The sequence below is a fragment of the Bradyrhizobium sp. AZCC 2289 genome, assembly GCF_036924615.1.
In the GTDB taxonomy this organism is placed as follows: Bacteria; Pseudomonadota; Alphaproteobacteria; order Rhizobiales; family Xanthobacteraceae; genus Bradyrhizobium.
Genome location: NZ_JAZHRY010000001.1, coordinates 4,351,799 through 4,408,514, shown reverse-complemented (window position 1 = coordinate 4,408,514; position 56,716 = coordinate 4,351,799). Strand labels below are relative to the sequence as shown.

Here is a 56,716-nt window from a genome sequence, read left to right as displayed (position 1 = left end):
TGACCCGCGCCAATGCGCGCTCGCTGGTCGACGACTGGCTTTCGAATCCGGCGCGCAGCCGGCCGCTCGAACGCCGCGCAGACGTGCTGGCGCGGCGCGTGATCTCGCTGTTGTCGCAGGCCCCATTGGTGCTCGGCGATACCGACGGAAAATTCTACCGGAAATATCTGCGGGGGCTGGCGCGCGAAATCCGCTATCTGCGCTTTGCGATGTTCGATATCGCCGACGGCGTGCCGCGGCTGCAGGTCCTGATCGCGCTGTGTTACGCCTCGCTGTGCCTCGCCAACCAGGCACGGCATATCCGCACCGCGACGCGGAAACTTTCCGACGAGCTGCAGCGGCAGATCCTTCCCGATGGCGGACACATCTCGCGCAATCCCGGCGCGCTGGTCGAGCTGCTCAGCGACCTGCTGCCGCTGCGTCAGACCTTCGCCGCACGCAACATCGCGCCGCCGCCGGCGCTGCTCAACGCGATCGACCGCATGATGCCGATGCTGCGCTTCTTCCGTCACGGCGACGGCAGCTTTGCGCTGTTCAACGGCATGAGCAGCGCGCCGTCCGACCTGGTGGCGACCTTGCTCGCCTATGACGACACCCATGGCGTGCCGATGGCGCACATGCCGCATACCGGCTTTCAGCGCCTCGATGCCGGCGCGATGACTGTCATCATGGACACCGGTCCGCCGCCGCCGCCGAATGTCAGCCAGGACGCCCATGCCGGCTGCCTGGCGTTTGAACTGTCCTCCGGGCCGAGCCGGATCGTGATCAATTGCGGGATGCCGTCGACCGGCCGCGACAATTGGCGCACCTTTGCGCGCAGCACGGCGGCGCATTCGACCCTGACCTATCACGAGACGTCGTCCTGCCGGTTCGTCGAACAGTCGGCGATGAAGCGGCTGCTGCAGGGCTCGCCGATCGTCAGCGGTCCCGCCACCGTGGAAAGCTATCGCGAGGTGGTGGCGAACGGTGATCTCCTGACCACGTCGCATGACGGCTACCTGCCGCGGTTTGGCGTCGTGCATCGCCGGGTGCTGATGGCCGCCAATGACGGCACGCGGCTCGACGGCGAGGACACCCTGTCGCCGGCGCCGGGCGCGCGGATCAAGGGCAACGAGACCGACTTCGCGGTGCGGTTTCACCTGCACCCGTCGGTGAAAGCGAGCCGGCTCAGCGACGCGCGCGGCGTGATGCTGGTGCTGCCCAACCGCGACGTCTGGACCTTCGAGGCGCTCGACGACAAGGTCGACCTCGAAGACAGCGTATTCCTGGCCGGCAATGACGGCCCCCGCCGCACCGCCCAGATCGTGATCCGGCAGGATTCGCGGACTGCCTCCTCCGTCCGCTGGAGCTTTGTGCGCTCGAGCACCTCGGCGGCGGCCACGACAGCAAGGCGCAACGCGAGGCGGGAGCCGGAACTGCCGTTGTAAACCGTTCTCCAGCCCCGCTTTTTCAGGGGGCAGGAAGATTTCCACACATGGCCTTTTCCTGACCTTTTCCGGTTTCTTGCCGGTTTCTTGGCCGCCAAAACCATGCTACCCGGCTGGCTTACCAGCCAGGAACATCCTTTCATGACAGACCATCCGCGCCGCGTGACCCGGGCTCTATTGTCCGTTTCCGACAAGACCGGGCTGATTGAATTTGCAAAGGCGCTGGCGGGCCATGGGGTCGAGCTGGTCTCGACCGGCGGCACGTCGAAGGCGATCGCCGCGGCCGGGCTGAAGGTCAGGGATGTCTCCGAGCTGACCGGTTTTCCCGAAATGATGGATGGCCGGGTCAAGACCCTGCATCCCAAGGTGCATGGCGGCCTGCTCGCGATCCGCGACAACAAGGACCATGCGGATGCGATGAAGGCGCACGGGATTGCGCCGATCGATTTGCTGGTGGTCAACCTCTACCCATTCGAGGCGACCGTCGACCAGGGCGCCGGTTACGAGGACTGCATCGAGAATATCGATATCGGCGGGCCGGCGATGATCCGGGCCGCCGCCAAGAATCACGACGACGTCGCGGTCGTGGTCGAGGCCAGCGATTATCAGGCGGTGCTCGACGAACTCACCGCCAACAAGGGCGCCACCTCGCTGGGGCTGCGCCGCCGCCTGGCCGCCAAGGCCTATGCCCGCACCGCCGCCTATGACGCCGCGATCTCGAACTGGTTTGCGCGCGAGCTCAAGAACGATGCGCCGGATTTCCGCGCCTTCGGCGGCCGGCTGATCCAGTCGCTGCGCTACGGCGAGAACCCGCACCAGACCGCGGCATTCTATGCGACGCCGGACAAACGGCCGGGCGTCGCCACCGCGCGGCAGTTACAAGGCCGAGAGCTCTCCTACAACAACATCAACGACACCGATGCGGCCTATGAATGCATCGCCGAGTTCGACGCCAAACGCACCGCCGCCTGCGTCATCGTCAAGCACGCCAACCCCTGCGGTGTCGCCGAGGGCAGCGACCTGCTCTCGGCCTATCGCAAGGCGCTGGCCTGCGATTCGACCTCGGCCTATGGCGGCATCGTGGCGCTGAACCGCACACTCGATGCCGATGCCGCGCGCGCCATCACCGAAATCTTCACCGAGGTGATCATCGCACCCGATGCAACGGAAGAAGCCATCGCCATCGTCGCCGGCCGGCGTAATCTGCGGCTGCTGCTGGCCGGCGGATTGCCCGACCCGCGCACGGTGGGCCTGACCGCAAAGACCGTCGCCGGCGGCATGCTGGTGCAAAGCCGCGACAACGCCGTGGTCGACGACATGACGCTGAAAGTCGCGACCAAGCGCGCGCCGTCGGACGCCGAACTGCGCGACCTCAAATTCGCCTTCCGCGTCGCCAAGCACGTCAAGTCGAACACGATTATTTATGCCAAAGATCTCGCCACCGTCGGCATCGGCGCCGGCCAGATGAGCCGGGTCGATTCGGCGCGCATCGCCGCGCGCAAGGCGCTGGATGCTGCGGCCGAGCTAAAACTCGCCGAACCCCTGACCAAGGGCTCCGTCGTCGCCTCCGACGCATTCTTCCCCTTCGCCGACGGCATGCTGGCCTGCATCGAAGCCGGCGCCACCGCGGTGATCCAGCCCGGCGGCTCGGTACGCGACGATGAAGTGATCAAGGCCGCCGACGACCACGGCATCGCCATGGTTTTTACCGGCGTCCGGCATTTCAGGCATTGAACACCGTCGTCCCGGCCTTGAGCCGGGACGACGTGTTGAGGTAGAGCCGCAAACTCAGGCCTCCCTCACCCTCGCCAGCAGCGCCAGCCCCGAGACGAAAAACACCACCAGCACCGCCATGCCTGCCTTCTGGCTCGCGGTGACGGCCGTGATCGCGCCGATCAGGAGCGGGCCGATGAACGAGGTGACCTTTCCGGTCAGCGCGAACAGGCCGAAATATTGCGCGATGCGATCTTTCGGCGCGAGACGAATGAGCAGCGTTCGCGATGCGGCCTGCAGCGGACCGCCCGCAGCGCCGATCAGGCATCCGAGCACGAGATAGGCGCGCTCGGCGGCACCGGAAAACAGCGCGCTCCCCGGCTGCGGCGCGGCGACCTTCACGAACAGGATCGAATCCTTGTCGACCAATAGAATTGCAGCGATCGACAGCAACAGGATCAGCATGCTGCCTGCGATCACCCGCTTCGGCCCGAGCTTGTCGTCGAGCTTGCCGCCAAGCCACGCACCCAAGGTGCCGGCGATCGCGAGAATAATTCCGAACGTGCCGATCTGGATCGTGTGCCAGCCGAAGGTGCCCGCGGCGTAGATGCCGCCGAAGGCGAACAGCGACACCAGCCCGTCAGTATAGATCATGTTGGCGAGCAGGAAGATCGCCATCGATTTTCGCTGCGGCAGTTCGCCGAGCGTTTGCTTCAGCTCGATCAAACCTTCGCGCAGCGCCTCGCGCGCCGGACGTTTTGCCGGATAGTCCGGCGTCAGCAAAAACATCGGCAGCACGAAGATGATGAACCAGACCCCGGTCAAGGGACCCGTGATGCGATCGCCCTGATGCGTGACGGGGTCGAGGCCGAACAGCGGCACAAATCCAAACAATGTTCGCGCGGTTTCCGGGCTGGCGGCGAGGAAACCGAGCACCAGGATCAGGCTGATGATGCCGCCGACATAGCCGGTGGCCCAGCCGGTGCCGGACAGCCGGCCGATCTGGTTCGGCGGCACCAGCGTCGGCATCATCGCATTGTTGAACACGGTGGCGAATTCGGCGCCGACGCTTGCGATCGAATAGGCCAGCAGCAGCGCTGGAATGATGCCGGGATCGCCGGGCTTGCCGATCCACATCAGGCAGGAGCCGATCACCAGCAGCGCGCCGAATCCCGCGATCCACGGTTTGCGGCGACCGCTGGCATCGGCAATCGCACCCAGCACCGGCGACAGCAGCGCGATCGCGAGACCCGCCGCCGCGGTAGCAAATCCCCACAACGCCTGTCCGCTCGCGGGGTCCGGCGCCACGAAGCTGGTGAAATAGGGCGCGAATATAAAGGTCGTGATCAGCGTGAAATAGGGCTGCGCGGCCCAATCGAAGAAGATCCAGCTGATGACGGCGGCGCGGCGCGGATATTTTTGCGGAATATCCGTATGAATTGCCTCCGAAGCCATCACCGCCATACCAGAAATATCCTTTTGAGGTCACGAGAAGGCATTTTGCCTGTCGCTGCGGAACCCATATAGCATCCGTCGACGACATTTGCGTTGTTGCGTAGCGCCACTCCGGCTTCAACTGCGGCGGATTTTTGATGAACTTTCTTGCAGCCCGATGGCGTAAAATAATCCTGGTCACCGCATTGCTGTTCGCGAACTGGCCGATTGCGGTCGCGCAGGAACGCCGCCGCGATTTCTACGCGCCCGCGCCGCTGGAATCCATTCATGCCGTTCCCGCCGAGTTCGGCATGGTGGTGGCGCAAGAGAAACTCGGTGCGCAGATCGGCGCCGACATTCTGCGGCAAGGCGGCAATGCCGTCGACGCCGCGGTCGCCACCGGCTTTGCGATGGCGGTGAGTTATCCGCGCGCCGGAAATATCGGCGGCGGCGGCTTCATGGTGATCCATTCGGCCGAGCGCAACGAGGATGTCGCGATCGATTATCGCGAGACCGCCCCGGCGGCGACCACCTCGGATATTTTCTTGGGCGCCGACGGCAAACCCGACGCCGACAAGTCGCGCAACTCTGCGCTCGGCATCGGCGTGCCCGGCACGGTTGCCGGACTGGCGCTGGCACTGGACAAATACGGCTCCGGCCATTTCACGCTGGCCCAGATCGTCAAGCCCGCGATCGATCTCGCGCGCGACGGCTTTGTGGTCGCCGATGACACCGCCGACACCTTGCCGGACCTGTATCGCCGCATGGCGCGCTGGCCGAATTCGGCCAAAACCTTTTCCCATGTCGACGGTACTCCGCTGCACGATGGCGACAGGCTGATCCAGAGCGATCTGGCGGCGACGCTTGCCGCGATTGCCGAGCAGGGCCCGCGCGGATTTTACGAAGGGCCGGTCGCCGAGAAACTCGTGAAGTCGGTCAGGGACGCCGGCGGCATCATGACGCTTGACGATCTCAAATCCTATCAGGCCGTGATCCGCGCGCCGGTGCGCGGCACCTATCGCGGCTATGGCATCGTCTCGATGCCGCTGCCGTCGTCGGGCGGCACCGTGCTGCTGGAATCGCTCAATATCCTCGAAGGCTTTCCGCTTGGCGACATCAAGCAGGGTTCCGCGTCCTCCTTGCATCTGATGATCGAGGCGATGAAACGCGCCTATGCCGACCGCGCGCGCTATCTCGGCGATCCTGCCTTCGTCAACGCGCCGACCGACATCCTGCTTGCCAAGGATTATGCGGCCAAACAGCGCGCCAGCATCGATCCCGCACGCGCGACGCCATGGACCGACAAGATTGCCGCCGCGCCGCCGCACGAGGGCAGCAACACCACGCATTATTCGGTCGTCGACTCCCGCGGCAACGCGGTCAGCAACACCTATACGCTGAACTTCCCCTATGGCGTCGGCCTCGTCGCCGACGGCACCGGCGTGCTGCTCAACAATGAGCTCGACGATTTCACGGCGGCGCCCGGCGCCTCCAACGCTTTTGGTCTGGTCGGGTTCGAGGCCAATCTGCCCGGACCCGGGAAGCGGCCGCTGTCCTCGATGTCACCGACCATCGTGCTGAAAGACGGCAAGCCGGTGCTGGTGACGGGCACACCGGGCGGCAGCCGCATCATTTCGGCGGTGCTGCAAATCGTCGTCGATGTGCTGGATTACAAGATGGATGTCGCCGCGGCGGTAGCGGCGCCTCGCGTGCACCATCAATGGATGCCGGATGTCGTCCGGGTCGAGCATGGGTTCCCCGCGGACGTGCTGGATGAGTTGAAGGCAAAAGGCCATCAGGTGATCGAACCGCTGGGCCAGACCTCGGCCAATTCGATCGCGGTGACGCCGTACGGATTGCTCGGCGCGTCCGATCCCCGGACCCGCGGGTCGGAGGCCGCGGGACAATAGACCCGTCGGAGGGAACGGCGTAGATTTGCGCTGCCCCGCTCAAACCGGCGGCGGGGGTGAGAGCAAAGCCGGCTAAAAGTTCTCCGGGGGAAACATCATGACCACAGCCGAACCGTCGGGCGCGATCGAAGTCGCCCCGATCGAAGACACCAGCCTTCTCGCCTTCTACCGCGACATGAACTTGGCCGAACGACGGACGTTCTGGGCCTGCGCCTCGGGCTGGGCGCTCGACGGCATGGATTTCATGATCTATCCGCTGGTGATCGGCACCATCATCGCGCTGTGGAAGGTCGATCCCGGCACCGCGGGCCTCGCCGGCACGGTGACGCTGTTGGCTTCCGCCGTCGGCGGCTGGCTCGGCGGCTATCTCGCCGACCGCATCGGCCGGGTGAAGACACTGCAGCTCACCATCCTGTGGTTCTCGTTCTTCTCGCTGGTCTGCGCCGTGGTGCAGAATTTCGATCAACTGCTGATCGCCCGCGCGCTGCTGGGCTTGGGCTTCGGCGGCGAGTGGGCTGCGGGTGCGGTGCTGATGGGCGAAGCGATCCGTCCGCAATACCGCGGACGCGCGGTGGGCTCGGTGCAGTCCGGCTGGGCGGTCGGCTGGGGCCTTGCGGTGCTGGCGCAGGCGGTCCTGTTCTCTTATCTGCCGGCCGAGAGCGCGTGGCGCTGGATGTTCGTGATCGGCGCGCTGCCGGCGCTGCTGGTGTTTTATCTCCGGCGTTACGTCACCGAGCCCGAAATCGCCGCTGCGACCCGCGTCAAGCAGGCCGCAGAAGGCGACCGTCCCGCGATCTGGGAGATTTTCAACGGCCCGATCCTGAAGACCACGATTCTGGCGTCGCTGATGGCGACCGGCTGCCAGGGCGGCTATTACGCCGTCACCTTCTGGGTGCCGCGGTTTCTCACCACCGAGCGCAAACTCTCGATCGTGAGCTCCACCGGCTATCTCTCGGCGCTGATCATCGGTTCGTTCATCGGCTATCTCGTCGGCGCCTGGCTTGCCGACCGCATCGGCCGGCGCAATCTGTTCCTGACGTTCTCGCTCGGCGCCATCGCCGTGGTGCTGCTCTATACCCAACTGCCGCTGAGTAACGAGTTGCTGTGGGTGCTTGGCTTCCCGCTCGGCTTCTTCGCGTCCGGCTATTTCTCCGGCGTCGGCGCGTTCCTCACCGAACTTTACCCGACGCGGCTGCGCGGCTCGGGCCAGGGCTTTTGCTACAATTTCGGCCGCGGCATCGGCGCGCTGTTTCCGTTCCTGGTCGGCTGGCTCTCGACCTCGACGACGCTGGCCAATGCGATCGCGATTTTCGCCGTCGCAGCCTACAGCGTGTTCTTCCTCGCCGCCTTCGCGTTGCCGGAAACCCGTGGGCGGGTACTGCACGCGGACGCGTGAGGCGATCTCCATCGCTCCCTCTCCCCTTTTGGGAGAGGGAGCCGACGGTCCCTGCGTTACTGACTGGAGGCTCCCCATGACATCCCTCAAAGGCAAGACGCTGTTCGTATCCGGCGGCAGCCGCGGCATTGGGCTTGCGATCGCACTTCGCGCCGCACGCGACGGCGCCAATGTCGCGATCGCCGCCAAGACCGCGGAGCCGCACCCGAAACTCAAGGGCACCATCTACACCGCCGCCGACGAGGTCCGCGCCGCCGGCGGCAAGGCGCTGCCGGTGCTGTGCGATATTCGGGACGAAGCGCAGGTCATGGCGGCGATCGACCAGACCGTCGCCGAATTCGGCGGCATCGATATCTGCGTCAACAATGCCAGCGCCATCAGCCTGACCAACTCGCAAGCGACCGACATGAAGCGGTTCGACCTGATGATGGGAATCAACACCCGCGGCACCTTCATGGTGTCGAAATATTGCATCCCGCATTTGAAGAAAGCCGAAAACCCGCACATCCTGATGCTGTCGCCGCCGCTCGACATGAAGGCGAAATGGTTCGAGCACTCCACCGCCTACACCATGGCGAAGTTCGGCATGAGCATGTGCGTGCTGGGCTTATCGGGCGAACTGAGATCCGCCGGCATCGCCGTCAACGCGCTGTGGCCGCGCACCACGATCGCTACCGCCGCGGTCGGCAATCTCCTGGGCGGCGACGCCATGATGCGCGCCAGCCGCACGCCCGAGATCATGGGCGACGCGGCCTACGCGATCTTCACAAAGCCGTCGCGCGAATTCACCGGACATTTCTGCATCGACGACAAGCTGCTCTACGCCAGTGGCGTGCGCGACTTCGAGCCTTACCGGGTCGACCGCTCGGTACCGCTGATGTCGGATTTCTTCGTGCCCGACGACGATGTGCCGCCGCCCGGCGTCACTGTGCAGGCGCTGCCTTCGGTTGGCGGAGCGCAGAAGGCGGGCTAGAGGACTTGAGCCGCGCGCGAATCTCTTCGAGCGTCAAGTCCGGCTCCGCTGCGACCAGATCAAGCAGCCATTGGCGATGCGCCTCGAGCGGCGAGCGGCTGTGGCCCGTGCCGGGCAATGCCGCTACACTGCCCGTTGTCGCCCAGCGCTCGATCCAGCGGATTGCGGTCGAGGCGCCGAGACCGAGCACCCGCGCCGCTTCCCGTCTGCTCTCGCCGTCTTCGACGTCTTTCGAGTATCCCTTCGCCATCGCGCGACCTCGCCGTTGCTGTCAAAGCAACTCGAATCTGATTTGCGCGCCTCTGGGAACCCCCTTACTGTTCCGATTCACATCAACCGAAAACCGCTCTAGAACCGCTTCGCCGTTATCGGCGGCGGGAGAGGCGCGTGGGCTGGCGAAAGTGGACCGCGATCGGGCTGGGTGCTGGCGGTGCCGCTGGCGGCCGGCATCGCCTTCCGTCCCGTGACAGGCGAAGGATGATGGTTCACCGCCCGATCGTGTACGGCCCGCCCTTTTCCAGCGCGCGTATATAGGCCGGGCGGGCCTGGATGCGGTCAACGAACGCCATCGCCTTGGGATGACCGACCTCCAGCCCGCCACGCGCGGCGGCGGCCTCCAGCGGAAAACTCATCTGGATGTCGGCGCCGGAGAATTCGGCGCCGGCGAACCATTCGCTCTTGCCGAGTTCGCTTTCCCAGAACGCCATGTGCTGCTTCAGCTGCGGATTGACCAGCGTGGTCAGCGCCTGGTTGGAGACTTTTCGCACCAGCGGCCGCAGCAGCGCCGGCGCGCGCTTCGGCATCAGCGTGAACAGCAGTTTCAACAGCAGCGGCGGCATCGCTGAGCCTTCCGCATAATGCAGCCAATAGGTGTAGCGCAGCCGCTCCGGCGTGTTCGGCGGCGGGATCAGGCGGCCATTGCCATAGGTGCCGATGATGTATTCGGCGATCGCGCCGGACTCCGCGATGGTGTTGCCATTGTCGGTGATGACAGGTGATTTGCCGAGCGGATGAATGTCGCGCAACTCTTTCGGCGCGCGCATGTCGGGCTGACGCTGGTAGCGCACGATGTCGTAGGGGATGCCGAGTTCTTCGAGCAGCCACAGCACGCGCTGCGAGCGCGAATTGTTGAGATGATGAACGGTCAGCATGGATGTCCCCCCGGGCGATTAGAGCGTTTCGAGCGATGCATGCCCTCGGACTTGATCCGGGGGTGGATACCGGTTCGCGTGAAGAAAACACGTCAAACAAGAATCTAGCGCGTCGCGCCGGGGCTTGGTGCCAGCCGGGGGCGGGAAAGTCGAGACGCCCGGGCAGGACCAATATATTTACCCGGGTGATATTGACATATCAATTTATCCGGGTAAATTTAGGCTTGAGGAAATTCAGGTTCACCCGATGATGCAGACAACCCGCCCCCAGTTCACCGCCTTCACGGGCCAGCAACGCCTGGTCACAGGTCCACTCGCCGAAGTAGCACTTGCGGTCATGAAGGCGTCCAGAAAGGCGGCTTCAGCGCCGATCGTGATCTTTGACGATGCGACCGGCCGGCCGATCGATCTGGACCTCCGCGGCACCGAACGCGATATCGTCGCGCGCCTGCCGCAATCCGATTCGAATCCGCAAGCCGCCGACGATCAGGCGGCGGTACCGGAGCCGCGCGGGCGCGGGCGGCCCAAACTCGGCGTCGTCGCCCGCGAAGTGACGCTGTTGCCGCGGCATTGGGAATGGCTGGGCGCACAGCCCGGCGGGGCATCGGTGGCATTGCGAAAACTCGTCGACGAAGCAAGGCGCGCCAGCGGAGACCTCGATCGCGCCCGCGCCGCACGGGATGCGGCCTATCATTTCATGTCTGACATGGCCGGCAATCTCGCTGGCTTTGAGGAAGCCTCGCGGGCGTTGTTTGCGGATGATCGGCGTCGGTTTACCGGGCTGATTGCCGGCTGGCCGGGCGACATCCGCGATCACATCGTCAAGCTCGCCTTCAGCGATCGCGCCGAACCGCCATAGCCGCGACCGGCCTCTAACCCCTTCGCCAAAAAACCTCTCGCCCCCGCGCACCGCATCGGTGCGCGGCATCGATGTGTTACGCCGATCGACAGGAACAATCATTCTCGATTCTGGCAGCGCCTCCGCGCGAATCATGATGCTGACGCTGCCGCCGGGTTTTGTCTGCAGGGGCTGATTCGGTTCTCGACTCCCTGCGTCCACAGTATTATGCGCATCATGATACTGTGGACGCGCCACGCCCGTTGCGCCACAAATATGGCAAAGACATCAGGGAGACCGCCGTGAGCACCCATCCGCAATTCCTGTTCGATTTCGGCAGCCCCAACGCCTTCCTCAGCCATGAGGCGATCCCCGCGATCGAAAAGCGCACCGGCGCGAAATTCGAATATGTCCCGATCCTGCTCGGCGGCATTTTCAAGGCCACCAACAACAAATCGCCGGCCGAGACACTGGCCGGCGTCAAGAACAAACCCGAATTTCAAATGCTGGAGACCGAGCGCTTCGTCAAGCGCTTCAACGTCAAACCCTACGTCTGGAATCCGTTCTTCCCGATCAACACGCTGAACCTGATGCGCGCCGCGGTCGCGGCGCAATTCGAGGGCGTATTGGCTGAATATGTCGACGCGGCGTTCCATCATATGTGGGTCGAGCCGAAGAAGATGGACGATCCGGAAGTGGCGGCCAAGGCGCTGGCGTCGTCCGGGCTCGATGCCGCAAGGCTGCTGGCCCGCTCGCAGGATGCCGACGTCAAGGCAAAGCTGATAGAGAACACGCAAGGCGCGGTCGAACGCGGCGCCTTCGGTTCGCCGACGTTCTTTGTCGGCAAGGAAATGTTCTTCGGCAAGGAACAATTGCGCGAAGTCGAGGAATTGGTTTCGGGGAAGTAGTCACCGCTCTGTCATTCCGGGATGGTCCGAAGGACCAGACCCGGAATCTCGAGATTCCGGGTTCGATGCTTCGCATCGCCCCGGAATGACGACGGGATCGGGCTTGTGGAGCACACCAAATGCAAAAGCGAAACGCAACCTGCGCCGTGATCGGCGCCGGCGATTACATCGGCGGCGAGATCGCCAAGAAATTCGCCGCCGAAGGATTTACGGTGTTCGCCGGCCGACGCGACGGCGCCAAGCTCGCGCCGCTGGTCAAGGAGATCGAGGCCGCCGGCGGATCGATCGTGGCGCGCACGCTCGATGCCCGGAAGGAAGACGAGGTCGCTGCCTTCCTCAACGACGCCGATGCGCACGCGCCGCTGGAAGTCTGCATCTTCAATGTCGGCGCCAACGTCAATTTCCCGATCCTGGAAACCACCGACCGGGTGTTCCGAAAGGTGTGGGAAATGGCCTGCTGGGCCGGTTTCCTGGCGGGCCGCGAAGCGGCGCGGCTGATGCTGCCGCGCGGCCAGGGCAGTATCTTCTTCACCGGCGCCACCGCTTCGTTGCGCGGCGGCAGCGGCTATGCGGCGTTTGCCAGCGCGAAATTCGGGCTTCGCGCCGTGGCGCAATCGATGGCGCGCGAGCTCGGGCCGAAGAACATCCATGTCGCGCATCTGATCATCGATTCCGGCGTCGATACCGCCTGGGTGCGCGAACGCCGCGAACAGCTGTGGGGCAAGGAAGCGCTCGACAACCCGGATCTGCTGATGCCGCCGGCTTCCGTCGCCGCCTCCTACTGGCAATTGTACCAGCAGCCGCGCAGCGCCTGGACCTTTGAGCTCGAAATCCGGCCATTCGGCGAGAAGTGGTGAAGGTAACACTTCTCCGTTTTTCGTCATGGCCGGGCAAAAGCGCGAAGCGCGTCTTTATGATAGACAACCCGGCCATCCACGTCTTGATCTGTGTCTACACGTTGTAAGGAAAGGCGTGGATGCCCGGGTCAAGCCCGGGCATGACGACAGTGTAAAGGTCCGGACCAAACGGGACCGAATAAACAGGAGAGTTGATCAATGCGCGTTCTCGTGGTCGGTGCCGGCGCTATCGGCGGATATTTTGGCGGCAGGCTGCTTGAGGCCGGGCGCGACGTGACGTTTCTGGTCCGCCCGAAGCGCGCCGCCGAACTCGCCGGTGCAGGCCTCGTGATCAAGAGCCCTAATGGCGACGTGACGCTGAAGAACCCGCCGACGGTGCAGGCCGACAAGCTCGCCGAGAAATTCGATGTCGTGCTGCTGAGCTGCAAGGCGTTCGATCTCGACGATGCGATCAAATCCTTTGCGGCCGCCGTCGGACAGCAAACCGCGATCATTCCGCTGCTCAACGGCATGCTGCACCTCAACGTGCTCGACCAGAAATTCGGCAACGAGCGCGTGCTCGGCGGTCTCTGCGCGATCGCGGCCACGCTCAACGAGGCGCGCGAGGTGGTTCAACTGGCGCCGCTGCAGTCGCTCAATTTCGGCGAACGCGACGGCGGCATGTCGGAGCGGGTTCGCGCCATCGCGGAGGTTTTTTCCAGCGTTGCCGGTGCGGCGGCGAGCGAACACGTCATGCAGGACATGTGGGAGAAATGGGTGTTCCTCGCCTCGCTCGCGGCTTCAACCTGCCTGATGCGCACCTCGGTCGGCAATATTTTGGCGGCGACCGGCGGCAAGGATTTTCTGCTCGGCATGCTCGACGAGTGCAGCGCGATCTCCGCCGCCGAAGGTTTTGCGCCGGGCGGGCCGTTCTTCCAGCGCACCCGCGGCCTGCTGACAGCGGAAGGCTCGCCGATGACCGCGTCGATGTTCCGTGACGTCAAGGCCGGGCTGCCGGTCGAAGCCGATCACGTGATCGGCGACCTCGTGGCCCGCGCCGACGCCGCCAAAATCCCGGTGCCGAAACTGCGCATCGCCTACACCCATCTCAAGGCGTATGAGAAGCAGCGGGGGTAGCTTTTTCGATGTCGTCCCGGCCCATATGCGCAATTGCGCATCAGGAGCCGGGACCCATACTCCGCGGCCTCTCGGTTTAGGGCAGCGCGGGGTGATACCTCCCGAAGCAATTGAAGCCTGTGGATATGGGCCCCGGCCCCCCGTGCGCAATTGCGTACTAGGCCGGGGCGACGGCTAAAGATGCGCGAGATAATGTGCAAGCGCTTCGATCTCTTCTTCGCTCAGGGGATAGGCGACATCGGCCATCGCGGCCTGGCCGCCGCCGGATCGCACGCCTGATTTGTAGTCGTGCAACGCCTTCAGCAGATAGTCCTCGCGCTGGCCGGCGATGCGCGCGACCGCCTTGGTCCCGGCATAGCTATCGGTGTGGCATGAGGCGCAGCGTCGCCCGGCGGCGGCCTGCTTGCCCTTCTCGGACAGATCCGGATTGTCGTCCTTCGGGCCTTGCGGCGGCGTCAGCGATGAAAAATAGGCCCCGAGATTCCTGATGTCCTCGTTGTTGATTTGCTCGACGACGGGCTGCATCTGCTCGTTCTTGCGGCTGCCGGCGCGGAAATACACCAATTGCCACTGGACGAACTGATCCTGCTGGCCGGCCAGCGAGGGAATGTTTTCGGTTTGCGAAATGCCGTTGTCGCCGTGACAGCCGGCGCACAGCTCGGCCTTTTCCTTGCCGGCGGCGACATCGGCGGCGTGCGCGATCGATCCGCAGACCGCGAATCCCAATAGTGCTCCAAGCAAGACAATCCGCATTCCATGACGCCTTCGTTTTGATGGTTGTCCGGATCAAGTCCGGCATGACGCGCGCGTTCCATCGGTTTTTTTGACAAAACAAAGAGGCTGCGGCGCCTTTCGGGCAATCGCAGCCTCTGATTTTTCTGCCCTTACTTCTTGTAGCTGATGCGGTAGATCGCACCGGCCCAGTCGTCGGCAACGAGAATCGAGCCATCCTTGTCGAGGATGATGTCGGCGGGGCGGCCGAGATAGCCCTGGTCGCCTTCGAGCCAGCCGGAAGCAAACACCTCCTGCTTGGGATTCTTGCCGTCCGGGCCGACGTTGACGCGCACGATCCGCGCGCCCTGGTACTTATGCCGGTTCCAGGAGCCGTGTTCGGCGATCAGGATCGCGTTCTTGTACTCCGGCGGGAACTGATTGCCGGTATAGAACTTCATGCCGAGCGGAGCGACATGGGCGCCGAGATTGAGCACCGGCGGCGTGAACTCCGAGCACTTGTGGCCCATCGCGAACTTGGTGTCTTCCAGATTGCCCTGATGGCAATAGGGATAGCCGAAATGCTCGCCGATCTTCGAGATCATGTTCAGCTTGTCGCTAGGCAGATCGTCGCTGATCCAGTCGCGGGCGTTTTCGGTGAACCAGTATTTGCCGCTGCGCGGATCGACGTCACCGCCAACGCTGTTGCGGACGCCGAGCGCATAGATTTCGGCGTTGCCGGTCTTGGGATCGACGCGGCGGATCTGCGCCACGCTGGTCGGGGGAATGCCGATGTTGAAGGGAGGTCCGAACGGGATATAGAACCGGCCTTCACTGTCCGCGGCGAGATATTTCCAGCCATGCGCGGCGTAGGACGGCATGTCGTCATAGACCACCTTGCCGTCGCCGAGCTTGTCGAGATTGGCTTCGGCATTCTCGTATTTGATCAGCTTGTCGACCGCGATGACGTAGAGCGCGCCGTCCTTGAAGGCGAGGCCGGTCGGCATGTTGAGGCCCTTGAGGATGGTCTTGACCTCTTTCTTGCCGCCATTGTCCTTGATCGCATAGACGTTGCCGAGGCCGAAGGAGCCGACGAACAGCGTGCCCTTGTCGCCCCAGGCCATCTGCCGCGCCGCCAGCACGTTGGAGGCATAGACCTCGATCTTGAAGCCCGGCGGCAGCTTGATCTTCTTCATCAGCGTCGCGAGTTCGGCGTCGGAAGAGCCGGTCGGCGGTCCGGACGGCGGCGCAAGGCCCTTCTGGGCCTCGGTCTCATCGCCGAGGAACCAGTCGTCCGGCGGATGGGTCCAGAATTCCTTGGTGCCGGACTCGTATTTCTTCAGCGGTTTTTGCTGTGCGTTGGCCTGGCCGGCCCCCGCGACAAGCGCGATCGCCGCGAGCGCAAGAATAGATCGATTGAAAGCCGATTTCATCGCGTCACTCTCCCTGTGCAGCCTGATAGCTGCTGTTATTGATTGAACGCCCTGGAAGACGATTGGTGGTCTGGGTGAAGTGGTTCAGACCGTAAAATGGTAGCACATCCCAAGCGCGAGAGAAGCGCGCCCTGCGCGGCCCTGTCAGGTCAAAACAAATTGAGGAAAAATTTCTTTGCGCGGGTCTGCTTTGAGACGATTTTGCGACGGCCGATTTGCGACGAACCGCGCTGCACCGCAATATTCGCTGGAAGCGAACGCCTGTTATGATCGCACGCTGCTTGCGCATTGGGCGGGCTGCCACAGGAGCTGACCGTTGCGCGTTTTCGTTCTCGGTGGGACGGGCTCGATCGGCGCGGCGGTGGTGCGCGAACTCGTCGCGCGCGGGCATGAAGTTTTCGGGCTGGCGCGATCCGAGGCATCGGCGGCAAAACTTGGCGAATTCGGGGCGACCGCCATCGCCGGCAATATCGCTTTTCCCGCGCCAAGTTCTCCCGAGTCTTGGATCGGAGAGCTTGCCGGCATCGATGCGGTGATTCACGCGGCCTGCGATTTCAGCACCGACATGGAGGCAACCGAGCGTCGCCTGCTCGACGCATTGTTGCCCGCGCTCGCCAGGCAGGCGAACAAGCCGCGCTTCATCTACACCGGCGGCGGCTGGCTGTTCGGCGCGACCGGCGACGAGGTTGCGACCGAACAGACGCCCTTCAATCCCCTGTCCGCATTCGCATGGATGGTGCCGCATCTGCAGCGCGTTCTCGCCGCACCCGGCATCGACGGCATCGTGATTCATCCGGCGATGGTCTACACGCCGCGCGGCGGCGTCTTCCATCGCGTCTTCCGCGAGGCCCGCGAACGCGACGCAGTGCGCGTGGTGGACAGCGAGGCCGTGCGATGGCCGCTGGTGCATGGCGAGGATCTTGCCGATCTCTACGCGCTGGCGCTCGAGCGTGCGCCGGCGGGATCGAGCTATATCGGTGCGGCGATCGCTGGACTTCCGGTCGGCCACATCGCACGCGCCTTCGCCAAACGATTCGATACGTCCCACCAAGACCCCCGGATCATTTCTACCGACGCGATCGCCGCCGAACTCGGCGAATGGGCGCGCGGCTACGCGCTCGATCAGCGGCTGAACGGCGCGAAGGCGCAGCGCGAGCTTGGCTGGCGGCCGAAGCATCTGGATCCCGAAAGTGAGATCGCTACGCTTGCTTGAATGTCGGGCCGCGCCGAGCGCGCCACAAAACGAAAAGCCCGCTTGTCAGCGGGCTTTCGTCAAACTCTGCCAATTTCCAAGAAAATCTCAAGAAAATCTGGAGCGGGCGAAGGGGCTCGAACCCTCGACCCCGACCTTGGCAAGGTCGTGCTCTACCACTGAGCTACACCCGCATCCGAGATGGCGGCGATCGCTCGCCGGCAACGGCAGAGCTATGCCAAATGCGGCCCGTGAATGCAACAGTTCACGCACGGTCCGAACCCGTCCAAATAGCCCGGGCTTTCTGGCAAATATGGGCGAATCGGCCCGAAACGACGCCCGGACTGCCGAATATGCGGCTTTCGGGCCCAGGGGCGGGGAACCCGGGTCATGCCGCCAGCGTGTCGCGCAGCGATTCGAGCCATTTTTCGAACGAGGCGCCAGCGTCCCGGTCAATTGGTCGCGCTGGCCGGCGTCGCAATCGAAGGTCGCCCACCACTCGACGAAAGCGCGGTCGCCATCGACAACCGGCGTGATTCGTAAGGTGGCCCGATAGCCGGTCACCGGCAGCGTCGGCGCGCCGGCGAATTCGTAGGTCTGGGAACGCTCGACGTCGGACTGCGCCAATAGCCGCTGGCGGATGCGCCGCTGCTGATAAAGCACATTTCTAATGGCGCCCACGGTATCGCCGGATTTGCCGTCTTCGATCTCGCTTTCGCCGGCGCCGCCGACCCAGACCGGATAATTGTTGAAATCGCGGACGATTTTCCAGACCGCCGGGGCCGGCTGTTCGAACACGGTGCTGTAATAGGCTTTTGCCATGCCTCAAATTCCCTCATTGGCTGCGATGCCAGCCATCATGGGACGCTGGGAGGCCAAAACCCACCCGATCTCCGATGGAACAGAGCCCGTCGATCGCTGGTTGAACCGATTGAAATTTGTGGCCAAACCGCCATCTAGCGGGAGAGAACTTCTGACCGGGCCGTGCTAGAAGAGGCCCGATTTTTTCGAGACATCAGGGCGAGGACACCGTGACCATAGTTGAGCAGGGCGGCGCCGCGGTGCCGCAGGCAGTACCCGATCTGATCAAGGAGACGACCACCCAGACCTTCGTCAAGGACGTCATCGAGGAGTCGAAGCGCCAGCCGGTGCTGATCGACTTCTGGGCGCCCTGGTGCGGTCCTTGCCGGCAGCTGACACCGATCATCGAAAAGGCTGTGCGCGCGGCCAAGGGCAAGGTCAAACTGGTCAAGATGAATATCGACGAGCATCCGGCGATTCCCGGCCAGATGGGAATCCAGTCGATCCCGGCCGTGGTCGCCTTCGTCAACGGCCAGCCCGCCGACGGTTTCATGGGCGCGGTGCCGGAGAGCCAGGTCAACGCCTTCATCGATAAGCTGACCAAGGGCGTGGCGGCGCCGGGCGAGCCGAACATCGCCGAAATTCTGCAGGAAGCAGAGGCCGTGCTGGCGGAGGGCGATCCCGCCACCGCGGCGCAGATCTATGCCGAAGTGCTCGCGATCGACGCCACCAACATCCCGGCGATCGCCGGGCTGGCGAAATGCTACGTGACGACGGGCGCGATCGAGCAGGCCAGGCAGACCATCGCGATGGTGCCGGAATCCAAGCGCAACGACGCCGCCGTGAAGGCGGTGCAGGCCTCGATCGAGCTTGCCGAGCAGGCCCAGGCGGTCGGGCCGGTGACCGAACTGGAACAGAAAGTCGCCGCAAACCCGCTCGACCATCAGGCACGGTTCGACCTGGCGACCGCGCTCAACGCCCAGGGCAACCGCGCCGAGGCGACCAACCAGTTGCTCGAAATCGTCAAACGCGATCGCAAATGGAACGAAGACGCCGCGCGAAAACAGCTGGTGCAGTTCTTCGAGGCGTGGGGCGGCGCCGACGAGGCGACCGTGGACGGACGCAAGCGGCTGTCGACAATCCTGTTTTCGTAGGCTGCCCAAACATGCCCTCGGACGTGATCCGGGGGTCGACACCGGTTTTGCGATAACAATACGTGCCTGAATGTAGAGCCTTCACGAGCACCCGGGGCCGTAAATGCCGATCAATGCCGAATACCGCGGACCCGGCGAGCTTCCCGAAGTGATCCCTGTGTTTCCGCTGCCCGGCGCGTTGCTGCTGCCGCGCGGCCAGATGCCGCTCAACATCTTCGAGCTGCGCTATCTCGCGATGGTCGACGACGCGCTGCGCGACGGCCACCGGCTGATCGGGATGATCCAGCCCGATGTCGCCCATAGCCGCGACGAAGCGAGGCCGGTGCTGTTCCGCGTCGGCTGCGTCGGCCGCATCACCCAGCTCGCCGAATCCGGCGACGGCCGCTACATTCTCGAACTCACCGGCATCGCGCGCTTCAAGGTGGTCGAGGAATTGACCGTGCTGACGGCGTACCGGCAATGCAAGGTGGATTTCTTTTCCTACGCCGACGATTTTGTCGCGCGCAAAGGCGAAGAGGAGGTGGACCGCCAGGCCTTGCTCGAGGTGCTGACGGATTTTCTGGAAGCCAACAATCTGAAAGTCGATTGGGAAGGCATCGAGAGCGCGCCGAACGAGGCGCTGGTCAACGCGCTGGCGATGATGTCGCCCTATGGCCCGGCGGAAAAGCAGGCGATGCTGGAAGCCCAGAACCTGAAGACCCGCGCCGAAATCCTGATCGCGGTGACCGAGATGGATCTCGCCAAGAAGCGCACCAGCGGCGACACCGGGCTGCAGTAGGTTTTTTGGCCCTGTTTACAAAGTTGCAGCACAGGCATTTGCGGATCGCAGCCATATGACTGCACCGCATCGCCACGCCCCCGACGATCGATAACGATCATGCATAACCAGCGGGGTATGGTGAATTCGGGGATCAGGCGCGACGCTGCTCAGGGAGCGGCCGGCTGACGACAGCGTCGGCGCGTTACTGCACACGCGTCGCCATCGCTCATTGTGCCCCTCCAGGCTTCCGGCTTGACTCACACATAACTCGGAAGTTATACGTTGATCCATAGCCAATGGGTTATCGATCTCAGATGCCGAACGCTCAAGATGTGCTGTTCCGAACGCTCGCCGATCCGACCCGGCGGGCTCTCTTCGAGCGACTGTGCCGCGAAGGAGAGCAGACCGTGGGGTCCCTGACGGCTCAGTCCGGGGTCTCGCAACCGGCGGTCTCAAAGCATCTCGGGGTTTTGAGGCAGGCCGGGCTGGTGCGCGACCGCCACGAAGGTCGCCAGACGCACTATAGCGCGCAGCTCGGCGCGCTGGCCCCGCTGATCGACTGGACCAGCCAGATGGCCGGCTTCTGGCAGAGCCGGTTCGACCATCTCGAAGATCTGCTGAAGAGGATGGACCAATGAGCAATACTGCGACCAAAACGCGCTCCGTCGTTGTCGAACGGGAGGTACCACATCCGCCGGAAAAGATCTGGCGTGCGCTCACGCAACCGCACCTGATCGAGGAGTGGCTGATGAAGAGCGACTTCAAGCCCGTCGTCGACCATCGTTTCAATTTTCGCGCCGACTGGGGCGCGGTCGACTGTCAGGTAATGGCAGTGGAGCCGAACAAAACGCTGTCTTACACGTGGGCGGCCTATGGCCTCGAGAGTGTCGTCACCTGGACTCTTACCCCCACGCGCACGGGGACCCACCTGCGCATGGAGCAGTCGGGCTTCGGGCCAGGTCAGGGGCAGGCCTATCAGGGCGCCAAGATCGGCTGGAAGAAATTCTTCACAGACCTCGAACGCGTGGTGGGAGGCCTGTCGTGAGCCGCGCCCTCGCCTCGCGCTACCAGCCCGTGCTCGTCGCGCTGCACTGGTTGCTCGCGCTGATGATCATTGGCCTTCTGTGCCTCGGCTTCTTCGTGCTTGCGGATATGCCGAACACCGATCCGAAGAAACTCGATATCCTGGTGTGGCACATGGCGGGCGGCATGTTCGTGCTCGTATTGATGATCCTGCGCCTCATCATACGCAGGTGGAGCGCCCGTCCGGCAACGGCGGCGACCGGTTCGCCCCGGCTCGACCGGCTGGCCTCGATTGCGCACCGGAGCTTCTATGTGATCGTGTTTTTGATGATCGCCAGCGGATGGTCCACCGGGTGGCTCATCAGCGGCGCGTTCCAGCCCAATGGCGAACCCCTGCCCAGCACTTTCGCCGTGTTGCCCACGTTCCAGGCCCATGCGGCTCTCGCAACGCTGCTGGCCATTCTGATCGCGGCCCATATCGCGGCCGCGCTCTACCATCAGTTCGTGCTGAAAGACGGCCTGTTGCGCCGCATGTGGTTCGGGCGACGCACGATCGTTTCCGCAGAAAAATAAAATGAAGTGGTCACTGACCACCCCACCGGACATGAGAAACATCCAATGAATCCATCGGAGCAGATCGACCAGCTGATCGCAAAGCTCAGGGATTGGCGCGGCAAGACGCTGGCCAGCATCCGCAAGAGCATCCTCGAGGCCGACCGCGAGATATCGGAGGAGTGGAAGTGGATGGGAAGTCCGGTGTGGTCGCGCGACGGGATGATCGCGGTCGGCAACGCCCACAAGGAGAAGGTGAAGCTTACCTTTACCCACGGGGCGAAGATCCCGGATCCCGACAAGCTCTTCAACGCGGGGCTCGGAGGCAGCGCGTGGCGGGCGATCGATCTTTTCGAGGGTGACAAGATCAATGCGCGCGCCCTGAAAAATCTCGTCCGTGCCGCCATCGATTACAATCAGAGCAAATTGAAGAAGAAGGCGCCCGTGAAGAAGAAAGCGCCCGCGGGTGCGCGCGCGAAAGGAACCAAAAGCAAGAAGGGATGAAGCGAGCGCTTTTCTCGCCGACCCGAGTCCGCCGCTTCGCTCGGGTCGCCGCGACTTAAATCCGGCCTCCCTGCAGGAGGCATTCCCGGATCAAAGCCTGGGTCTCCGCGTGATGAACAGCGGCTAGAGCGTTTTCCAGGTGGTTCGACTCGTGGTCGCGTATCCGCGGCTTCATGGTTCGAGACGCACGGCGTTGCCGTGCTCCTCACCATGAGGATTTCAGACCTCATCCTGAGGAGCATCGCGAAGCGATGCGTCTCGAAGGATGAAGCCACCGAGTCGGAAAATGGTCTAGTACCCGGCCGCCGCGAGCACGACCACTGCGCCGAGCGCCTTCCAGCCAAAGCCGCGGCCGCGCGACCACCAGGCATTGGCGGCGGCGGCGAAGGCGTAGACCGCGATGATAGTGGCGACGATCCAGTGCCGCGCGCTTTCCGATCCCATCGAGGGGGCTGCGATCAGCAGCATCCCGCCGCCGATCCAGGCCACCGTGCCGGCCTGCCAGACCAGCCGGATCAGTGTCCTTAGGCGCTCCGGCTCGATCGTCGCCCTGGCGAATACCTTGGTTTCGCCGAGCGCGCCGTGAATCAGGGCGACCACGATTCCGGCGAAGCCTGCGCATTGCAAGATCAGATCGCGCATCTGAAATGCCTCCATACAGTACCGTATGGTTGTGCCGCAGCTTCTGGCGCCTGTCAATACAGTTGTGTATGGTAGTTTGTCGCAGGGAACCCGACATGACCGACCAACTCTCCGCCAAGGACTGGCTCGACCAGGGCCTGAAAACGCTGGCCCGCAACGGCTTCACGGCGCTCAAGGCCGAGCCGCTGGCGAAGGCGATGGGGGTGTCGCGCGGCAGTTTCTACTGGCATTTCGCCGACATCGGCGCGTTCCATGCCGCGATCCTGAAGCAGTGGCGCGAGGTCGCCGCCGAGCAGATCATCGCCAATGTCGAGGCGGCGTCGAACCACGAAAACCCGCTGACGCTGCTGCTGCGCCGTGTGTTCGGCGAGCGGCTGGCGCTGGAGAATGCGGTCCGCACCTGGGCCAGCGTCGATGCCGCCGCGCGCGCCGCGGTGCAGGCGATCGACCAGCGCCGGCTCGGCTATGTCGAAAGCCTGCTGCGGCAGTCGGGGCTGCCGGCGGAAAAGGCCCGGGCGCGGGCGCAAATCCTCTATTGGGCGTTTCTCGGCTTTGCGCTTTCGGACCGGCCGCTGCCGAAGGCGAGGCAACAGGCGATGCTCGAGGAGATGCTCCGGATCGCCACGAGTTAAGCGCGCGGTTACGCCGTCGGTCCAGGTATGCTACAGGACCGCGGCCAAGCCGGAGTCCCCCTGCATGAATTCCTCGCCCGAACGCCTCGAAGGCACCGTCGACCCAAAGCTGCTGGAAATCCTGGTGTGCCCGATCACCAAGGGCCCGCTGGAGTTCGACGCCAACACGCAGGAGCTGATCTCGCGTTCGGCCAAGCTCGCCTACCCGATCCGCGACGGCATCCCGATCATGCTGCCGGAAGAGGCAAGGAAGATCGATTGAGGGGACACTCTCTCCCGTCATTGCGAGGAGCGAAGCGACGAAGCAATCCATTCTTTCTTTATGGCGCTATGGATTGCTTCGTCGCTAACGCTCCTCGCAATGACGGTTGCAAACACCGCGGCGCTACAACGCCTCGCCCTTTAACAACCGCGGCACTTCGCCGGACAATCCCGCGGCCTGGCGGATGAACAGGCTTTTCAGCGGCGGGGCGCGATCGACCAGTCCGAGGCCAATATCGCGCACGGTGCGCAGCAGGCTCGACTCGTTCGAGAACAGAAAGTTCAGCGAATTGGTGGCAAGCCCCATCGCCATGGTGTCGAACCGCCGCCAGCGCTGATAGCGGTCGAGCACGTCGGCCTGGCCGAGATCCATGCCGAGCCGCGCCGCATCGACCACCACTTCGGCCAGGGCCGCAACATCCTTCAGGCCCATATTGAGCCCCTGCCCCGCGATCGGATGAATCACATGGGCGGCGTCGCCGACCAGCGCCAGCCGTTCGCCGATGAAGGAGCGCGCGACGAAATAGCCGAGCGGAAACGCGCGCGGCTTGTCGAGCGCCTTGATCTCGCCGAGATGCAAGCCAAAGCGCTGTTCGAGTTCGGCGTGAAACTCGTCGTCGCTCAAGGCCACGATGCGCGCCGCCTGCTTGCGGTTCTCGGTCCACACCAGCGACGAGCGCTTTCCGGTCAGCGGCAGGATCGCGAATGGCCCTGCGGGCAGGAAATGTTCTTCGGCGCGGCCATGGTGATCGCGCTCGTGGCCGACGGTGACGACGATGCCGGATTGATCGTAATCCCAGCCATGGGTGGCGATCCCGGCGCGCTCGCGCAATTTCGAGCGCGCGCCGTCGGCGGCGACCAGCAGGCTCGCCTCGATCACAGTGCCATCCGCGAGCGTCACGTCGACGCCGTCGGCGCGCGAATCGAAAGTCGCAACCGGCGTGGCTCGCAGGTCGATGCCCTCGGCTTCCGCGCGCACCACCAGCGCGTCGATCAGATGACGGTTCTCGACCATATGCGCAAAAGGTTCGCCGGGCTCGACATGGCCGGCAAAGGTCAGGAACACCGGACGGGTCGCGTCTTCCAGTTTGGAATCGGTGACGACCATGTCGAGGATCGGTTGCGCATTGGATGCCACCTGGTCCCAGACGCCGATCGCCTCGAACAGCCGCCGGCAGGCGGCGACGATGGCGGTGGCGCGGGGATCGCGGCTCGGTCGCGTTGCCAGCGCCGGATCGGCCACGATCACAGGAATCTCGGGGCCGAGGCCCTGACGCAGCGCCAGCGCCAGCGCCAGCCCGGCGAACGCGCCACCGCAAATGACAATGCTTCGCTGTGCCGGCATGGAGGCCCTTACTCGGTTACGTCATCAGAGGATACTTGCTACCTGATATTAGCTGGGCGAAACAGGGCCGGAAACAAGGCCCGCATCCATCGTCATTCCGGGGCGATGCGAAGCATCGAACCCGGAATCCCGAGATTCTCGGGTGCGCAATTGCGCACCTAGTTTACGCTGACGCGTGCCCCCGAATGACGCAAAGACCAAACCGAAAGCGCTTCCATGTCCGACGGCCTGATTGACCTGATTTCCATCCTCGATCTCGAGCCGATCGAGGTGAATATGTTCCGCGGCAACAGCCCGAAGACGAGCTGGCAGCGGGTGTTCGGCGGCCAGGTGATCGGACAGGCGATGATGGCGGCATGCCGCACCGTCGAGGGCCGCCTGCCGCATTCGCTGCATTGCTACTTCATCCTGCCCGGCGATCCGCAGATCCCGATCATCTACCAGGTCGAGCGTTTGCGCGACGGCAAGAGCTATTCGACCCGCCGCGTCACCGCGATCCAGCACGGCAATGCCATCTTCTCGATCATGGTGTCGTTTCACGCCGAGGAGGAAGGCGCGTTCGACCATCAGGACAAGATGCCCGACGTGCCGCCGCCGGAAAAACTCACCGCCGAGGAAGTCGCAAAACAGCCGATGTTCAAGGAAATGCCGGATTTCATCCGGCGCTATTACGAGTCGGACCGGCCGATCGAACTGCGCCCGGTCGAACTCGGCCGCTATTTCGGCCAGAAGATCGACGACGGCCGCATCCATGTCTGGATCCGGACCGCGGCGAAGCTGCCCGACGATCCGGCGCTGCATATGTGCGCGCTGGCCTATGCGTCCGATTTCTCGCTGCTCGACGCGGTGATGGCGCGCTACGGCCGCACGCTGTTCGACAAGCGCATGATGCCGGCCAGCCTCGATCACGCGATGTGGTTTCACCGGCCGTTCCGCGCCGACGAATGGCTGCTCTACGCGCAGGATTCGCCGAGCGCGCAAGGCGGTCGCGGCCTGACCCGCGGCCTGATCTTCAAGCCCGACGGCACGCTGGTGGCGTCGGTGGCGCAGGAAGGCTCGGTGCGCGAGCGCAGGTAGATGCGTTTAGGCACCAAAGCGTTTTCGAGCGAAGTGGACGCCGGTTCGCGTTAAGAAAACGCGTCAAAGCAAAAAGATGGAGCGGGATGGCTTTCGAAGAAAGTCATCACGCTCCAGAGTAACCGCGCTCGACCAGCGCGAATTGCGACGCGTACCATTTCGCGTACCAGCGCAGCACCCATGGAATCGGAATCAGGAACGCACAGCCGATGCTGAAGACCAGCGTGCGCCAGAGCACTTCCAGTCCCGATCCGTTGAAGATGATCTCGCGCCGCGTCCCATCGATATTGCGGCAGATCCATCGCATCCAGGCCGTGATCACCCAGGCCCAGCCGATGATGGTGATGAAGGACAGGAACATCAGGACGTACCAGCCGACATAGGTCAACGCGCTGCCGTTAAAGGCAATCGGCAACGGCTGGCCGTTCGAACTGAGATTGCCGGCGATCCAGCGCAGGATCATCCATGACAGAAACGCCTCGATCAGGACGGCGACGATCGGCAGGTAATTGTTGAGTTGCCCGGCATAGCTCATCAACGCCAACGCGATGAACACGTACCAGATGTCGCCGACCTTGCCGTCGAAAGCGAAATTGGGCCGCCCGGGCACCGAGGTCCTGGACGCCATCCACCGATAGTAGCTGGTCGCAACCCAGGGTGCGGGAATTACCAGCAGAAAACCGATGACATACAGAATGGTCCGGCCGAGGAGCGGCCAGAGCGGCGGGTCCATCGACAACGCCCCGCCGCTGTAGCTGCCGGCGCTCATCACCGGTCCACCCGCTTGCGGGATCACCGGCGGGCCCGAGCCGCCCGGGGCGAGGCCCGGAATCTCTCCCGCCCGCTGCCAGCCGCTCATCCCCTCGGTCCAGACCAGCGTATCGGCCCTGACCGTCCCCCGGACGATGAGATCGCGCAGCTGAGCTTCCGGAAACGGCCCCTGTTGCTGGCCGTTGGCGGCATAAAACCAGGATCGGTCTGCCATCTTTTCTCATTCCCTTGAGGCGATGTGGCGAAAGCGGCCAGCGGGACTCGCTGGCAAGGCGAGGAAATCGCATTGTGGCGGACGGTCCGGTTCCCGTACAGTGACCGAGGTCACAAGGTCGGAATGTTTTCCCCTTCAACCTGCAACTTTTTTGTGCCATTTGCCCGGAAAGATGCCAAGTTCGGGCGGGCACGAACGCCACCCCGACATGCCAAGACTTGAGAGAATCAAGACTTGAGAGAATGAAGGCCTGACCATGAAACTCGTCGTCGCGATCATCAAACCCTTCAAACTTGACGAGGTGCGCCAGGCACTGACGGCCATCGGCGTCCACGGCATGACCGTGACCGAGGTCAAGGGTTACGGCCGCCAGAAGGGCCACACCGAGATCTATCGCGGCGCCGAATATGTCGTGAATTTCCTGCCCAAGCTCAGAATCGAAATCGCGGTCGCCTCCGACCTCGCCGACAAGGCGGTCGAGGTCATCACCGCCAATGCGCGCACCGGCCAGATCGGCGACGGAAAGATCTTCGTGACGCCGATCGATCACGCCTTGCGCATCCGCACCGGCGAGACGGACAGCGACGCGCTGTAACTTTTTGTTTGACGCGTTTTCTACGCAGATAAGTCTACGCAATCTGCGTAAACTTGATTGCTAGGCGAACCGGTATCCACTTCGCTTGAAAACGCTTTCGAAATTTCAAGCGCGCCCGGCAACGACGCCGGCGCAGCGAAAACGACCGACAGACCGGGGAAATTCCATGGGGGCACTATTTCGTGCAGCGAAGTTCGCTGCGCTCGTCACGCTTGCGGCGGGCCTTTCGCCGGCGACGCCGGCCTTCGCCGAAACCTTGACCATCAACACCGCCGACACCGCGTGGATGATCGTGGCGACCGCGCTGGTGCTGATGATGACGATCCCGGGCCTGGCGCTGTTCTATTCCGGCATGGTGCGCAAGAAGAACGTGCTGGCGACGATGGCGCAGAGTCTCGCGGCGGTCGCGATTGTCTCGATTCTCTGGGTGACGTTCGGCTATTCGCTCACCTTCGTCGGCGACGGCCCCTGGCTCGGCACGCTCGATCGCTGGTTTCTCGCAGGGATGACCATGGAGAGCGTCAATCCGCTGGCGAAGACGATCCCGGAATCGCTGTTCATGCTCTACCAGATGACGTTTGCGATCATCACGGTGGCGCTGGTGGCGGGCTCGGTCGCCGACCGGATGCGTTTCTCGGCCTTTCTCTTGTTCTCGATCGGCTGGTTCATGTTCGTCTATGTGCCGCTCGCGCATTGGGTGTGGGGCGGCGGCTTCCTCGCCACCATGGGCGTGCTGGATTTTGCCGGCGGTCTGGTGGTGCATCTTTCCGCAGGCGTCGGCGGACTGGTCGCGGCCAAGGTGATGGGCCGCCGTCACGGATACGGCAGCGACAATCTGTCGCCGTTCGATCTGTCGCTCGCGGTGATGGGCACCGGATTGCTGTGGGTCGGCTGGTTCGGTTTCAATGGCGGTTCGGCGCTGGCGGCCAATTCACGCGCTGTCATGGCGATCATCGCGACGCATCTGGCGGCCTGCGCCGGCGCGCTGACCTGGGGCGCGATCGAATGGGCGACGCGGCGCAAGCCCTCGGTGCTCGGGATGATTTCCGGCGCGGTCGCGGGCCTCGGCACCATCACGCCGGCTTCCGGATTCGTCGCGCCCTGGCACGGCATCATCATCGGCATCGCCGCTGGCCTCGTCTGCTTCTGGGCCTGCACCTGGCTCAAGCACCGCTTCAAGTATGACGATTCGCTCGACGTGTTCGGCGTCCACGGCGTCGGCGGTATGACCGGCACCCTGCTCGCCGGCGTCTTCGCGGTCAGCGCCATCGGCGGGACCTCGGGCCTGATCGAGGGCCACCCGCAACAGCTGCTGATCCAGCTCTATGGCGTCGCCGTCACCTTGGTCTGGTCGGGCGGAGTCACCTACGTGCTGCTCAAGCTGGTGAGCGCGTTCGTGCCGCTACGGGTGTCGCTGCAGCAGGAGCTGGAAGGCCTCGATATTTCGCAGCACGGCGAAGCGCTGCAATAAAATCCCCATCGGAGTACCGTTGCCCTGCCCTTGTGCTGGGCAACATTATGTCGGGAGTCTGTCTTGCCTCCGATTTAAGCAGGGGTGATTACGCTTTGGGCGCGACCGAATAACGCAGGTGCGGCCGTTTCCCGCAAAGCCCGAAAAGGTCCGGATTCATAGTCCGTTAGGCAATTCCGCCGATCTGGCACGGCATTTGATTCTATGGGTCCTGGCTGTGCCCGCGTAGTGAACTTCTCCGCGTGGTGAACCTCAGTCGAGAGAAAACGCCCGGTCGTGTCTGGACCGGGCCCAAGCGGGGATAGGACCCATGAAAATTGTTATGGCGATCATCAAGCCATTCAAGCTCGAAGAAGTCCGTGATGCCCTGACCGCCATTGGCGTTCACGGTTTAACGGTGACGGAAGTCAAGGGATATGGCCGGCAGAAGGGCCATACGGAAATCTATCGCGGCGCCGAATACGCCGTGAGCTTCCTGCCCAAGATCAAGATCGAGGTCGCTGTCGCCTCGGACCAGGTCGACAAGACCATCGACGCCATCACATCAGCTGCCAAAACCGGACAGATCGGCGACGGCAAGATCTTCGTCATCAACCTCGACCATGCGGTTCGCATCCGCACGGGTGAGGCGGATGCCGCGGCCCTCTGATTTCGCGCTCAACCAAACCACTCAGGAGTAAAACAAATGACGTTCAAGCGTCCCTATAGCGCGGGATTGGCGGCCCTCGCAGTCGGCCTGTTCGCCGCGACCGCTGCCTACGCGGAACCAACTGTCAACAAGGGCGACAACGCCTGGATGCTGACATCGACGGTGCTGGTGCTGTTGATGACGATCCCGGGCCTTGCGCTGTTCTACGGCGGCCTCGTCCGTTCCAAGAACATGCTCTCAGTGCTAATGCAGGTTTTCTACACCGTCTGCATGGTCACCGTTCTCTGGGCTCTCTACGGCTACAGCCTCGCCTTCACCGGCGGTTCCGACTTCATCGGCGGCTTCTCGAAAGCCTTCCTGATGGGCGTGACCACGGATTCGAAAGCGGCGACGTTCAGCGTCGACGCCAACATCTCGGAGCTCGTGTACGTCTGCTTCCAGATGACCTTCGCGGCGATCACCCCCGCCCTCATCGTCGGCGCCTTCGCCGAACGCATGAAGTTTTCGGCGATCGCGCTGTTCATCCCGCTCTGGGTGACGCTGATCTACTTCCCGATCGCACACATGGTTTGGTACTGGGCCGGACCGGACGCGATCTCCGATGCGGTCAAGGCGCTCGCGGCTGCGGCTGACGGTGCGGCGAAAACCGCAGCGCAAGCCAAGCTCGATGAAGTCAACGCCGACGCCGGCTGGGTCTTCAAGAAGGGCGCGATCGACTTCGCGGGCGGCACCGTGGTGCACATCAACGCCGGCATCGCCGGTCTGGTTGGCGCGCTGCTGATCGGCAAGCGCACCGGCTACGGCAAGGACCTGATGGCTCCGCACTCCCTCACCATGACCATGATCGGCGCCTCGCTGCTCTGGGTCGGCTGGTTCGGCTTCAACGCCGGATCGAACCTCGAAGCCAATGGTGGTGCTGCGCTCGCCATGACCAACTCCTTCGTTGCAACCGCAGCGGCGGCGTTGTCCTGGATGTTCGCGGAATGGATCGTCAAGGGCCATCCCTCCGTACTCGGCGCATTGTCGGGCGCGGTTGCCGGTCTCGTCGCGGTCACGCCCGCGGCCGGTTACTCCGGTCCGATGGGCGCGATCGTGCTCGGTCTCGTCGTCGGCGTCGTCTGCCTGTTCTTCTGCACCGTGGTGAAGAATGCACTGGGCTATGACGACTCGCTCGACGTGTTCGGCGTCCATTGCATCGGCGGCATCGTCGGCGCGCTCGGCACCGGCATCCTGGTGAATCCGGCCCTCGGCGGCACGGGCATCATGGATTACACCGCCGGCAAGATCGCCGACTACGACTTCGCGGCGCAGATGGTCTCCCAGATCTGGGGCGTCTGCACCACGCTGGTGTGGTCGGGCATCGGTTCGGCGATCCTCTACAAGGTCGTCGATGTCATCGTTGGCCTGCGCGTGAACGTGGAGACCGAACGCGAGGGTCTCGACGTCACCGAGCACACGGAGCGCGCTTACAACATGTGAGTTCTCCCGGGGCGCGGCCTTCCCGGAGGTCGCGCCCACAACTCCGGTTTGGGCACATACCCGGCAATGCCCCGACCGTTGAGGGGCTCCAGCGCAAGCTGGGGCCCCTTTCTTTTTGGCGGATCGTCGACTGCAATTTCAGTCGAACTTGGCTAGACGTTGGATTTTGGAAATGTCATCAGTTCCTCCGTCGAGGACCAGTGATGACTCAGAATGCCGGCGTTCGAACGGTTGCCGCAGCGATAGGCGTCGTTGCCGGAAGTCACTAGCCCCGCATGAGCGCAGCGACATGTAGGATCAAAATTGACGCCGAAAATCGTCATTGCGAGCCAACGGGTCGCGCGAATGCGCGCCCGATGACAGGCTCCGCGAAGCAATCCATCTTGCCGCGCAAAGGAAGAATGGATTGCTTCGTCGCTTCGCTCCTCGCAATGACGACGGGCTACATGGAGGACTGATTTTGCCCGACGGGCAAATCAGTATTTTCTGTCCAGCCCCCTTTGCAAAAATATTTCGCTTTCGCCGTCGGGCAAATCACCGATACAAGCTCGCCCCATCCCGGCCCGAGAAGAGGGACGTTGGCCATCGTCACGAACGTTGGGACGGGATGCGGTGGACGCGGCAGGCGTCGGCGTGAAACGGAATCGCAGGGCGGGTTTATCCCGTGAGCGATATCGGTTGCGCAAGACGACGGCGCCAAAACCCGGCGAAGCCTTTTGGCGAAGACGGGCGGCTGCGTACGGCAAAACCGTGTGGTCCTGGCACCCGTTGCTGGTGTCAAATCGGCGGAGGTTTTCGTCAGCCCAACCGGGCGCGACAAAGCCTTTAATCCGCCGATGACGGTGACAAGACGAATTCGTCGCCGGGGAGAGCGCGGCATAAGCCGTAAAACCATTGCGCAGGGAAGGCCGGATGCTCTCCGCTGAACCTGTATGCTCGTGTGCGTTTCTTCGCACAACTTTGCACACGAGACCGCGGGTGCAGCGCGCACCTGGCTTTCCCTGCGCCCTCTTCTTTTTGGAGCGGCGTTTCGTGTACGACCCGGGCGCATCGCGCCGCGGGAACGTGAACGTGTATCCACAACTATGCCAACGTCATTGCGAGGAGCGAAGCGACGAAGCAATCCATTCTTTCTTTATGCGGCCCGATGGATTGCTTCGCTTCGCTCGCAATGACGGTCTCTGACCTGCACGTTCCGGCCGTTTCTTGGAACGTTGGCAACATCGTCCCCTCCGAGACAAGTTCCACGCGGAACAAACCAGCAAAATCGACGCTGGCGCCGATGGTTAATCGCGTCTTAACCTCGCCGTATCTATGGTGGTTTGATTGGTTTCCGGTCGGTCTCCAACTCCCTCGACCGCTTTTGAAAGTGCTGGCGTTTCAGACATGGCAATGACCGCCTCTTCCGGCGTGGCGCAGGGCGCCGGCAGTGTTCAGCCTGCCGGTCAGGCCGAGCGTTCCCCGTTTGCGCGGACGACCGAGCTGCTGGCGCCCTATACGCCCGCTAAGCCATTGATTACGTTGTCGTTAGGCGAGCCGCAGCACCCGGTGCCGAGCTTCGTCGGCCCGGTGCTGTCAAGACATATCGCCGAGTTCGGCCGCTATCCGCTGGCCAGGGGCATCGAGCCGTTCCGCCGGGCCGCCGCGAACTGGCTGTCGACCCGGTTCCAGCTGCCGCGGCCGGTCGATCCCGAAAGCGAAATTCTGGTCCTGAACGGCAGCCGCGAGGGCCTGTTTTTCGCGGCCATCACCGCCGCGCGCTATGTCGGTCCGCGCAAGGGCCGGCCGGCGATCCTGATGCCGAACCCGTTCTATCCCGCCTATGGCGCCGGCGCCCGCGCCGCGGGCTGCGAGCAGATCTATCTGCCGACCACGGTCGCGAACGGATTCTTGCCCGATCTCGATGCGCTCGACGACGCCACGCTGGCGCGGACCGTTGCATTCTTCATCGCCTCGCCCGCCAACCCACAAGGCGCGGTCGCCTCGCCCGATTACTTCACGCGGCTGAAGAAACTGGCCGACCGCTTCGGCTTCATGATCCTGAGCGACGAGTGCTATTCGGAAATCTACACAAGGCAGGCGCCGGGCAGCGCGCTGGAATGCGCCGGGCCCGATTTCACCAATGTGGTGGCGTTCCAGTCGCTGTCGAAGCGTTCGAACCTGCCGGGCATGCGCGTCGGCTTCGCCGCCGGCGACAGGAATTTTCTCGCCGCCTTCCACGAACTGCGCAACGTCGCCGCACCGCAGGTGCCGGTGCCGCTGCAGCACGTCGCGGTCGCGGCCTATAGCGACGAGGCGCATGTCGTGGAGAATCGCCGGCTGTACCGGATCAAGTTCGATTTCGCCGACCAGATTCTCGGCAATCGCTACGGTTATGTCCGGCCTGCCGGCGGTTTCTGCGTCTGGCTCGATGTTTCCGCGCGGGGCGGTGATGAGGCGGCAGCGGTGAGACTCTATCGGGATGCCGGCGTGCGCGTGATCCCCGGCAGCTATTTGTCGCGGCCGCAGCACGACGGCTTCAATCCCGGCGACGGCTATATCCGGCTTGCGCTGGTCTCCGACAGTGAATCAACGGCCGAGGCATTGCACCGGCTGGTCGAAATTCTGGATTAGTCGCAGGGCCCCATGAGCATGCCAGCGATCGAACGTGTCATTCCCCTGGTCAGCCAGTTACCGGCCTCGATCCGCGACGCCCTGGCGCGGCGCCTTCGGGAATTCACCGGCCTGAGCCTGATCGCGCTGTCCGGCGTGGCCGCCGCCGCCCTGATGACCTGGTCGGTGCAGGATCCTAGTTTCAGTCACGCGACCTCGCGCGCGATCCGCAACATCGTCGGCTATCCCGGCGCGATCGGCGCCGATTTGCTGATGCAGATTCTCGGCCTCGGGGCGATCATACTGATCCTCCCCGTCGCGGTGTGGGGCTGGCGCATGCTGACCCATCGCACCTTCGACCGCGAAGCCTTGCGGCTCGGATGCTGGATTCTCACCACTGTTATCGCCGCGGGCTTTGCCAGCTGCTGGCCGCATGGCGGCGCCTGGCCGCTGCCGACCGGACTTGGCGGCGTCGTCGGCGACGCACTGGTGCGCGCGCCCGCGGTGGTATTCGGCCCGGCAGGTTTCGTCTATCGGCTGGTGCTCGGGATTATTCTTTTCGCGGCGATGTCGGCGACCTTCCTGCTCGCATGCGGCTGGGGCTCGCGCCCGCAAGACGAGGAGCTGACGCCGATCGAGGACGATGACGCGCCGTTCGAGGAAGAGGGCGATCGCAGCTCGGTCTCGCTCGGCTGGATGTTTCATGCCGTCATGAGCACGAAGGCGCGTCTGGCCTGGCTATTGACCACGGCGTACCGCTCGCTGGTCGCAAGCGCGCCGCAGCCGCGGACGGCCTCGTTCGAACGCCAGGAGCCCAATCTCGGCGGCCGCAGCGCGCCGTCACTGGCTCCGCAGACGGATGAAGATTTCGAGGACGAAGCGGAAGAAGACGAGGACGAGGAAGTCCCCGCCGCCCGCGCGCCGCGCAAGAAAGCCCCGCGCGCGCCGGCGCGCAAATCCTCCGACAAGTTCGAACTGCCATCGGTCTCGGTACTGACCGCGCCGAAGGCTTCCGACCGGCAGCCGCTGAACAAGGCCGAACTGGAAGCCAATTCGCGCGCGCTGGAAGGCGTGCTCGGCGATTTCGGCGTCCGCGGCGAAATCGTCAAGGCCAATCCCGGCCCGGTGGTGACGCTGTACGAACTCGAGCCCGCGCCCGGCATCAAATCGTCGCGGGTCATCGGTCTCGCCGACGACATCGCGCGCTCGATGAGCGCGCTGTCGGCGCGCGTCGCCGTCGTCGCGGGCCGCAACGCGATCGGCATCGAATTGCCGAACGCGCATCGCGAAAAGGTTTACCTGCGCGAGCTGCTGTCGGTGAAGGACGACTCGATGGCCAAGCTTCCGCTTTGCCTCGGCAAGAACATCGGCGGCGAATCCATCATCATCGATCTCGCGCGCACGCCGCACATGCTGATCGCCGGCACCACCGGCTCCGGCAAATCGGTCGCCATCAACACCATGATTCTCAGCCTGGTCTATCGCTTGCGGCCGGACCAGTGCCGCCTGATCATGGTCGATCCGAAAATGCTCGAACTCTCCGTCTATGACGGCATCCCGCATCTGCTGACGCCGGTCGTGACCGACCCGAAAAAAGCGGTGGTCGCCCTGAAATGGGCGGTGCGCGAGATGGAAGAGCGCTACAAGAAGATGTCCAAGCTCGGTGTGCGCAACATCGACGGCTATAATGCGCGCCTGGTCGAAGCCAGGGGCAAAGGCGAAGAGCTGACGCGCACGGTGCATACCGGCTTCGACAAGGAAACCGGCAAGGCGATCTACGAAGAAGAAAAGCTCGACCTCGATCCATTGCCCTACATCGTCATCATCGTCGACGAAATGGCCGACCTGATGATGGTCGCCGGCAAGGACATCGAAGGCGCGGTGCAGCGGCTGGCGCAGATGGCGCGCGCCGCGGGCCTGCATGTGATCCTCGCCACCCAGCGGCCCTCGGTCGACGTCATCACCGGCACCATCAAGGCGAATTTTCCGACCCGCATCTCGTTCCAGGTGACCTCGAAGATCGACAGCCGAACTATCTTGGGCGAGATGGGCGCCGAGCAACTGCTCGGCCAGGGCGACATGCTCTATATGGCCGGCGGCGGCCGCATCAGCCGCGTGCACGGTCCATTCGTTTCCGACGAAGAAGTCGAGAAGGTGGTGCGTCATCTCAAGACGCAGGGCCAGCCGGAATATCTCGAGGCGGTCACCGCGGAAGAGCCGACCGACGAGGACGGCGCGGTATTCGATTCCACCGGCATGGGTGGCGATGGCGGCGGCGCCGACCTGTTTTCGCAGGCGGTCGCGATCGTCAAGCGCGACCGCAAGGCATCGACTTCGTACATTCAACGCCGGCTGCAAATCGGATATAACCGCGCAGCTTCATTGATGGAGCGTATGGAACTGGAAGGCATCGTGGGCCAGGCCAATCACGCCGGCAAACGCGAGATTCTGGTCGAGGAAGAAGAAGGCCGCTTCTAAGCAAGTGCTGCATTTTCACGGAAAAACGATACCTCTTTTGGTCCAAAGCACTATAAAATAGCCGTCGAAGCGGGGCATTGCCTCGAATAGAGGTCTGAAATACCGAATGACAAAACAATCCACTCGTCGCGGCATCCATCACGGATTGGCGCTGTTGATATCAGCGTCTCTCGCCGGCCTCGCGATGCCTTCGTCCGCGCAGAACGTTCCCGTTCCGAAGCCCGCGCCGAAGGCCAGAGACGGCGGCGTGCAGCTGAGTGCACAGGGCGCGCCGAAGACGACGGGGACGACATCCCAGGCGCCGCCGAACCCGGTGATTCCCGATCCGCACCGCAATGTCCCTGCCAGTATCTTTTCGAGCTTCGATGCCAACCAGAAGGCGCAAGCCGCCAAGGTGAGTTCGTATCTGTCGTCGCTGCAGACGCTGGTCGGGAATTTCGTCCAGGTCGGACCCGATGGCAGCAAGACCAAGGGCGACTTCTACATCCAGAAACCGGGCAAGGTGCGTTTCGAATATGACGAACCGACGCCGATCGCCATCATCGCCGACGGCTCGTCGCTGGCGGTGCGCGACCGCAAGCTCGCGACCCAGGACATCTATCCGCTGTCGCAGACGCCGCTGCGGTTTCTGCTGTCGGATCGCATCGATCTGATGAAGGACACCAACGTCGTCAACGTCACCGCCGACGATGTCTTCATCAGCGTCACCATCGAAGAGAAGCAGGCGCTGATCGGGACCAGCCGGCTGATGCTGATGATCGGCACCAAGGACGGCCAGCTCAAGCAATGGACTGTGACCGACCCGCAGGGCTACGACACCACGGTCGCGGTCTACAATCTGGATACGTCGAAGAAGGTCGATCCCAATTTGTTCAAGATCGACTTCACCAATTATCCGACCTCGCCGGGCTGATATTTCCGGCCTTGCGCGTTCGCTTACCTGTGGAGAGCTGGAAAACCGCAGCACGAACCGTGGTAAGACGCGGTTCTCATGCACTTCTCCCTGACAACGTGGAATATCAACTCGGTGCGCCTGCGCATCGATCTCGTCGCCAGGTTTCTCAAGTCGGTGCGGCCGGACGTGCTGTGCCTGCAGGAAACCAAATGCATCGACGATGCCTTCCCGCTGAAGCGCTTCAAGCGCTTGGGCTACGAGCACGTCGCGCTGAACGGGCAGAAGGGCTATCACGGCGTCGCCATCGTCTCGAAGCTGCCGTTCGAGAGCAAGGATGCAAGAACCTTCTGTGACAACATCGATTCTCGGCATATCTCGGTTTCATTCGGCGAGAAGGCGCAGCTCGCAAAGCCGCTGGTGCTGCACAATTTCTACGTCCCGGCCGGCGGCGATATTCCCGATCCCGCGCTCAATCCGAAGTTCGACCACAAGCTGAAATTTCTCGACGAGATGAAAGCCTGCGAGCCGCTGCATCCGCGCGGCGACGACCGGCATATCCTGGTCGGCGATCTCAACGTGGCGCCGCATGAGAACGACGTCTGGTCGCACAAGCAATTGTTGAAAGTCGTGTCGCACACCCCGATCGAGACGGAAAAACTTCTGGCCGCCCAGACGCACGGCGAATGGTTCGACGTCGCCCGGATGCGCATTCCGCTTTCGGAGAAGGTCTACACCTGGTGGAGCTACCGCGCCGCCGACTGGACCGTCGGCGACCGCGGCCGCCGGCTCGACCACATCTGGGTCTCGCGGGCGCTGAAGGACGGTGTCAGCGATTTCAGGATCACGCGGGATGCGCGCGGCTGGGAGCGGCCGTCGGACCATGTCCCGGTGACGGTGACGCTGGAGGTGTGATTGCGGTCAGATACTCAGCTTTGCACCCGCCATCAAAATGTCGCTGGCGAGCTGGCTGGTGCGGGTGGCGAGCTCGTCGCGCAGGCGGCGGGCCGCGGCGGGGTCGCTTTCGAGCACGCGCTGAAACAGGCTGCGCGCAACCCTGAGCACGGTGGAATGTTCGATCGCGATCGCCGTGGACGGCCGCCGCATCGCGACGATCAAAGCGAGCTCGCCGATCAGGGCGCCGGGACCGGCGATGATCTCGGCGCCGCCATCCTCGACCCGGAAGGCGCCGCGCTGCACGATATAGCCCGCATCCGCGTCGTCGCCGGCATTGAACAGGCGGTCGCCGCGCGCAAAATCGCGCTGTTCCGAGCCGATCGCCAGCATGCGCAGCGCCGTATTGCCCAACAGGCGCAATGTCGGGACCCGCTCGAGCAGGGCTACATCATCTTCGATCGACATACGGGACCGGTGACCGGGATGCGCAAAGAGTTACGATTCGTGAACCGAATCGTATCACGGCACCAGCTTGTAGCCACCGGCTTCCGTCACCAGGATCTCGGGATTGGCAGCATCTTTTTCGATCTTCTGCCTGAGCCGGTAGATGTGCGTTTCCAGGGTATGGGTGGTGACGCCCGAATTATAGCCCCACACTTCCTGCAGCAGCGTCTCGCGCGACACCGGCAGCTGGCCGGCGCGATAGAGAAAACGCAGGATCGCGGTTTCCTTCTCGGTCAGCCGCACCTTTCGGGCATTGGCGCCGGTCAGCATCTTGGAGCCGGGGCGGAAAGAGTAGGGGCCGACGGAAAATACCGCGTCCTCGCTGGCCTCGTGCTGGCGCAGCTGCGCCCGGATCCGGGCCAGCAGCACCGCAAACCGGAACGGCTTTGCGACATAGTCGTTGGCGCCGGATTCGAGGCCCAAAATGGTGTCCGAATCGGTGTCGTGGCCGGTCAGCATGATGATCGGCGCCTTGAAGCCGCCCTTTCGCAGGGACCGGACAACCTCGCGCCCGTCGGTATCGGGCAGCCCGACATCCATCAGCACGAGATCGGGGGCATTGGCCTTGGCCGCGCTGGCGCCCTTGGCGCCGGTATCGACCGCGGAGGCTTCGAATTCCTCGTGCAGCGACAGCTGCTCGACCAGCGTATCGCGCAGATCGGTATCGTCATCCACGATCAGGATCTTGCGGGCATTGGCCATAGGTTACCATCCTCTTGGGGCAGGCGGCGGCACAAGCGGAAGCGCTTTTGGCCGAGACTTGATAGTTAGATTCGTACACAGGTAGGCGATTGTTACCGATTCACAAGCAGGCCGCACTCTATCCCAAAATCGGCACGCCTTTGGATGAATGTCCTGTAATGGCGCCAGATAGAACAATCGAGGCTGGGGAGGCAACCCGGGATTAGAGCGATTCTCATGATAAACCCCAATTTTTCAATCACTTATGAGACAGTTGCCCGTGATCGGCCGCTCTCGGCTATCAGGGTTCACCCCGCCGCCGGCGACCCGCGCCGGGGCTGGCTGACCGCGGATGGCTGGACCGCGCCGGTGGCACTTGGTCGCGGGGGCATCCTCGCCAACAAGCGCGAAGGCGATGGCGGCACCCCCAAAGGGACCTTCTATCCCCGGCAATTATGGTGGCGCGCCGACCGTCACCCACGGCCGCGGACCTACCTGCCGGTGCGCCCGATCCGGCCCGATGACGCCTGGTGCGAGGACCCAAACGACCGCCATTACAATCAGCCGATGCGGCTCAGCCGCGATCAGGCCGGCGACCGGCTCACGCGCGAGGATCACCTCTACGATTTCATCGTCGAGATCGATCACAACAGCGCCCCGCGTATCGCCGGCCGCGGCAGCGCGGTGTTCTTGCATCTGGCGCGCGCGAACTTTTCAGCCACGGCGGGATGCGTGTCGATGACGAAGTCCTCCATGCTGCGGCTGTTGCGGCGGATGAGCCGGCAGACCAAGATCATCATCGGGTCATAGCGTTTTCGAGCGAAGTGGGTGCCGGTTCGCGTGAAGAAAACGCGTCAAACAAAAACTAGCGTTTTCGGAAATCAAACCATGCTCGACAAGAACCAGATCGCCGCGGCATCCAGTATCCTGCACGATCATTGGCGCGCCGGGACCAAGTTCGACGCGCTCGACGCTTCGCTGCGGCCACGCGATCGCGCCGAGGGCTACGCCATTCAAGCGGCGATCGAGAATTATTCGAGCGGAGAATTGTTCGGCTGGAAAATCGCGGCCACCAGCGAGGCGGGCCAGAAGCACATCAATGTCGAGGGCCCGATGGCCGGACGCATCCTGCCTGAGACGATCATACCGGATGGCGGCACCGCTTCGATGGCCGGAAATGAAATGCGCGTCGGCGAGCCGGAATTCGCCTTTCGCATGGCGAGAGACCTGCCGCCGCGGCCGGCGCCCTACACGGTGCAGGAGGTTCTGGACGCGGTCGACACGCTGCATCCGGCGATCGAGATTCCGGATTCGCGTTTTGCGGATTTCGTGCGCGCCGGCGCCGCGCAAATCATCGCCGACAATGCCTGCGCGCACCTGTTCGTGCTGGGCGCGCCGACGGCTACCGACTGGCGCGCGCGCGATCTCGTCGAGGAGAGGCCGGTCATTACGTTGCGCGGACAACGCTATGTCGGGCACGGCAAGAACGTGCTCGGCGATCCCAGGATCGCGCTCGCCTGGCTCGCCAATGAATTGCGCGCGCTTGGTGTGACGTTGAGAGCAGGCGAGGTGGTGACGACAGGCACCTGCCATCCACCGCTGCCGATTCAGTCCGGGGACGTTTTCGCGGCGGATTTCGGCGTGCTTGGGAAGGTGTCGGTGGGGTTTGCGTAGGCTGTCACCGATGCCCGAAGATCGCCGAGCCCACGCGTATGTGCGTTGCGCCTATCTGGATCGCGATCGCAAAATCGGCGCTCATGCCCATCGACAGATTCTTCAATCCGTTGCGCGCGGCGATCTTCGCGGTCAGCGCGAAATGCGGCGCCGGCGCCTCGTTGACCGGCGGGATGCACATCAGGCCGGAAATCGCCAGGCCATATTTCTCCCGGCAGCCCGCGATGAAGGCGTCGGCCTCGCCGGGCGCGACGCCAGCCTTCTGCGGTTCTTCGCCGGTATTAAGCTGGACGAACAATTCCGGCTGCTTTTTCTGAAAATTGATTTCCTTGGCTAACGCTTCGCAAATGCTCGGGCGATCGACCGAATGGATGGCGTCGAACAGCGCCACGGCCTCCTTGGCCTTGTTGGATTGCAGCGGCCCGATCAGATGCAGCGCGAGGCCGGGGTGGTCAGACATTAACCCTGGCCATTTCGCCTTGGCCTCCTGCACCCGGTTTTCGCCGAAAACGCGTTGTCCGGCGTCGATAACAGGCGAAATGGCGGCGGCGTCGAATGTCTTCGATACCGCGATCAGGGTTACCGACGCGCGATCGCGGCGCGCTTCCTTGCAGGCGCGCGCGATCTCATGCTCCACCGTCGCGAGACCGTTTGGTAAAGGTGAGGTTAGCAAATTTGTCGTTTCCGGCGTCATGTCGTCTATCGGATCGTAACTTTACGGGGTTTGTTCCAATTTTACCAAGTTCGGGAAAGGCTTTTTGAACCCTTCGCACTAGCTTGGCCCCGGGGCAGGGGGCAAAGATGTCTGGCGTTACTTTCAACCGCAACAGGGTGAAACTCAAGAAGCTTCTGGGAATCCGTGCGCGGCTGGCGCTGCTGGCGGTGATCCTGGTGGCGCCCTTGATGCTGGAACGCGCCCGTTCGCTCGAAGACACCCGCGCCAAACAGATCGCGGCGGCTTCGGAGGAATTCGCCAACATCACCCAGCACAGCGCCGACACCCAGCGCGAAGTGATCTCCTCGGTCGAGACGATGCTGAAATCGGCGGCCTATATCCGCGCCTCCGGCGGCATCGCACGAAGCTGCGAAATCCTGCGCGCCAGCCTGCCGACCAACCTGCCCTGGATCCGCAGCATCATGTTCGTCAGCAAGGACGGGCTGGTGCAGTGCTCGACCCTGAACATGCAGGTGGGGCTCAGCCTCGGCGACCGCGAGTATTTCAAGAAGACACAGGCGACCCGCGACTTCGTTTTCAGCGACTATCTGTTCGGCAAGACCAACGGCCGGCCGATGATGCTGGCCGCCTATCCGGTGGCCGCAATCAATCCGGAGGAAGACGCCGTCGTCGTCGCCGGCATCAATATCGACTGGCTGTCGAAGATCATGACCAATCTCGGAGGGCGTCCGGGAATTTCGTCCCTGCTGGTCGACAGCACCGGCGTCGTGATCGCAGCCCCCTCGGATCAGTCCAGCATGATCGGCCGGCCGCTCGACAACGTACCGCTGTTGGCGGCGATCGCCGAGAAAGCGCTCGGCTCCGACGCGCCGACGGGCTCGCTTTCATTCACCGCTTCCGACGGCTCGAAGCGCACGATCAGCTTTGCGCGCATTCCCGGCACGCAATCGCGTCTGATCGTCAGCATCGACGAGGCCAGGGTGACGGCCGCAATCAATCGCGAGATCCGCACCGCCTATCTGCAGCTCGGCTTCGTCTGCCTGTTCGTGCTGCTTGGCGCGCTGGTCGGCGCGGAGAAGCTCATCATCGGACCGATCGAACTCATGACCGGAATGGCAAGACGGTTCGGCGAGGGCGACTGGTCGGCCCGCGTCGCGCGCAGCCGCCTGCCTTCGGAATTCGTTCCATTGGCCCGCGCCTTCAACGCGATGGCGGCCCAGCTCAGCCAGCGCGAGCGCGAGCTGGTCGCGACCAACGACCGGCTCACCGTGATGGCCTCGATCGACATGCTGTCGGGCCTCGCCAACCGGCGCGGCTTCCAGAGCCGTCTGGATTTCGAGTGGATGAAGGCGCAGCAATATGACAGCGAGCTGTCGCTCCTGATGATCGATGTCGATCACTTCAAGCTCTACAACGACACCTATGGCCACCCCGAAGGCGACGCCTGTCTCTCCAGGCTCGGCGAAACGCTTGCCGTGATCGCCGCCGACACCGTGGGGTTTGCCGGACGCTACGGCGGCGAGGAGTTCTGCCTGCTGCTGCCGAACACCGAAACCGCCCGCGCGCTCGAGATCGGCGAGATGGTGCGCGCCGCGGTCCAGGTTCTTGGCCTGCCGCACGCGACCTCCAGCCACCAGACCGTCACCGTCAGCGTCGGCGTCGCCTGCACAAGACCGAACGACAGCCAGAGCTCCGGCGACCTGATCGAGGCCGCGGATGCCGCCCTCTACGCCGCCAAACACCGCGGTCGCAACGCCGTGGTCGAGCACGGCTTCGTGCGGATGGTGGACGAAGCCGGGATGGCGCTGGCGGGGTGAGGCTTCATCCCGAACAATCTGCCCGCAAGCCCGATCCAGATTTCACATTTGCGAATGAGATGCTCCGGCAAAGCGATGGGCGAGGGGTCCGATTCACCCGGATGAATCGGGCTCTCACCCGGCCCTGAGCCCGAGATCGAGTTCGTTCTCGGTCACGACGCGGTTACGGCCACCTCGTTTGGCGACATACAGTGCGCGATCGCACCGATCGATCAGATCGGCCATCGACTCGCCCAGTTGAAACTGTCCAACGCCGATCGAAACCGTGATGCCGGGCAGCGCCTCGCCGGTCGAACGGCGGCTAAGATGGCATTCCGAGATCAAGCGGCGAATGCGCTCGGCAACCGTCGCGCAGGTGGCGAGATCCGCGCCGGGGAGCACGGCGATCAGTTCTTCGCCGCCATATCGTGCTGGAAGGTCGATCTCGCGAACGCCCTCTCGCAGTACCTTCGCCATCAACCGCAGCACATGGTCTCCGACGCCGTGGCCGTACTCGTCGTTGAAACGCTTGAAGTGATCGATGTCGATCAACAACGCGCTGAGCGGGTCGCCTTGTTCCATCGCCGCGATCTGAGCCTGCCGGAAAAACTCGTCCAACGCCCGGCGGTTCGGCAGACCGGTCAGTGTATCGGTCCTGGCGCGCTCCTCGGACTTGTTCAGGGAATCGCGGATCGTGTCGAGTTCACGCGATTTCTCGGCAAAGCTGGCTTCGAGCTTGGTGGCGCGGGTCGCCGCCTTGGCCAGCTCGTTCATCAGGCTTTCGACCAGCGGTTTTGGATCGACGCCGGCCTCGGTCTGCGCGGTGACGTCGCTGATAGCAGCCATTTGCGTACGGTTGTCGGCGATGGCGGTGGTCAGAAACTGCTTGGCTGACGTCATCACCGAATGCAGTTGCTGGGAGACGTCATGAGCCACCGCGTCATCCGCCCCTTTCGACCCGACATAGGTCTCGAACAGGTCTTGATTGACGGCAACGTTGAACTTCAGCTTGTTGCCGATCAGGATGTCGATTGCCCGCCTGAGTTCGGGTGGTGTGCCGAGGGAATATTTGAACCAGACGTGAAAATTGTTCGGTGTCGGTGGCACGCGCTGTTCAGCCATCGACCGCATGGCTTTTTCCGCGACCGACGTCGCGTATTCGAAATCGAGCTCGTCGAACGCGGCGGTCACGGTATCGCTGGTTTCCCTGCCATAAGGGACAAAATGCCCTCTTCATGGGCAAGGTCTCACAAATTCATTAAGTGCACCTCAATCCGATTGGTTGCACTTCCGCCGGCGTCCGCAAGGCGCCGTCGACATCCTCCAACCCATTGACCCATCATGGCCTTTTATGGCCTAGTCCGCCGTCTTTTGAATGGCCGCAAAACCCGAAAAAGCCCAGCGATTTCATGACCTCCGAACGCTATAACGCCCGTGATTCCGAACCGCGCTGGCAACGCCAGTGGGATGAAAAGGCGATCTTCGCCTCCAAAAACGACGATCCGCGGCCGAAATATTACGTGCTCGAGATGTTCCCCTATCCGTCCGGGCGCATCCATATCGGGCATGTCCGGAACTACACGCTGGGCGACGTGCTGGCGCGGTTCATGCGGGCCAAGGGGTTCAACGTGCTGCACCCGATGGGCTGGGATGCGTTCGGCCTGCCCGCCGAGAACGCCGCGATCGAGCGCAAGGTCGCGCCCAAGGCCTGGACCTACGACAACATCGCCGCGATGAAAAAGCAGCTGCAGTCGATCGGGCTGTCGCTCGACTGGTCACGCGAATTCGCGACCTGCGACCCCAGCTACTACAAGCATCAGCAGAAGATGTTCCTGGATTTTCTGCGCGTGGGCCTGGCCGAGCGCGAGAAGCGCAAGATCAACTGGGATCCGGTCGACATGACCGTGCTCGCCAACGAGCAGGTGATCGACGGCCGTGGCTGGCGTTCCGGCGCCGTGGTTGAGCAGCGCGAGATGAACCAGTGGGTCTTCAAGATCACGAACTACTCGCAAGAACTATTGGACGCGCTCGATGGGCTGGACCGCTGGCCCGACAAGGTGCGGCTGATGCAGCGCAACTGGATCGGCCGTTCCGAAGGCCTGCTGGTGCGTTTTGCGCTCGACCCGGCGACAACGCCCGCGGGCGAGAGCGAGTTGAAGATTTTCACCACACGCCCGGACACGCTGTTCGGCGCCAAATTCATGGCGATCGCGGCGGATCATCCGCTGGCGATTGCTGCAGCCGCCAGGAATCCAAAGCTCGCCGAATTCATCGCGGACGTAAAGCGGATCGGCACCGCACAGGAAATCATCGACACCGCCGAGAAGCAGGGTTTTGATACCGGCATCCGCGCGGTGCATCCGTTCGATCCGAACTGGAAGCTGCCGGTCTATGTCGCCAACTTCGTGCTGATGGAATACGGCACCGGCGCGATCTTCGGCTGCCCGGCGCACGACCAGCGCGACCTCGATTTCGTCAACAAATACGGGCTCGGCAATATACCGGTGGTCTGTCCCGAAGGTCAGGACCCTAAGACGTTCGTGATCACCGACACTGCCTATGACGGTGAAGGACGCATGATCAATTCGCGCTTCCTCGATGGCATGACCATCGAGCAGGCCAAGGAAGAGGTCGCAAAACGGCTGGAAGCCGAGCTGCGCCCCCTCCCTAACCCTCCCCCGCAAGCGGGGGAGGGAAGGGTGGGGGCGGTCGGCGAGCGCCAGGTGAATTTTCGCCTGCGCGACTGGGGCATTTCGCGGCAGCGCTATTGGGGCTGCCCGATCCCGGTGATCCACTGCCCGACCTGCGACGTGGTGCCAGTGCCGGACAAGGATTTGCCGGTGGTGCTGCCCGAGGATGTCACCTTCGACAAGCCGGGCAACGCGCTCGACCATCACCCGACCTGGAAGCACGTCAGCTGTCCGAAGTGCGGCGGCAAAGCGCAGCGCGAAACCGACACCATGGATACGTTCGTGGATTCGTCCTGGTATTTTGCGCGCTTCACCGATCCCTGGAACGAGAAGGCGCCGACCACGCCGCCGGTCGCCGACCGGATGATGCCGGTCGACCAGTATATCGGCGGCGTCGAGCACGCGATCCTGCATCTGCTGTACAGCCGCTTCTTCACCCGCGCGATGAAGGCGACCGGCCATATCGGCATGGACGAGCCGTTCGCCGGCATGTTCACGCAGGGCATGGTGGTGCACGAGACCTACCAGAAGGCCGACGGCGCCTATGTCACCCCGGCTGAGGTGAGGATCGAAACCGGCGCCAACGGAAAGCGCGCCACGCTGCTCACATCAGGCGAAGAGATCTCGATCGGCGCCATCGAGAAGATGTCGAAGTCGAAGAAGAACACAGTCGACCCCGACGACATCATCGCGACTTATGGCGCCGACGTCGCGCGCTGGTTCATGCTGTCGGACTCGCCGCCGGACCGCGACGTGATCTGGAGCGACGAGCGGGTGCAGGGCGCCTCGCGCTTTGTGCAGCGGCTGTGGCGGCTGGTGAACGAATCCGCCGAACTCGCAAAAGCCGCCCCCGCGGTCCGGCCGGGGTCCTTCGGCCCCGAGGCGCTGGGCTTACGCAAGGCCGCCCACGGCGCCCTGGACAAGGTGTCCGGCGGCATCGAGCGGCTGCATTTCAATGTCTGTCTCGCCCATATCCGCGAATTCGCCAACGCGCTGGCCGAGGTGCTGGGGCAGGAGGGGGCGCGCTCCCCCGACACCGCTCCAGATTTATCTTGGGCGGTCCGGGAGGCGTCGGTCATCCTTGTTCAACTGTTCGCGCCCATGATGCCGCATCTGGCCGAGGAGTGCTGGACGGTTTTGGGCCAGTCCGGGCTGATTTCGGAGGCCGATTGGCCCCAAATCGAACGCGATTTGCTGGTTGAAGACACGGTGACGCTGGTGGTTCAGGTCAACGGCAAGAAACGGGGTGATGTTACCGTGCCACGGGGCGCCCAAAATCCGGAAATTGAGGCTGCCGTTTTGACCCTCGATGCAGTAAAACTGGCTCTAGGCGGCAAGGCCGTGCGTAAGGTGATCGTTGTTCCCATGAGGATCGTGAATGTCGTTGGCTAGGACCCGGATCGTTGCTCGGCTGTTGGCCGTGGCCGCGCTGGCGGCGCTGACGGCTGGCTGCTTCCAGCCGATGTACGCCGAACATACCGACGGCACCCCCGGCTTGCGCGAAAAACTGATGGGGGTGGAAGTCCCGCCGGTCGACAAAAACAACGCGTCGCGGGAAGCCCGGATCCAGGTGGAAATCCGCAACGCGCTGGCGTTCAAGCTTTATGGCAATGCGACCGGCATGCCGCCGACCCATCGGCTGGTGCTGCGGTTCACTTCCAGCCGTTCGTCGCTGATGGTCGACACCAATACGGGGCTGCCGACCAGCGAGAACTACGGCATCGACGCGCAGTACAATCTGATCGACCTCGCGACCAACAAATCGGTCATGACCGGCACGACCTTCTCGCGCGTGTCATATGACATGCCGGGTTCGTACCAGCGCTTCGCCCGCTCCCGCGCCTACCGCGATGCCGAAGATCGCGCGGCGCAAGAGATTGCGGAAAACATCCAGACCCGGCTGGCGTCGTTCTTCGTCGCCGGGACCTGAACCCCTCGTCATTCCGGGGCGCGCAAAGCGCGAACCCGGAATCCAGAGATTGTTCGATCGAGATTCCGGGTCCACGCGAAGATGCGTGTCCCGGAATGACGTCGTAAATTCAAACAAGGTCAGTGCGTGGTCGCGCTTCGCGGAAAAGAGATCGACGCTTTTCTCGCCCGGCCGGACGCCGGCCGGCCCATCATCCTGCTGTACGGTCCCGACGCTGGCCTGGTGCGCGAACGCGCCGATGCCTTGATCGCATCCGGGGTCGACGATCCCAACGATCCGTTTTCGCTGGTGCGCCTCGACGGCGACGAATTGTCGGCCGAGCCCTCGCGGCTGGTCGATGAGGCGATGACGGTGCCGCTGTTCGGCGGCCGCCGTGCGATCCGGGTGCGCGCCGGCTCGCGCAGTTTTGCCAGCGGCATCGACACGCTCGCGGATTCTCCACTCAAGGATTGCCGCATCGTCATCGAGGCCGGCGAGCTGCGGCCGGAATCGCCGCTGCGCAAGGCCTGCGAGCGCGCCAAGACCGCGGTCGCCATTGCCTGTTATCCCGACGGCGAGCGCGACCTCGCACGGCTGATCGATGAGGAATTGCGGCCCTCGGGCCTGCGCATCGCGCCGGATGCGCGCGCGGTCCTGACCGCGCTGCTCGGCGGCGACCGCCAGGCCTCGCGCAACGAATTGCGCAAGCTAGCGCTTTATGCCCACGGCAAGGGCGAGGTGACGCTCGAGGATGTCGTGACCGTCGTCTCCGATGCGTCCGAATTGAAACTCGATCCGATCGTGGATGGCGCCTTCGCGGGAAATCCCGCCATCGTCGAAAGCGAATTCGCCAAAGCGATGATCGCCGGCACCTATCCTGGCGTGATCATCTCCGCCGCGCAGCGCCAGGCGGCATGGCTGCACAAATCGGCGCTTGCGGTGGCCGAGGGCACCCCGGTCACGGCATTGCTCGAGAGCGGATACCCGCGCCTGCATTTCTCCCGCAAGGGTGCCGTCGAAATCGCGCTACGCAATTTCAATGCGGCGCGGCTGGCCGCCATCATCGATCAACTTGGCACCGCTGCACTCGACATGCGCAAGCAGGCAACGCTCGCGTCTGCCATCGCGCAGCGCACGCTGCTGTCGATTGCGGCGAATGCGAAGCGGCGGGGGTGAATTGGTAAGCCGTCATTCCGGGGCGCTCGTTAAACGAGCGAACCCGGAATCCAGAGGTCGTTGCGCGAGATTCCGGGCTCACGCTGACGCGCGCCCCGGAATGACACTCAATTTCCCTTCGCCAGCCGCCGCATCACCTCGTCGAGCTGTTCGAGGTTGCGGTAGCTGATCTGTACCGTGCCGCCGGGATCGCGATGGTTGACGCTCACGGTCAGACCGAGTGCATCGCTGACGCGTTTTTCCAGCGCGATCGTGTCGGGGTCTTTTACCTTGCCGCCGCGCGCCTTCTGCGGCTTGCGCTCCGGCACGCCTTCATCATGCGCCAGCGCTTCGGCCTGGCGCACGTTGAGGCCTTCCTCGACGATGCGTTTGGCGGCGGCCAGCGGATCGGGCACGCCGATCAGCGCGCGCGCATGACCGGCCGACAACTCGCCCTTGGCGATATAGGCCTGAACTTCGGCCGGCAGCTTCGTCAGCCGCATCATGTTGGCGACGTGGCTGCGGCTCTTGCCGACGATTTTTGCAATGTCTTCCTGGCTGCGTTTGAATTCGTCCGCGAGCGCGTGATAGCCCTGCGCCTCTTCCATCGCATTGAGGTCTTCACGCTGCACGTTCTCGATGATCATGATCTCGAGCGCGTCGCTATCGCTGACATCGACCGGTACGATCGGCACCTCGTGCAGGCCCGCAAGCTGCGACGCGCGCCAGCGGCGCTCGCCGGCGATGATCTCGTAGCGATCCTGGGCGCCCTTGACCGGACGCACCACGATCGGCTGGATCACGCCATGCTGCTTGACGGACGCGGCGAGCTCGCCGAGTTCGGTATCGGAAAAAGCCCGGCGCGGGTTGCGCGGATTCGGTTTCAAAAATTCGATCGGCACCTTGCGCTGATTGCGCGGCCGTTCGACATGCGCGGCCTCGCCGCCGACATCACCGATCAGACTTGCAAGACCGCGGCCCAGTCGCGAACGCGCTTCGTCGGCCATCGCCAGCTCCCTTGGATTCACGTAGCAGCACTCCGAAATTAGAATCTCTGTTTCAGATCGTAGGGTGGGCAAAGCGAAGTGTGCCCACCGAAACTCTACGACGCGGGATGGTGGGCACGGCGAAGACGCCTTTGCCCACCCTACGGCTCTTACTTCAATGCGCGAGCAGCTCGCGCTCGCGCTGGATCACTTCGGTCGCAAGCTTCAGATACGCGTCGCTGCCGACGCATTTGAGATCGTAGACCAGCACCGGCTTGCCGTAGGACGGCGCCTCGGAGATGCGCACGTTGCGCGGGATCATGGTGTTGTAGACCTTCGCGCCCATGAACTGCCGGACGTCGGCGACGACCTGGTTCGACAAATTGTTGCGGGAGTCGAACATGGTCAGCACGATGCCGTGGATCGACAGGTTCGGATTGAGCGTCGAGCGCACCTGCTCGACCGTCTGCAGCAATTGCGACAGGCCTTCGAGCGCGAAGAATTCGCATTGCAGCGGCACCAGGATCGCGTCCGACGCCGCCATCGCGTTGACGGTGAGCAAATTGAGCGACGGCGGGCAATCGATCAGCACATAGGTGTAATCGGTCTCCGCTGTCGCGCCGGTGTTGAGCGCTGCGATCGCGTCGCGCAGCCGGAACGCGCGGCCGGGCGTCGATCCCAGTTCGAGTTCGAGGCCGGAAAGATCCATGGTGGAGGCCGCGATATGCAGACGCGGCACCGCGGTTGCGACCACCGCCTCGCGCAGCGGCGCCTCGCCAATCAGCACGTCATAGGTCGAGCAGCTGCGGCTGCGGCGGTCGATGCCGAGACCGGTGGAGGCGTTGCCCTGCGGATCGAGATCGACGATCAGCACGCGTTCGCCGATCGCCGCGAGTGCGGTGCCCAGATTGATCGCGGTGGTGGTCTTTCCGACGCCGCCCTTCTGGTTGGCGAGCGACAATATGCGCGGATGGCCCGCCGGGGTTGGCGCCCTATCCTCTTGATAAACCTCATCAATCACGGTCATACCCGGTTACCATATCCTGCCGCGGATGATTAGCGCCGCTCGATTCGGTCGAGCTCGACGATCCAGCCGTGTCCGCCGGTGCGGCTGGAGTGGAGTCGTGGTTCGATCTTCCAATATTTAGTGGCTTCGGTCAATTCAGCCTCTACATCTTGGCCTTTGAGAAACAACGCTTTGGCGCCCTTCCCCACCAGCGGCGCTGCGAAGCCGATGAGCTGGTGTAACGGAGCCAGCGCCCGGGCAGTGACGCAATCGACGGTACCGGTGATTCTATCCACACTATCCCCGATGTCAGCCAGATGCACTGTCCCGGCCCCCGAAGTCACGCGCAGCGCCTCGCGCAGGAAGGCCGCCTTCTTGGCGTTGCGCTCGACCAAGTGAACCTGCGCACCTGAAGTCTCCGCCATCGCGCAGGCCAACACGACGCCAGGAAAGCCGCCGCCACTGCCGAGATCAGTCCAGGTCTTCGCCGTTGGGGCGAGGCTCAAGAGCTGCAGCGAGTCCGAGATATGCCGGGTCCAAAGATTTGAAAGCGTCGATGGCGCGACCAGATTGGTCTTGGCCTGCCATTCCAGCAATAGCGCGACGTACCGATCCAGCCGCGCTTCCGTTTCACGTGAAACGGGGGTGAGTGCGAGGGCCGCGGCCTTGTCGGAGGCTGGGATCGGGGAGATCGCTTGCTGGGAGGCTTTGGTCATTTTGTTAAGACACGCTGGTTGTTTAGAAGCCGTCATTGCGAGCCAACCGGTCGCGCGAACGCGCGCCCGATGACAGGCTCCGCGAAGCAATCCATACTAACAACGCGGCAGGTGTGGATTGCTTCGTCGCTGCGCTCCTCACAATGACGGTCGAGGGATTGTCCCGGCTGCGTTTCACGTGAAACAGGGTCTACGCGGTCGCCTTCGCTGTCCTCCGCCGGACTTCGCGCCGCAAGTAAGCCGCCAAAATACCCAGCGCCGCCGGCGTCAGGCCATCAAGCCGTCCCGCCTGCCCCACTGTCCGCGGTCGCGCGGCCTCGAGCTTCGAACGGGCCTCGTTGGAGAGCCCCGGCACATCAGCGTAATCGATATCGGTCAGAACCAAGCCCTCGTCGCGCCTGAAGGCGTCGACGTCGGCGGTCTGGCGTTTGAGATAGACGTCGTATTTCGCATCGATCTCCAGATGGACCGTGATCGCTGGGTCAATGGCCGATAACTCCGGCCAGATGCCCTTGAGATGAGACCATTCGATCTCCGGATAGGCCAGCAGTTCAAAGGCTGAGCGGCGGTGGCCGTCCCTATTGAGAGCCAGCCCATGCCTGGCCGCCTCGTTCGGCGTCATCGATAGCGACTTGGCCAGCGACTTGGCTGCATCCAACGCTGCCATCTTGGCCCCATGGCGCCGGGTGCGCGCCTGCCCCACACATCCGAGGGTAATTCCCTTGTCCGTCAGGCGCTGGTCGGCGTTGTCGGCGCGCAAGGTCAGTCGGTATTCCGCCCTGGAGGTGAACATCCGATAGGGCTCGGTGATCCCGCGGGTCACTAGGTCGTCAATCATTACGCCGAGATAGCCGTCGGCGCGGTCGAACACGACAGGTGCACCGCCGCTCGCCATCAATGCTGCATTGAGACCCGCAACAATCCCCTGCGCCGCTGCCTCTTCATAGCCGGTGGTGCCGTTGATCTGCCCAGCCAGGAACAGGCCGGGCAACCGCCTGGTCTGCAAGGTCGGATCGAGTTCGCGGGGATCGACATGATCGTATTCGATGGCATAGCCCGGCCGGACCATCTTTACCCGCTCAAGACCGGGAACGGTGGCCAGGATCGCGAGCTGGACCTCTTCGGGAAGCGAGGTAGAGATGCCGTTCGGATAGACCGTGCTGTCATCCAACCCTTCGGGCTCCAGAAAGATCTGGTGGCCGTCGCGGTCGCCGAAGCGGACGATCTTGTCCTCGATCGAGGGGCAGTAACGCGGTCCGCTGCTCTTGATCTGGCCGGAATACATCGGCGACCGGTGCACATTGGCCCGGATCACCTCATGGGTCGCCGGCGTGGTCCGGGTAATGCCGCACTGGATCTGCGGCGTTGTGATCCGCTCGGTCATCACCGAAAACGGCTCCGGCGGTTCGTCGCCGGGCTGCATTTCCACCGCCGACCAGTCGATGGTCGTACCATCGAGGCGCGGGGGCGTACCGGTCTTGAGGCGCCCGAGGGTAAAGCCGGCGCGTTCGAAGGATGCCGAAAGCCCCATCGCCGGCGCCTCGCCGACCCGGCCGGCCGGCCAGTTCTTCTCGCCGAGATGGATCAGGCCGCGCAAAAACGTTCCGGTCGTAATGACGACCGCGCCAGCCGCAAGCGCACGGCCATCGGCCATGCGAATGCCGGTCACCCTGCCGCTCAAGACGATGAGTTCATCCGCCTCGCCCTCGATCACGCTAAGATTGGCTGTCTCGGTGATCGCTGCCTGCATAGCCGCGGCGTAAAGCTTGCGATCGGCCTGGGCGCGCGGCCCGCGGACGGCCGGGCCCTTGCGGCGGTTCAGCATCCGAAACTGGATACCTCCGGCATCCGCGACCCGGCCCATCAGACCATCCAGCGCGTCGACCTCGCGGACCAGATGGCCCTTGCCGAGACCGCCGATCGCGGGATTACAGGACATGGCCCCGACGGTCGCGAAACGGTGGGTCACCAAGGCTGTGCGCGCACCCATCCGCGCAGCGGCGCTCGCGGCTTCGCAGCCGGCGTGGCCGCCGCCGATGACGATCACGTCAAACGATTCTTGCCCTGACATCATGCCGCGACTTCTATCCCGGAGTGACAAAAGCCGGAAGCGGGAAGTTGTGGCGGAAGGCCGATTGTTTCACGTGAAACAACGGGTCGCAGTACATCTGTTTCACGTGAAACAACCAGTTGATAAAATGAATGAAGAAATATTACTTACCTACACAAAACTCGCGGAAGATAACGTCGAGAATATCCTCAACATCGACGCGCCCCAGCAGCCTTCCCAGCGAATGCGCCGCCGCCCGGAGCTCTTCCGCGGCGAGTTCCTCACCTCTTCCGACCACCTCTATGCTGCGATGCAGCGAAATCGCCGCCTCCTGCAGCAACTTCCGTTGCCGGGTCCGGCTGATCAACCCACCCTCACTGGCGCCGAAATAATCCTGGGCGAACCCGACCAAAGCCGAGATCAGCTCCGGAAGCCCGTCGCCGCGGCTGGCCGAAATTCTAAAGCCAGCTTCCGCCCGCCCATGTGCCCTTAGCTCCCCCACCGCGTCGAGATCGATCTTGTTGCGAACCACCCAGACCGGCGCAGCGCGCTCGTGCTCAATCCTGTCATTCGCTGCATCGGCAAGCCACAAGACGAGATCCGCTTCGGCGGCCCGGGCCCGCGCGCGACGGACGCCCTCCTGCTCGACCGGGTCCTCGGTCTCACGAATGCCGGCGGTGTCGATCACCGTCACCGGATAGCCGTCGAGATCGAGCTGCACCTCGATGACGTCACGCGTGGTGCCGGCATGCGGCGAAACGATCGCAACCTCGCGCCGCGCCAGCTGATTCATCAGCGTCGACTTGCCGACATTCGGGGGTCCTGCGATCGCAACCACCAGCCCGTCGCGCAGGCGTTCACTTTGTCCCTGTGCCGCAAGCACTTCTTCGATTTCGCCGAGCAGCGCCCTGATCTTCACCAGCGCCGGCGCGATCAATTCCGCGGACACATCGCCCTCATCGGAGAAATCGATACCCGCTTCGATCAGCGCGGACGCCTCGATGATCCCTGCGCGCCAGGCCCTCGCCTTGTCGCCGAGCAAACCCTTGAGCTGCCGTAGCGCCTGACGGCGCTGCCGGTCGGTGTCGGCATGAATGAGATCGTCGAGACCTTCGGCCTCGGTCAGATCGAGCTTGCCGTTCTCGAACCCCCGCCGGGTGAATTCGCCGGGCTCGGCCGGCCGTACATTTTCGAAACCGGCCAGCGCGGCGAACATTGCGGCCAGCACCGCGCGACCGCCATGGACATGGAATTCGGCGACGTCTTCGCCGGTCGCGCTCGCCGGCGCTGGAAACCACAGCACTACGGCATCGTCGATCGGCTGCCGGTCAGCGCCGCGGAGCAGGACGCGGGTCGCCGTTCGCGGGGCAGCCATCCTGCCGGCCAAAGCCGTCAATACTCCTCCCGCCTGCGGCCCCGACACCCGCACGATGGCAATCGCGCTCGGCGGCCGGCCTGACGACAGCGCAAAGATGGTTTGGTCGCGGGGATGCATGGCCTATTTGTTCCCGACGAAAAGGAAAGGCAACGCAATTTCAGGGAGATGATTTTTTGGGGCTGCGCCTCGCGATCTGAGCCGCAATATTTGCTGCAGCAAAACCGCAGCATTTATACTGCAAAATCGGGCCGGTTTCGCGGGCCGCCAATCGTCGATCCAATAAACCTTTTTAACTTCAGTTACTTGCTGCAGCCGCCGTGGCGGCCGTGGAATTCCGTCATGCTGCACCAAAGCCGCAGTAAACCCACCTAATATTGCAGTGCAGCAAAACGCAAAAGGCGCCCCGTGCGAACGGGGCGCCCCTGCAAAGCCGGCCCCGAAGGCTCAGGTATTCATGGAATCGAAGAATTCCGAGTTGTTCTTGGTGTTCCGGAGCTTGTCGAGCAGGAAGTCGATCGCATCCATGGTGCCCATCGGATTGAGGATCCGGCGCAGCACGTACATCTTCTTCAGGAGTTGCGGATCGGTAATCAGCTCTTCCTTGCGCGTGCCGGAGCGCGAGATGTCGATCGCCGGGAAGGTCCGCTTGTCCGAGACCTTGCGATCGAGGATCAGTTCGGAGTTACCGGTGCCTTTGAATTCTTCGAAGATGACTTCGTCCATTCGGCTGCCGGTATCTACCAGCGCGGTTGCGATGATCGTCAGCGAGCCGCCCTCCTCGATGTTGCGCGCGGCGCCGAAGAAGCGCTTTGGCCGCTGCAGCGCGTTGGCGTCGACACCGCCAGTCAACACCTTGCCGGATGACGGCACCACGGTGTTGTAAGCGCGGCCAAGACGCGTAATCGAGTCCAGGAGGATCACAACGTCACGGCCGTGCTCGACGAGACGCTTGGCCTTCTCGATCACCATCTCGGCGACCTGGACGTGACGCACGGCCGGTTCGTCGAAGGTGGAGGAAACCACCTCGCCCTTCACCGAGCGCTGCATGTCCGTGACTTCTTCCGGACGTTCGTCGATCAGCAGCACGATCAGATAGCATTCCGGGTGATTGGCGGTGATGGAGTGCGCGATGTTCTGCATCAGCACCGTTTTACCGGTGCGCGGCGGCGCCACGATCAGGGCGCGCTGGCCTTTGCCGATCGGGGCGACGATGTCGATCACCCTTGCAGAAAGGTCTTTTCTGGTAGGGTCTTCGAGTTCGAGCCGAAAACGTTGATCGGGAAATAGCGGGGTCAGATTGTCGAAATTGACCTTGTGCTTGGACTTTTCCGGATCTTCGAAATTGAGCGTATTGACCTTGAGCAGCGCAAAATAGCGTTCGCCTTCTTTCGGGCTGCGGATGTGGCCTTCGATGGTATCGCCGGTGCGAAGACCGAAGCGGCGGATCTGCGAGGGCGAGACGTAGATATCATCGGGGCCCGGCAGATAATTCGCATCGGGCGATCGCAAGAATCCAAAACCGTCGGAGAGAACCTCGACGACGCCTTCGCCGATAATATCGATTTCCTGGATCGCGAGTTGCTTGAGAATCGCGAACATCAGCTCCTGCTTGCGCATGGTGCTGGCATTTTCGACCCCATTCTCTTC

At 63.3% G+C, this 56,716-nt stretch carries 51 protein-coding genes, 1 tRNA gene and 1 pseudogene (2 of these 53 cut by a window edge); 33 read left to right on the top strand and 20 right to left on the bottom strand.

Annotated features, from left to right (window positions below):
• Together V1289_RS21010 and purH are read left to right on the top strand one after the other, a co-directional pair.
• Window positions 1-1,427: the 3' portion of a heparinase II/III family protein gene (locus V1289_RS21010; protein WP_334398652.1), read on the top strand. Its footprint begins 328 nt before the window's first position; only the last 1,427 of its 1,755 coding nucleotides appear in the window; its start codon lies off the left edge, out of view; it ends in the stop codon at window positions 1,425-1,427.
• A 141-nt stretch (window positions 1,428-1,568) separates the two neighbouring features.
• Window positions 1,569-3,161, top strand: a complete 1,593-nt coding sequence (gene purH / locus V1289_RS21005) for a bifunctional phosphoribosylaminoimidazolecarboxamide formyltransferase/IMP cyclohydrolase (RefSeq protein WP_334398651.1) — start codon at window positions 1,569-1,571, stop codon at window positions 3,159-3,161.
• 54 nt (window positions 3,162-3,215) lie between these two features.
• Here the strand turns inward: purH and V1289_RS21000 are convergent, their stop codons facing one another.
• Window positions 3,216-4,604: an MFS transporter gene (locus V1289_RS21000; RefSeq protein ID WP_334398650.1), complete on the bottom strand. Its 1,389-nt coding sequence runs from the start codon at window positions 4,602-4,604 to the stop codon at window positions 3,216-3,218.
• A 128-nt stretch (window positions 4,605-4,732) separates the two neighbouring features.
• On the opposite strand from V1289_RS21000, the gene ggt reads away from it, so the two are divergent.
• The 3 genes from ggt to V1289_RS20985 all read left to right on the top strand — a co-directional run bounded on the left by ggt (window position 4,733) and on the right by V1289_RS20985 (window position 8,853).
• Complete coding sequence (gene ggt / locus V1289_RS20995) at window positions 4,733-6,484, top strand: gamma-glutamyltransferase (protein WP_334398649.1); 1,752 nt, start codon at window positions 4,733-4,735, stop codon at window positions 6,482-6,484.
• Window positions 6,485-6,581: 97 nt separating this feature from the next.
• Window positions 6,582-7,880 (top strand): MFS transporter, encoded by a 1,299-nt coding sequence (locus V1289_RS20990; RefSeq protein ID WP_334398648.1) that lies wholly within the window; start codon window positions 6,582-6,584, stop codon window positions 7,878-7,880.
• Between the two features lie 76 nt (window positions 7,881-7,956).
• The gene (locus V1289_RS20985) at window positions 7,957-8,853 is read left to right on the top strand and encodes an SDR family oxidoreductase (RefSeq protein ID WP_334398647.1); all 897 of its coding nucleotides are present in this window, start codon (window positions 7,957-7,959) and stop codon (window positions 8,851-8,853) included.
• Here the strand turns inward: V1289_RS20985 and V1289_RS20980 are convergent.
• Window positions 8,804-9,103 carry a helix-turn-helix domain-containing protein gene (locus V1289_RS20980; RefSeq protein ID WP_334398646.1) on the bottom strand — a complete coding sequence of 100 codons (300 nt, stop codon included), beginning with the start codon at window positions 9,101-9,103 and terminating at the stop codon, window positions 8,804-8,806. The genes V1289_RS20985 and V1289_RS20980 overlap by 50 nt on opposite strands.
• Before the next feature lie 235 nt (window positions 9,104-9,338).
• A complete protein-coding gene (locus V1289_RS20975) occupies window positions 9,339-10,004 on the bottom strand; it encodes a glutathione S-transferase family protein (RefSeq protein ID WP_334398645.1) in 666 nt (221 codons plus the stop codon).
• Window positions 10,005-10,251: 247 nt separating this feature from the next.
• Between V1289_RS20975 and V1289_RS20970 the strand changes: the two genes are divergently transcribed.
• From V1289_RS20970 to panE, 4 genes are all read left to right on the top strand, one after another.
• Window positions 10,252-10,863 carry a DUF2239 family protein gene (locus V1289_RS20970; RefSeq protein WP_334398643.1) on the top strand — a complete coding sequence of 204 codons (612 nt, stop codon included), beginning with the start codon at window positions 10,252-10,254 and terminating at the stop codon, window positions 10,861-10,863.
• Between the two features lie 281 nt (window positions 10,864-11,144).
• The gene (locus tag V1289_RS20965) at window positions 11,145-11,750 is read left to right on the top strand and encodes a 2-hydroxychromene-2-carboxylate isomerase (RefSeq protein WP_334398642.1); all 606 of its coding nucleotides are present in this window, start codon (window positions 11,145-11,147) and stop codon (window positions 11,748-11,750) included.
• 119 nt (window positions 11,751-11,869) lie between these two features.
• On the top strand, window positions 11,870-12,607 hold the full coding sequence (locus V1289_RS20960) for an SDR family oxidoreductase (RefSeq protein WP_334398641.1): 738 nt from the start codon (window positions 11,870-11,872) through the stop codon (window positions 12,605-12,607).
• A gap of 198 nt (window positions 12,608-12,805) precedes the next feature.
• Window positions 12,806-13,723: a 2-dehydropantoate 2-reductase gene (panE, locus tag V1289_RS20955; protein WP_334398640.1), complete on the top strand. Its 918-nt coding sequence runs from the start codon at window positions 12,806-12,808 to the stop codon at window positions 13,721-13,723.
• Window positions 13,724-13,897: 174 nt separating this feature from the next.
• Here the strand turns inward: panE and V1289_RS20950 are convergent, their stop codons facing one another.
• Window positions 13,898-14,476, bottom strand: coding sequence for a c-type cytochrome (locus tag V1289_RS20950; protein WP_334398638.1), 579 nt, complete (start codon window positions 14,474-14,476; stop codon window positions 13,898-13,900).
• A gap of 131 nt (window positions 14,477-14,607) precedes the next feature.
• Window positions 14,608-15,867: a PQQ-dependent sugar dehydrogenase gene (locus V1289_RS20945; RefSeq protein WP_334398637.1), complete on the bottom strand. Its 1,260-nt coding sequence runs from the start codon at window positions 15,865-15,867 to the stop codon at window positions 14,608-14,610.
• A gap of 316 nt (window positions 15,868-16,183) precedes the next feature.
• Between V1289_RS20945 and V1289_RS20940 the strand changes: the two genes are divergently transcribed.
• Window positions 16,184-17,080, top strand: coding sequence for an NAD-dependent epimerase/dehydratase family protein (locus V1289_RS20940; RefSeq protein ID WP_334398636.1), 897 nt, complete (start codon window positions 16,184-16,186; stop codon window positions 17,078-17,080).
• Window positions 17,081-17,178: 98 nt separating this feature from the next.
• Here the strand turns inward: V1289_RS20940 and V1289_RS20935 are convergent.
• Window positions 17,179-17,253: transfer RNA gene (locus tag V1289_RS20935), tRNA-Gly, on the bottom strand.
• 307 nt (window positions 17,254-17,560) lie between these two features.
• Window positions 17,561-17,881 (bottom strand): annotated as a pseudogene (locus V1289_RS20930) (SRPBCC family protein); the annotation flags it as partial.
• 209 nt (window positions 17,882-18,090) lie between these two features.
• Between V1289_RS20930 and trxA the strand changes: the two are divergent.
• The 6 genes from trxA to V1289_RS20900 all read left to right on the top strand — a co-directional run bounded on the left by trxA (window position 18,091) and on the right by V1289_RS20900 (window position 21,853).
• A complete protein-coding gene (gene trxA, locus V1289_RS20925) occupies window positions 18,091-19,014 on the top strand; it encodes a thioredoxin (protein ID WP_334398635.1) in 924 nt (307 codons plus the stop codon).
• Between the two features lie 103 nt (window positions 19,015-19,117).
• On the top strand, window positions 19,118-19,792 hold the full coding sequence (locus tag V1289_RS20920; RefSeq protein WP_334398634.1) for an LON peptidase substrate-binding domain-containing protein: 675 nt from the start codon (window positions 19,118-19,120) through the stop codon (window positions 19,790-19,792).
• Between the two features lie 296 nt (window positions 19,793-20,088).
• A complete protein-coding gene (locus tag V1289_RS20915) occupies window positions 20,089-20,412 on the top strand; it encodes an ArsR/SmtB family transcription factor (protein ID WP_074272049.1) in 324 nt (107 codons plus the stop codon).
• Window positions 20,409-20,819, top strand: coding sequence for an SRPBCC family protein (locus V1289_RS20910; protein ID WP_334398633.1), 411 nt, complete (start codon window positions 20,409-20,411; stop codon window positions 20,817-20,819). Before V1289_RS20915 ends, V1289_RS20910 begins: the two co-directional genes overlap by 4 nt.
• On the top strand, window positions 20,816-21,370 hold the full coding sequence (locus tag V1289_RS20905) for a cytochrome b (RefSeq protein ID WP_334398632.1): 555 nt from the start codon (window positions 20,816-20,818) through the stop codon (window positions 21,368-21,370). Before V1289_RS20910 ends, V1289_RS20905 begins: the two co-directional genes overlap by 4 nt.
• Before the next feature lie 45 nt (window positions 21,371-21,415).
• Entirely contained in the window at window positions 21,416-21,853 is a 438-nt protein-coding gene (locus tag V1289_RS20900; RefSeq protein WP_334398631.1) for a DUF1801 domain-containing protein, read from the top strand.
• Between the two features lie 291 nt (window positions 21,854-22,144).
• Here the strand turns inward: V1289_RS20900 and V1289_RS20895 are convergent, their stop codons facing one another.
• A complete protein-coding gene (locus tag V1289_RS20895; RefSeq protein WP_334398630.1) occupies window positions 22,145-22,495 on the bottom strand; it encodes a hypothetical protein in 351 nt (116 codons plus the stop codon).
• A 95-nt stretch (window positions 22,496-22,590) separates the two neighbouring features.
• On the opposite strand from V1289_RS20895, the gene V1289_RS20890 reads away from it, so the two are divergent.
• The gene (locus tag V1289_RS20890) at window positions 22,591-23,127 is read left to right on the top strand and encodes a TetR/AcrR family transcriptional regulator (RefSeq protein ID WP_334398629.1); all 537 of its coding nucleotides are present in this window, start codon (window positions 22,591-22,593) and stop codon (window positions 23,125-23,127) included.
• Between the two features lie 64 nt (window positions 23,128-23,191).
• Window positions 23,192-23,389 (top strand): Trm112 family protein, encoded by a 198-nt coding sequence (locus tag V1289_RS20885; protein WP_334398627.1) that lies wholly within the window; start codon window positions 23,192-23,194, stop codon window positions 23,387-23,389.
• A 123-nt stretch (window positions 23,390-23,512) separates the two neighbouring features.
• On the opposite strand, the gene V1289_RS20880 is transcribed toward V1289_RS20885, so the two are convergent.
• Window positions 23,513-24,733 carry a ubiquinone biosynthesis hydroxylase gene (locus V1289_RS20880; RefSeq protein WP_334398626.1) on the bottom strand — a complete coding sequence of 407 codons (1,221 nt, stop codon included), beginning with the start codon at window positions 24,731-24,733 and terminating at the stop codon, window positions 23,513-23,515.
• Window positions 24,734-24,949: 216 nt separating this feature from the next.
• Here V1289_RS20880 and tesB point away from each other — a divergent pair, with 216 nt between their 5' ends.
• Window positions 24,950-25,810, top strand: a complete 861-nt coding sequence (gene tesB / locus V1289_RS20875; protein WP_334398625.1) for an acyl-CoA thioesterase II — start codon at window positions 24,950-24,952, stop codon at window positions 25,808-25,810.
• 106 nt (window positions 25,811-25,916) lie between these two features.
• On the opposite strand, the gene V1289_RS20870 is transcribed toward tesB, so the two are convergent.
• Window positions 25,917-26,795 (bottom strand): DUF4339 domain-containing protein, encoded by an 879-nt coding sequence (locus V1289_RS20870; RefSeq protein WP_334398624.1) that lies wholly within the window; start codon window positions 26,793-26,795, stop codon window positions 25,917-25,919.
• A gap of 256 nt (window positions 26,796-27,051) precedes the next feature.
• On the opposite strand from V1289_RS20870, the gene V1289_RS20865 reads away from it, so the two are divergent.
• The 8 genes from V1289_RS20865 to V1289_RS20830 all read left to right on the top strand — a co-directional run bounded on the left by V1289_RS20865 (window position 27,052) and on the right by V1289_RS20830 (window position 37,866).
• On the top strand, window positions 27,052-27,390 hold the full coding sequence (locus tag V1289_RS20865; protein WP_074272058.1) for a P-II family nitrogen regulator: 339 nt from the start codon (window positions 27,052-27,054) through the stop codon (window positions 27,388-27,390).
• 166 nt (window positions 27,391-27,556) lie between these two features.
• The gene (locus V1289_RS20860) at window positions 27,557-28,861 is read left to right on the top strand and encodes an ammonium transporter (protein ID WP_334398623.1); all 1,305 of its coding nucleotides are present in this window, start codon (window positions 27,557-27,559) and stop codon (window positions 28,859-28,861) included.
• Between the two features lie 310 nt (window positions 28,862-29,171).
• Window positions 29,172-29,510, top strand: a complete 339-nt coding sequence (locus V1289_RS20855; RefSeq protein WP_008142813.1) for a P-II family nitrogen regulator — start codon at window positions 29,172-29,174, stop codon at window positions 29,508-29,510.
• A 36-nt stretch (window positions 29,511-29,546) separates the two neighbouring features.
• Entirely contained in the window at window positions 29,547-30,989 is a 1,443-nt protein-coding gene (locus V1289_RS20850) for an ammonium transporter (RefSeq protein WP_309180960.1), read from the top strand.
• 1,386 nt (window positions 30,990-32,375) lie between these two features.
• On the top strand, window positions 32,376-33,602 hold the full coding sequence (locus tag V1289_RS20845) for an aminotransferase class I/II-fold pyridoxal phosphate-dependent enzyme (RefSeq protein ID WP_334398622.1): 1,227 nt from the start codon (window positions 32,376-32,378) through the stop codon (window positions 33,600-33,602).
• A 12-nt stretch (window positions 33,603-33,614) separates the two neighbouring features.
• A complete protein-coding gene (locus V1289_RS20840; RefSeq protein ID WP_334398621.1) occupies window positions 33,615-36,059 on the top strand; it encodes a DNA translocase FtsK in 2,445 nt (814 codons plus the stop codon).
• 184 nt (window positions 36,060-36,243) lie between these two features.
• The gene (locus V1289_RS20835; protein ID WP_334407581.1) at window positions 36,244-36,972 is read left to right on the top strand and encodes an outer membrane lipoprotein carrier protein LolA; all 729 of its coding nucleotides are present in this window, start codon (window positions 36,244-36,246) and stop codon (window positions 36,970-36,972) included.
• 78 nt (window positions 36,973-37,050) lie between these two features.
• On the top strand, window positions 37,051-37,866 hold the full coding sequence (locus V1289_RS20830; RefSeq protein WP_334398620.1) for an exodeoxyribonuclease III: 816 nt from the start codon (window positions 37,051-37,053) through the stop codon (window positions 37,864-37,866).
• 6 nt (window positions 37,867-37,872) lie between these two features.
• On the opposite strand, the gene V1289_RS20825 is transcribed toward V1289_RS20830, so the two are convergent.
• Together V1289_RS20825 and V1289_RS20820 are read right to left on the bottom strand one after the other, a co-directional pair.
• Entirely contained in the window at window positions 37,873-38,313 is a 441-nt protein-coding gene (locus V1289_RS20825; RefSeq protein WP_309180955.1) for a cyclic nucleotide-binding domain-containing protein, read from the bottom strand.
• A 54-nt stretch (window positions 38,314-38,367) separates the two neighbouring features.
• Entirely contained in the window at window positions 38,368-39,054 is a 687-nt protein-coding gene (locus V1289_RS20820; RefSeq protein ID WP_074272068.1) for a response regulator transcription factor, read from the bottom strand.
• A gap of 216 nt (window positions 39,055-39,270) precedes the next feature.
• Here V1289_RS20820 and V1289_RS20815 point away from each other — a divergent pair, with 216 nt between their 5' ends.
• Both V1289_RS20815 and V1289_RS20810 read left to right on the top strand, forming a co-directional pair.
• A complete protein-coding gene (locus tag V1289_RS20815) occupies window positions 39,271-39,843 on the top strand; it encodes a L,D-transpeptidase family protein (protein ID WP_334398619.1) in 573 nt (190 codons plus the stop codon).
• 78 nt (window positions 39,844-39,921) lie between these two features.
• Complete coding sequence (locus tag V1289_RS20810) at window positions 39,922-40,707, top strand: 2-keto-4-pentenoate hydratase (protein ID WP_334398618.1); 786 nt, start codon at window positions 39,922-39,924, stop codon at window positions 40,705-40,707.
• 4 nt (window positions 40,708-40,711) lie between these two features.
• Here the strand turns inward: V1289_RS20810 and V1289_RS20805 are convergent, their stop codons facing one another.
• Window positions 40,712-41,380 (bottom strand): YggS family pyridoxal phosphate-dependent enzyme, encoded by a 669-nt coding sequence (locus tag V1289_RS20805; protein WP_442896046.1) that lies wholly within the window; start codon window positions 41,378-41,380, stop codon window positions 40,712-40,714.
• A 128-nt stretch (window positions 41,381-41,508) separates the two neighbouring features.
• Here V1289_RS20805 and V1289_RS20800 point away from each other — a divergent pair, with 128 nt between their 5' ends.
• Window positions 41,509-43,200 carry a diguanylate cyclase domain-containing protein gene (locus V1289_RS20800; protein WP_334398616.1) on the top strand — a complete coding sequence of 564 codons (1,692 nt, stop codon included), beginning with the start codon at window positions 41,509-41,511 and terminating at the stop codon, window positions 43,198-43,200.
• 114 nt (window positions 43,201-43,314) lie between these two features.
• Here the strand turns inward: V1289_RS20800 and V1289_RS20795 are convergent, their stop codons facing one another.
• Window positions 43,315-44,301 carry a GGDEF domain-containing protein gene (locus V1289_RS20795; protein ID WP_334407579.1) on the bottom strand — a complete coding sequence of 329 codons (987 nt, stop codon included), beginning with the start codon at window positions 44,299-44,301 and terminating at the stop codon, window positions 43,315-43,317.
• Window positions 44,302-44,588: 287 nt separating this feature from the next.
• Between V1289_RS20795 and leuS the strand changes: the two genes are divergently transcribed.
• From leuS to holA, 3 genes are all read left to right on the top strand, one after another.
• Window positions 44,589-47,261: a leucine--tRNA ligase gene (leuS, locus tag V1289_RS20790; protein ID WP_334398615.1), complete on the top strand. Its 2,673-nt coding sequence runs from the start codon at window positions 44,589-44,591 to the stop codon at window positions 47,259-47,261.
• Window positions 47,248-47,799 carry an LPS assembly lipoprotein LptE gene (lptE, locus tag V1289_RS20785; protein WP_334398614.1) on the top strand — a complete coding sequence of 184 codons (552 nt, stop codon included), beginning with the start codon at window positions 47,248-47,250 and terminating at the stop codon, window positions 47,797-47,799. Before leuS ends, lptE begins: the two co-directional genes overlap by 14 nt.
• A 126-nt stretch (window positions 47,800-47,925) precedes the next feature.
• On the top strand, window positions 47,926-48,954 hold the full coding sequence (gene holA, locus V1289_RS20780; RefSeq protein WP_334398613.1) for a DNA polymerase III subunit delta: 1,029 nt from the start codon (window positions 47,926-47,928) through the stop codon (window positions 48,952-48,954).
• Between the two features lie 107 nt (window positions 48,955-49,061).
• Here the strand turns inward: holA and V1289_RS20775 are convergent, their stop codons facing one another.
• The 6 genes from V1289_RS20775 to rho form a co-directional block, all read right to left on the bottom strand.
• A complete protein-coding gene (locus tag V1289_RS20775) occupies window positions 49,062-49,940 on the bottom strand; it encodes a ParB/RepB/Spo0J family partition protein (RefSeq protein WP_334398612.1) in 879 nt (292 codons plus the stop codon).
• Window positions 49,941-50,094: 154 nt separating this feature from the next.
• Window positions 50,095-50,946 carry a ParA family protein gene (locus tag V1289_RS20770; protein ID WP_309180946.1) on the bottom strand — a complete coding sequence of 284 codons (852 nt, stop codon included), beginning with the start codon at window positions 50,944-50,946 and terminating at the stop codon, window positions 50,095-50,097.
• A 29-nt stretch (window positions 50,947-50,975) separates the two neighbouring features.
• Window positions 50,976-51,641, bottom strand: a complete 666-nt coding sequence (rsmG, locus tag V1289_RS20765) for a 16S rRNA (guanine(527)-N(7))-methyltransferase RsmG (protein WP_334407577.1) — start codon at window positions 51,639-51,641, stop codon at window positions 50,976-50,978.
• Between the two features lie 190 nt (window positions 51,642-51,831).
• Complete coding sequence (mnmG, locus tag V1289_RS20760) at window positions 51,832-53,715, bottom strand: tRNA uridine-5-carboxymethylaminomethyl(34) synthesis enzyme MnmG (protein ID WP_334398611.1); 1,884 nt, start codon at window positions 53,713-53,715, stop codon at window positions 51,832-51,834.
• A gap of 139 nt (window positions 53,716-53,854) precedes the next feature.
• Window positions 53,855-55,186 (bottom strand): tRNA uridine-5-carboxymethylaminomethyl(34) synthesis GTPase MnmE, encoded by a 1,332-nt coding sequence (mnmE, locus tag V1289_RS20755; protein WP_334398610.1) that lies wholly within the window; start codon window positions 55,184-55,186, stop codon window positions 53,855-53,857.
• Between the two features lie 327 nt (window positions 55,187-55,513).
• Window positions 55,514-56,716: the 3' portion of a transcription termination factor Rho gene (rho, locus tag V1289_RS20750; RefSeq protein ID WP_074272080.1), read on the bottom strand. The gene runs 63 nt beyond the window's last position; only the last 1,203 of its 1,266 coding nucleotides appear in the window; its start codon lies off the right edge, out of view — the gene reads right to left on this strand; it ends in the stop codon at window positions 55,514-55,516.

What these genes read in the sequence shown, in the direction of transcription:
- purH (WP_334398651.1), top strand. Translation starts at nt 1,569, where the DNA reads ATGACAGACCATCCGCGCCGCGTGACCCGGGCTCTATTGTCCGTTTCC.
- V1289_RS21000 (WP_334398650.1), bottom strand. Translation starts at nt 4,604, where the DNA reads ATGGCGGTGATGGCTTCGGAGGCAATTCATACGGATATTCCGCAAAAA.
- ggt (WP_334398649.1), top strand. Translation starts at nt 4,733, where the DNA reads ATGAACTTTCTTGCAGCCCGATGGCGTAAAATAATCCTGGTCACCGCA.
- V1289_RS20990 (WP_334398648.1), top strand. Translation starts at nt 6,582, where the DNA reads ATGACCACAGCCGAACCGTCGGGCGCGATCGAAGTCGCCCCGATCGAA.
- V1289_RS20985 (WP_334398647.1), top strand. Translation starts at nt 7,957, where the DNA reads ATGACATCCCTCAAAGGCAAGACGCTGTTCGTATCCGGCGGCAGCCGC.
- V1289_RS20980 (WP_334398646.1), bottom strand. Translation starts at nt 9,103, where the DNA reads ATGGCGAAGGGATACTCGAAAGACGTCGAAGACGGCGAGAGCAGACGG.
- V1289_RS20975 (WP_334398645.1), bottom strand. Translation starts at nt 10,004, where the DNA reads ATGCTGACCGTTCATCATCTCAACAATTCGCGCTCGCAGCGCGTGCTG.
- V1289_RS20970 (WP_334398643.1), top strand. Translation starts at nt 10,252, where the DNA reads ATGATGCAGACAACCCGCCCCCAGTTCACCGCCTTCACGGGCCAGCAA.
- V1289_RS20960 (WP_334398641.1), top strand. Translation starts at nt 11,870, where the DNA reads ATGCAAAAGCGAAACGCAACCTGCGCCGTGATCGGCGCCGGCGATTAC.
- panE (WP_334398640.1), top strand. Translation starts at nt 12,806, where the DNA reads ATGCGCGTTCTCGTGGTCGGTGCCGGCGCTATCGGCGGATATTTTGGC.
- V1289_RS20950 (WP_334398638.1), bottom strand. Translation starts at nt 14,476, where the DNA reads ATGCGGATTGTCTTGCTTGGAGCACTATTGGGATTCGCGGTCTGCGGA.
- V1289_RS20945 (WP_334398637.1), bottom strand. Translation starts at nt 15,867, where the DNA reads ATGAAATCGGCTTTCAATCGATCTATTCTTGCGCTCGCGGCGATCGCG.
- V1289_RS20920 (WP_334398634.1), top strand. Translation starts at nt 19,118, where the DNA reads ATGCCGATCAATGCCGAATACCGCGGACCCGGCGAGCTTCCCGAAGTG.
- V1289_RS20915 (WP_074272049.1), top strand. Translation starts at nt 20,089, where the DNA reads ATGCCGAACGCTCAAGATGTGCTGTTCCGAACGCTCGCCGATCCGACC.
- V1289_RS20910 (WP_334398633.1), top strand. Translation starts at nt 20,409, where the DNA reads ATGAGCAATACTGCGACCAAAACGCGCTCCGTCGTTGTCGAACGGGAG.
- V1289_RS20900 (WP_334398631.1), top strand. Translation starts at nt 21,416, where the DNA reads ATGAATCCATCGGAGCAGATCGACCAGCTGATCGCAAAGCTCAGGGAT.
- V1289_RS20895 (WP_334398630.1), bottom strand. Translation starts at nt 22,495, where the DNA reads ATGCGCGATCTGATCTTGCAATGCGCAGGCTTCGCCGGAATCGTGGTC.
- V1289_RS20890 (WP_334398629.1), top strand. Translation starts at nt 22,591, where the DNA reads ATGACCGACCAACTCTCCGCCAAGGACTGGCTCGACCAGGGCCTGAAA.
- V1289_RS20885 (WP_334398627.1), top strand. Translation starts at nt 23,192, where the DNA reads ATGAATTCCTCGCCCGAACGCCTCGAAGGCACCGTCGACCCAAAGCTG.
- V1289_RS20880 (WP_334398626.1), bottom strand. Translation starts at nt 24,733, where the DNA reads ATGCCGGCACAGCGAAGCATTGTCATTTGCGGTGGCGCGTTCGCCGGG.
- tesB (WP_334398625.1), top strand. Translation starts at nt 24,950, where the DNA reads ATGTCCGACGGCCTGATTGACCTGATTTCCATCCTCGATCTCGAGCCG.
- V1289_RS20870 (WP_334398624.1), bottom strand. Translation starts at nt 26,795, where the DNA reads ATGGCAGACCGATCCTGGTTTTATGCCGCCAACGGCCAGCAACAGGGG.
- V1289_RS20865 (WP_074272058.1), top strand. Translation starts at nt 27,052, where the DNA reads ATGAAACTCGTCGTCGCGATCATCAAACCCTTCAAACTTGACGAGGTG.
- V1289_RS20860 (WP_334398623.1), top strand. Translation starts at nt 27,557, where the DNA reads ATGGGGGCACTATTTCGTGCAGCGAAGTTCGCTGCGCTCGTCACGCTT.
- V1289_RS20855 (WP_008142813.1), top strand. Translation starts at nt 29,172, where the DNA reads ATGAAAATTGTTATGGCGATCATCAAGCCATTCAAGCTCGAAGAAGTC.
- V1289_RS20850 (WP_309180960.1), top strand. Translation starts at nt 29,547, where the DNA reads ATGACGTTCAAGCGTCCCTATAGCGCGGGATTGGCGGCCCTCGCAGTC.
- V1289_RS20845 (WP_334398622.1), top strand. Translation starts at nt 32,376, where the DNA reads ATGGCAATGACCGCCTCTTCCGGCGTGGCGCAGGGCGCCGGCAGTGTT.
- V1289_RS20840 (WP_334398621.1), top strand. Translation starts at nt 33,615, where the DNA reads ATGAGCATGCCAGCGATCGAACGTGTCATTCCCCTGGTCAGCCAGTTA.
- V1289_RS20835 (WP_334407581.1), top strand. Translation starts at nt 36,244, where the DNA reads ATGCCTTCGTCCGCGCAGAACGTTCCCGTTCCGAAGCCCGCGCCGAAG.
- V1289_RS20830 (WP_334398620.1), top strand. Translation starts at nt 37,051, where the DNA reads ATGCACTTCTCCCTGACAACGTGGAATATCAACTCGGTGCGCCTGCGC.
- V1289_RS20825 (WP_309180955.1), bottom strand. Translation starts at nt 38,313, where the DNA reads ATGTCGATCGAAGATGATGTAGCCCTGCTCGAGCGGGTCCCGACATTG.
- V1289_RS20820 (WP_074272068.1), bottom strand. Translation starts at nt 39,054, where the DNA reads ATGGCCAATGCCCGCAAGATCCTGATCGTGGATGACGATACCGATCTG.
- V1289_RS20815 (WP_334398619.1), top strand. Translation starts at nt 39,271, where the DNA reads ATGATAAACCCCAATTTTTCAATCACTTATGAGACAGTTGCCCGTGAT.
- V1289_RS20810 (WP_334398618.1), top strand. Translation starts at nt 39,922, where the DNA reads ATGCTCGACAAGAACCAGATCGCCGCGGCATCCAGTATCCTGCACGAT.
- V1289_RS20800 (WP_334398616.1), top strand. Translation starts at nt 41,509, where the DNA reads ATGTCTGGCGTTACTTTCAACCGCAACAGGGTGAAACTCAAGAAGCTT.
- V1289_RS20795 (WP_334407579.1), bottom strand. Translation starts at nt 44,301, where the DNA reads ATGGCTGAACAGCGCGTGCCACCGACACCGAACAATTTTCACGTCTGG.
- leuS (WP_334398615.1), top strand. Translation starts at nt 44,589, where the DNA reads ATGACCTCCGAACGCTATAACGCCCGTGATTCCGAACCGCGCTGGCAA.
- lptE (WP_334398614.1), top strand. Translation starts at nt 47,248, where the DNA reads ATGTCGTTGGCTAGGACCCGGATCGTTGCTCGGCTGTTGGCCGTGGCC.
- V1289_RS20775 (WP_334398612.1), bottom strand. Translation starts at nt 49,940, where the DNA reads ATGGCCGACGAAGCGCGTTCGCGACTGGGCCGCGGTCTTGCAAGTCTG.
- V1289_RS20770 (WP_309180946.1), bottom strand. Translation starts at nt 50,946, where the DNA reads ATGACCGTGATTGATGAGGTTTATCAAGAGGATAGGGCGCCAACCCCG.
- rsmG (WP_334407577.1), bottom strand. Translation starts at nt 51,641, where the DNA reads ATGACCAAAGCCTCCCAGCAAGCGATCTCCCCGATCCCAGCCTCCGAC.
- mnmG (WP_334398611.1), bottom strand. Translation starts at nt 53,715, where the DNA reads ATGATGTCAGGGCAAGAATCGTTTGACGTGATCGTCATCGGCGGCGGC.
- mnmE (WP_334398610.1), bottom strand. Translation starts at nt 55,186, where the DNA reads ATGCATCCCCGCGACCAAACCATCTTTGCGCTGTCGTCAGGCCGGCCG.